The following is a 54,888-nucleotide window of genomic DNA, read 5'->3' as shown; positions in this document are numbered from 1 at the left end:
AGACCGGCGAGCGCCGCGGAATCTTCGAACAGTACCGTGAAAGTCGTTGGATCCTTGCTGACTCCGACGGCCTCGAGATAACCGCGTCCGCCCTTCGTCGCGCGGAACTGGCGGAATGCAATCCACCACGACGCGGACTCGAAGACGAGCGACAGTCCCAGCACCACGTAGTTGACCAGCGGATTGTCGATCGGTTCGGGATGCAGGATATGGTGGATGCCCTCATAGAAGGACACTCCCGCGCCAAGTCCGAACACCATGAGCGCGACGATGAAGCTCCAGAAATACAACTCGCGACCATGGCCGAAGGGATGCCCGGCGTCCGCCGGCTGCCGTGCGCGTCGCATGCCATAGAGAAGCAACAGTTCATTGCTGGTATCGACCAGCGAATGCACCGCCTCGCTCAGCATGGCCGAACTGCCCGTCCAGAACGCCGCGCCGAACTTGGTGGTCGCGATCAGGACATTGCCCAGCAGCGCGGCGTAGACAACCTTGCTGGAGGCCTGGCGAGCCATGAGCGGGCGTCGAGAGCCTGCGACTGGCTCAGGACGCGTTGCGGTTGCTGCGGGCGACCTGCGAAAAACCTTCGACGAATTGTCGCAGTTGCCCGCGCACCTTTTCGTCGACGAGATCGCCCTGGTCGTTGAACGCGCTGCCCGCCCGCGCCACCATCAATCGGCCGCCAAACCACGGTTGCGTGCGCAGTGTGCGCAGAACGGCCAGCCAGGCATTCTGCGAAAGCTGTGTGCCATAGGGACCGGGCGAGGCGCCCATGATGGCGACGGGCTTGTCGCCGAACACCCTCGCAATGTCGTCCGCGGGGCGTGACAGCCAGTCGATAGCGTTCTTCATGACACCGGGAATGGAGTTGTTGTACTCGGGCGTGCACAGCAGCAGACCAGCGGCGCCCGCGATCCTGTCCTTCAACGCTGATACCGCCGCTGGAATGCCCTCTCCCTCGAGGTCGCCGTTGTAGAGAGGGATGTGCTGGATGCTGGCGATCTCGAGTTCGATATCGGCTGGCATCAGTGCAACGGCCGCTCGCAGCAGGGCGGTGTTGAAGGACTCGCGGCGCAGGCTGCCGGAAATGCCGATAATCGTCGTCATGGGGATTCGCTCCGGGTAACGAGTTGCGATTCTGCGCGAATGAGTGGCCGATGTCGCTACGGTGACATGGAGATCGACATGACCGAATCCAATCTTTTCGAGGGCGGATGCCTGTGCGGTGCGCTTCGGTATCGCTCGACACACCCGCCGTTGCGCGGCGTGATCTGCCATTGCTCGATGTGCCGCCATCATTCCGGCGCACCGGCTCTGGCGTTCGTGCACTTTCCTGTCGCGGCATTCGCATGGCAGCGGGGCGAGGTCAGCTGGTTTCGATCATCGCCCTATGCGGAGCGCGGCTTCTGTGCTGTCTGCGGCAGCACTATCGGGATGCGCGAAAGCGTGCTCGCGGATCGAGTGCAGGTCTGCGTCGGAAGTCTCGATGAGCCGGATCGGGTCCGTATCGACGATCACGTCTGGACGCAGGAACGGATCGGCTGGTTCGACGTACGTGATGAGCTGCCGAGATTCGCAGGCAGCAGTTCCGCGGTGCCGTCGAAGGCGTAAGAAACCTGAGGCAATCCGGGCCGTGCGAATGCTTACGATCCCTTCGCCAGCGCCGCCTCGACGGCCTTCGTCAGTTCAGGGCTGTCCGGCGACACCTTGCTGCCGAAGTGGGCGATCACCTTGCCGTCGCGACCGACCAGGTACTTGTTGAAGTTCCAGCCCGGTTCCTGACCCGTCCTCGCAGCCAGTCCTTTGAACAGCGGATTTGCCGCCGCGCCCTTCACGGACGAGCGGCTGAACATCGGGAACGTCACGCCGAAGTTCTGTTTGCAGAATTTTGCGATCTCGCCTTCGTCTTCGAATTCCTGGTTGTTGAAGTCGCCCGACGGGAAGCCAAGTACGACGAGGCCCTTGCCTGCGTAGGTCTTGTACAGCTTCTCGAGTCCTTCGTACTGCGGTGTGAAGCCGCAATGGCTCGCGACGTTCGTCACCAGCAGCACCTTGCCGCCATAGGTCTGGCAGATATTTTCTGCCGGTCCGAGCAGACGGCGCTGGCTGGCGTCGATGTCCGTCTTCGGGCAATCGATGGCGTGGGCGCTCAATGCGAACAGCGAAAGCGCGAACAGGGCGGTAAATCGCATGGCGTGATTTCCTCGTTCAGAAACCGGGTTCAAAGCTGTCGGGCGGATGCTGCCTGCAGCCTGCATCGCCGAGCGTAGCGTATTCCTGTCGATCGAAGCGTGCGTTCCCGCCGAACGCGAGTGCATACGCCTTCGAAATGCAGACGCTCAACGTCGAGCTTGTCCTTCTGTTGTCCGCGCACGCCTGTCGGCGGCGACGGGCGAGGACAGGCGAAGGTCTCGCCAAGCCCCTTCCCTTGTCCTCGCCGATCGCACGGCCGGCAGGCGCACGCGGGCAGGATGTGATGCGGTCTAAAGGTGCGGCTGCCCCCGCTCCTGTCGTTTCTTCAGGTAGCTGGTGGGCTGCGGTACGAGATGGGCACGCGGAAGTGCTGCACGGTGTCCGGGAAGGTCAACAGGTAGCGATCGTCTTCGGGGTAGTACCGGGCCCGGGAGAAATCCTCGCCCGCAAAGGTGCGGATGTCGGCTTCCGATTTCCACCAGCTCAAGGTCATGACGCGCGTCCGTTCGCTGTCGATGTCCTCGAACAGCAGCTGATAGCCGAGATTGCCGGGAGTGGCGCCATAGTCTTTCGCGCCGGTCACTTCGAAGTAACGAATGTAGGCGTCTACTTCGGAGGCACGCATTTCCGCCGACCAGAGTCTGAGAATCATGGCAGGGTCCCCGTCATGGCAGCGCAATCGCCGAAATCGAGCGCCATGTGAATGAGCAGTCCCAGTCCGATGAGTCGCGTGCGGCGGGGAATCGTGAGCAATCCATACACCGCGACGGCCGGCCAGCGATGCAGCGGATGAAACCCGATGCTGCACCGGTCCGGATCGTAAATCGGTTCGGCGAACAGATGATCCAGATCGACCAGCATGGTCGCAAGCATGATCAGCCAGGCACGACGCCACTGTTGACGGAAGAACAGCCACGCGACCAATGCGGGTACGGCGGCATGCAGCAGAAGATGTACGATGGAGCGCAGGGACATGGACGGTGGAGGCTCGATGCAGCGTAATGCGGAGAACGAATCGGTGTCGATCATGACACTGGCGGACATTCCGCGCGCCTATGCGAAGACGCGTCCGCACCAGCCGGCGCTGGCCTTCGAAGGCCGGGTCACGACCTTTGCGCGGCTCGATGCCCGAACCAACCAGGTGGCGCAGGGATTGAAGGCCGCGGGGCTACAGCCTGGCAGTCGCATCGCGCACCTGGGCAAGAACAGCGACCTGTATGTCGAGTTACTGCTCGGTGCGGCCAAGGCCGGTGTCGTGATGACGCCGATCAACTGGCGGCTGTCGCCACGCGAGATTCAGTACATTCTCGACGACAGCAATGCGCAGCTGCTGTTCGTGGGCGCAGAGTTCCACGCGATGGTGCCGTCGTGCGCGCCGAAGATGTCGAACTCGCGCGTCTTCGGTCTGGATCAGCCCTATGAGAGCAATGGCTACCAGGAGTGGCGCGATGCCCAGTCGTCCGTCGACCCCGCGTTCGCCATCACGCCGGAAGCGCCCGTCACGCAGCTGTACACCTCCGGTACGACCGGCAATCCCAAAGGCGTGGTGCTTTCGCATCGCAACTACACCAGCTTGCAGCATGCGACCGATCGATTCGCCTGGAGTCGCTGGGAGCCGGACGACGTGAGTCTTGCCGCCATGCCGTGCTTCCACATCGGCGGTACAGGCTGGAATGTAATGGGTCTCTATCACGGCGCACTCAACGTCATCGTGCGTGAGTTCGATCCCACGCGGATTCTCGACTCGCTGAACCAGTGGCCGATCTCGAAAATGTTCATCGTGCCGGCGGCGTTGCACCTGCTGGTGCGCCAGTCGGGCGTGCGTGAGCTCGATTTCTCGAGACTGCGATTCATGCTCTACGGAGCATCGCCGATGCCGCGCGAGCTGCTGCGTGAGAGCATGGATGTCTTCAAGTGCGGCTTCGTGCAGCTCTACGGCATGACCGAGACGACCGGTGCCGTCACCGCGCTCGAACCCGAGGATCACGCACCGGCCGACAATCCGCGCATCGCGTCTGCCGGCAAGCCCCTGCCCGGTGTGGAACTTGCGATTCTGGATGCGCAGGGACGACGCATGCCGACCGGAACCGTCGGCGAGATCGTGATCCGCTCACCGACCAACATGAAGAGCTACTGGAATCTGCCCAAGGCCACAGCGGCGACGGTCACGTACGAAGGCTGGCTGCGCAGCGGCGATGCCGGCTACCTGGATGCCGATGGCTACCTCTATATCTACGATCGCGTGAAGGACATGATCATTTCCGGCGGCGAGAACATCTACCCCGCCGAAGTCGAGAATGCGATCTTCGGCCATCCACAGGTGGCAGATGTCGGTGTGATCGGCGTGCCGAGCGACAAATGGGGCGAAGAGGTGAAAGCGATCGTGGTGTCGAAACCCGGCGCTCCACAGGATCCCGGGTCGATCGTTGCCTGGGCACGCGAACGCATCGCCACGTACAAACTGCCCAAGAGCATCGACTTCGTCGAAACGCTGCCGCGTAACGCCGCAGGAAAAATTCTCCGCAAGGAACTGCGTGCACCGTACTGGCAGGGCCGGGATCGGCTGGTCAACTGATTCAGGAAGAGGATCTCCACGGGGGACACGGGGGACACGGGGTAAGAACACGAGGTCACACGCCAGATCTCCACGGGACACTCAGTCGTCATTCCCGCGCAGGCGGGAATCCATCTTTACGGTTCGTATAGATTCCCCCCCTGTGCGGGAATGACAGTAAGAGCGTTTACCTATTCCTACCCCGTGTTGCCCCGTGTCCCCCGTGGAGATCTTCTTCCGAATCCTCAGCGTGCCTTGCGGAACGTGACATTGATCCGCTGCGAAGCCGTCAGTGAATGATGTGATTCCTTGAGCGATGCGATGCCGTGATACACGAATCGCGACGGGCCGCCCCAGACGACCACGTCGCCGTGTTCCAGTGGTACGCGGCGCGTCCGATCATTGCGTCGCAAGCCGCCCCATTGGAACGTGGCGGGCACGCCCAGTGACGCGGACACGATCGGTGCAGTGGCGTCGCGTTCGTCGTAGTCCCGGTGCAGTGAGAGCTTCGTTCCGGGGTCGTAGCGATTGATCAGACAGGCATCCGGACGGAAATCCGCAAAGCCCGCCGCGGCGGCCGCATCGCTGGCCAGTTTGCGAAAGACGTCCGGCATAGCGGGCCAGGGCTGGTGCGACAGCGGATCGATCGGGTCGTAGCGATAGCCGGTTCGATCCGAAACCCAGCCTGACTCGCCGCAATTCGTCATCGCGACCGACATGGTGAATCCGCCGGGTGTCACCAGATGCCGGAAGGGCGAATGCGATGTCACGTCTCTGATTGCAGCGAGCAATTGCGGGGCGATGTCGGTGGCGAAGCCACGCAGGATCGCCGCGCCCGGCGCCAATGCTTCGGTGCGTTGCGTTGCAGGCAGCGATTCGAAGAGACTGCCGGTGGGCTGATTGAGTACGCGCTTCATGAGTCGGTCAGGAACCGGAACCCGGGTGCTTCTGTTGTTCCATTCTCACCTGCGAGGGCTCTGCAATGAAATCCGCACGTTTGTATGTGGGTGACCTTCTTCGGCGTGGGATGAGTTCAATCGAAGGTCTCGCCAAGACACTTCCCCCAGCCTCGCCGTCGCCGGCCGATAGGCGCACGCGGTGAGGAAGGGCGGCAGGCCAATTCAAAACGCGATGTATCCAGGACTTACGGGCATCAGAAGAAAATCAGATACACGAGTCCCAGGATCAACGCCCATTTCACGACGTAGTACACGGGCTTGTTCCAGGACTTGAGACGCACGCCGACCAGCCGGACCTTGTAGATGTATTCGAAGAGGTGGTTCAGTACGCCGACGTGTTCGCCGGGGACGTTTTCCGTGGCGGCGGCCTTTGCCATGCGCTGGCCGATGGCCCGATTGATCCAGCGCACCCACGGATTCGACACCGGTCGCTCGATGTCGCAGAAAAGAATGACGCGCGTGACGTCCGTGCGATTCTCGGCCGTGTGGATATACGTTTCATCGAACATCACTGCCTCACCGTCCTTCCAGTAGTACGTCTCGCCATCGACGTTGATGAAGCAGTCCGGTGAGTTGGGAGTGACGAGGCCGAGGTGATAGCGCAGCGAGCCAGCGAATGGATCGCGATGCGCGCCCAGGCGCGAGCCGGGCGGAAGCACCGTGAACATGGCTGCATTGATCGACGGAATTCCCGCGAGCAATGCGGCGGTCTTCGGGCACAGGTTTTCTGCGGATGGCAGGAAGTCGCCATACCATTTCAGATAGAAGCGCTTCCAGCCCGTGCGGAAGAACGAATTGAAGCCGATGTCGTTGTGTTTCGCCGCTGCGCGGATGTAGCCCTCGTCGAACAGCTTCAGCGCCTCGTCACGAATCATCTGCCACTGCGACGTGACGGGGGTGAGTTCGGGGAACTGAGTCACCTCGGCATAGGGCTTCGCCCTCACGGCCGAGAACAGATACATCAGCGTGTTGTACGGCGCCAGCAGGTTGGCGTGGTCGGCGAACAGACGCGAGAACTTGTGATGGACACGGCCGCGTAGCTGTACGTACGCAACGCTCGACAGGAAGAGTGCGATTACGACATTTCGGAAAATCAGGAATCCATTCATGATGCGGCATTCTACCGTCGTGTTTTCGAATTTCATCCGGGAAAACAGGGTCATTCATGCCGCGGTCACCATGGTCTGTCGGGACGCAAGACGAATGAATAGGGTCACCGCAACGAGCGTGATCGCGACGCTATGGCTCGGGTGCGCCGCCTCGGCACCGGCTGGTCCGCTCGATGCTGCCGAATCGGCCTACGCCGATCTGAACGACGCCTACGGAGCGATTTCGCTGATCGATTCGGGTACGCAAGCGACTTACGCCGGACACGATCGCACGCACTGGTTGCGGATCTATACAGAGCAACGCGCCACGGTGGCGACTGAGCTGGCCGAGGTGACGTCGCAGACGCTCAGTGCCGACGATTCCCGTGCACTGCATGTCATGAAAGATGCCCTGGCGTCGCTGAGCGACTCGCCGGATTCGCCCGCGCCGGCAGCGAAGTGTGTCGATGCTCAGAGCAAGGAGGCCACGGCTGCTGCTTTGCGACAGTCCTTGTACGGCTGCTTCGCCGAGCATGCCAACAGTCTGCAGTTCGAAGGTCAGACGGTCACGCGTGTCGGCGCGTTCGATCTGCTCACGCGCATGCAGGACACGCAACGTCGCAAGGCACTGTTCAATGCCTTCACACCGCTATGGCGAACTCTGAACGGCAACAGCGAAGTCGATAGTCCGTATCGGCGCATGATCGCATTGACCGCGGTCGAAGCACGACAAGCCGGCTCTGCCATCGACGCCGCTGCGAAGACCGTCGGTGCGACACCGGGTGAGATCGAGCGGTGGCTCGAACAGATTCTGGAGGCATGGCGGGTGGCGTCCGACAGCACGCCAATCGAACCCTGGGACTATCGCTTCGTTCACGGCGCCGCCGAACGAGCACTCGCTCCATCGATCGCGCGGGAAGCGATGCAGCCGCTCAACGAACGGTTCTACAAGGACCTTGGCGGCGACCTCGCGGCATGGGGCGTTCTGTACGATCTCGATCCGCGCTCCGGGAAGGCACCGCTTGCCTACACCGACTATGTCCGCCGTGGTCGGATGGTCGATGGACAATGGCAGCCGACGATCGCACGCGTTTCCGGCAGCTACGCGCACGGCGGGCTGGGCCTGCTCAACGAACTCGTGCATGAGAATGGCCATGCGGCGCACATGATGGCGTTGCACACGCGCCCCGCCTTCATGGATCTGGGCGATGCAGTGTTCTACGAGGCCTTTGCCGACGTGCCGTCATGGAGCGTGTACGAGCCGGCGTGGCAGCAGAAATACCTCGGCAGGAGCGTCGCCGAGCCGGAATCGTTACGCGGCATGTTCGCGACCGTGATGCTAGATGTGGCCTGGGCCCTGTTCGATCTGCGCATGCTGCGTGATCCGTCGCTCGATCCCAATATCGTCTGGACGCAAATCACCAATCGCTACCTGCACGTGGTGCCGCATCCGGAGCTGTCGTGGTGGGCAGTGCGTGTACAACTCGTCGAGTCGCCGGGCTACATGGTGAACTACGGACTCGGTGCGGTGATCACCGCCGATATCCGGCAACGCACGACAGAGAAGATCGGTGCGTTCGATGCTGGCAATGTGCGGTGGTTTCCCTGGCTCGACGAGAACCTGCTGCGAACCGGGCAGCAGACGCCGACGGTGGAGTTGCTGCAGCAGTTTCTCGGCAGACCGGTGTCGCCGCAGGCGCTGCTCGATCAGTTGGGACGAATCAGGAGTCCCTGATATCGCGAAGGTTACGCAGGCTCGCCCTCGACAATGACAATACGAAGCGGCTGCTCGTCATCTTCCCGATGGTTGCGGCGACGCGCTACAGCATGACGACGGTCGGCTCGTCGCTTACAGGGTGACCGCGCGTGTGACCATCCAGTAAACGGCAAGACAGCCGATGACCGTCGCGCCGCCTGGCAGCAGCAACCGATAGAAGCTCGTGTCGCGAACCATGAAGGCGAATGGCATCAGCGCCAGCACGATCGCGAGCTGTCCGAGTTCCACGCCTGCGTTGAAACCCACCAGGGCCTGGATGAGGTTGCCTGCCGTCAGGCCCAGATCCGCCAGCACCGACGCGAAACCGAGGCCATGAATAAGGCCGAATCCCAGTGCCAGCAGCCAGCGCCGCTCGCGCACGACCGGATAAACAATGTTTGCCGCGCCGAGCAGCACGGTGAAGGCAATCGCGGATTCGACCCAGCGGCTGGGCAGTTGCAGAACGCCCACGGCGGCGAGCGCCAACGTCAGCGAATGCGCCAGCGTGAACGCCGTGACCACTTCGACGATGTCGAGCGCGCTTTCGCGCAACGATGCCCGGGCGTGCCATGCGCCTTGTTTCCGGATCACCACGGCCGGCAACAGGAGCGTGAACAGAAACAGGATGTGGTCGTAGCCCAGCCAGATGTGACGCACGCCTTCGACGACGAAGGTGCGGAACTGCTGCCAGTGCTCGATGCGATCGATCTGCAGCCAGGTTGGCGATGCATCATTGACGAGTACGCGCGATTGACCGGCGCCGTTGCTGCGCAGATCCAGCAGCCCGCGATGATTGGGGTCGACGCCGGCCATCAGGGAGTAGGAGATCCCGATGCGTGCTGCCGATGCAGCGCACTGGCCGGATAACTCGAGGACGGCGTAGTTGCCATCGACGTGCTCGTCGATCAGCAATTCTCCGGCACGCAGTGGGCAGGTCGAATTCACGTCGCTATTCGTGCCGATGCGCAGATGCTCCAACGCATACGCGGCAATGGCGTCGCGGCGCTGCCGCACCTCTCCCCAGGTGATCTGACCATTCTCATCGGCATCCAGGCCGATCGCGAAGTCGAGATCGCGCAGAGCGATGTCCCACTGGCCTGTCAGCGCCTGGCCGTTCACGGACAGGGTGAGATAGCTGTCGCTCTGCTTGTGAGCGAAGCAGGCCGCTGATGCGAACAGCAGCGTGACCAGGGGCCATTGCAGGATCCGGCGGATCATGGGCGTGCCCGCAATGTTGCATCCTGATAGCCGTTCGCGGCGGCCCAGCGCATGATGACATCGAGCGAATCGCTACGAGCGGCTGTCGCTGCCTGCCAGTAGATGCGGATATCGGCGGGTTCACGCTGCACCCGCCAGTTGCGCTCGGCGGCCTGCAGCGCCGCCATCGCGTCGCCGCGCACTTCGAGCAGGTAGCGCGCGTGCTCGCGCAGATGGATCGACTCCCCATCGCGTAACGCCTCCCGATAGCGTGCCTCGTACATGGATGTCCAACGGGTACCGCCAAGGTGCCTCTCTGCAATCGCAAGCCGCAGCAACAGCGCGTCCTGCGCTTCCAGGCCGGCGAGTAACTCGATCACTGCAGCGGGTTGTGACCGCCGCAGATACAGATCCGCCAGTTCGCCCTTGAGGTAGTTGTCGTCGGGATTCGCCAGCAGCGCGGCGGCGAAGTGGCGTTCTGCGGCGTCGCCGTCATCGAGCCTCACGGCCATCTCGCCCAGCTGCCCGAGCAGCCAGCTGCGAACGGATGTGTCCATGCGCGTATCGTCCTGCGCGACACGTTGCAGTGCGCGGTAGCTGCTGTCGAGCTTGCCGTGCATGCTCTGCGCGGACGCGATGCAGGCGAGCGCGATTCTCTGATCCGTGATTCCGATCAGTCGCCGGCAAGCGTTTTCTGCCGCGGTGAAGTCGCCCAGCACCTGCAACAGCGTTGCCTGTGTCAGCCAGGCCTGTGCATTGCGCGGATCGAGCTGCAACGCGCGCTCCAGCAACGACTGCGCTTCGGCGAATCGATGCGTACTCTGCAGTGCCGTGGCCATGAGGATCAGCGCATCGACCGGAGCATCCTGACGTCCGGTCCAGGAGGCGAGCGTTGCCTGCACATAGGAGAAGAAGCGGGGATCGCCGTCACGGCGGCCAGCACTCAGCCACGCGCGCGATAGTTCGAGCGCCGCGTCGAGATTCGCAGGATCGTTCGCCAGCGTGCGTCGCAGTCGCTGCACCTGCGAGGTGACAGGCACCTGTGTGAGCACCGTCGAGTCACTCGCCGGTATGTACGGGGCTGCCAGGGCGGCCCCCGTCATTATGACGAGGACGACGGCGAGCCCCGGAAAGCGGGCTCGCCACCGGACGCACGCAGCGTCGTTACGGACCGGATGCGGCGATGACGTCATCGTAGGTCGTCTCATTGTCATCGTCCGTGAAGGCCCATTCGATCGATTCCAGTTCGACCGGTTCGCTGGTATCGGAAGTGGCCGCCGACACGAGCAGATCGCGCGTGAACACGGTGAAGTGGGTGGTCGTCGGTGGTGGCGGTGTGGGTGACACTGGCGGTGGCGGTACGTTGCCCGACACACCGTCCGCGCCGTCGCCACTTGAACCGCCACCTCCACATCCGGCGACAGCGAGCATTGCCGCTACTGTCGCCATCGTGGCTGCACGTTTGCTGTGATTCATGACTGTCTCCTGCTCAGTTGCCTGGGTTGGGCGAACCCGGTACCGGCGTCGCGAGATATGGGAACACATCGAGATAAGTGTCCGCGGCGAGAACTGCGCCACTCACCATCGAGCTCGCCGCTGTCGGACCAGCCGCGCGCGATCCGTCTGTGTAAGGTGTGCCATTGTTCGGGTCCGCCTTCTGCGTGCCGCACGTCAGCGCCTCGCTGCACAGCACGCCCTGCGCGACCCGCAGCTCGATATCGACGACGTCATCGACGGGGCGGCGACCGTTCGGGAATCCGGCCGTGTCTCCGCTCAGTACGCCAAGATCGTTCTGCATTGCTGCAGGCTTCGGCGCAATCGATGTATTGAGTCGCAGCATCTCTGCGCCACGCACGCCAGCAGGCTGGTTCAACCCCGGCACGCCGGTGAGGAATGCGGCCACCAGATCGTTGCGCGGCGTCTGCGGCGGAATCGCCGCGTTGCCGAACAGGACATTGAGCAGCACCGGTAGTGTCGGGTTCGTGACATACGTCAGGAACTGACCATCGTCGCGAGGTTCGCTGCCGTTGAACTTGTCCTTGTCGGGCAAGCCGATCACGAGCTCGTTCACCAGCGGACTGCCGAGTCGCGAGACCTGCGTCCACGCCCCTGCTTCGATCGTCGTGCGTTTCGGGCTCGACGGTTTCGGATTGATCAGTCGCGCCTGTCGCAGGCTTGCCGTCATCCAGCCGCCGATCACTGGCTCGTTGCCGCGGGTCAGGCAGCTGATCGGCACTTCGAGCGCGAGCGTGGTGATGTTCTTGCGCGAGATGATATTGCGTTCGCCGTCACGCGGCCCCGCCGGGTTCGTGTTCACCAGGTCGAACACCTCGCCCAGGTTCACCACGAATCCCTCTTTGCGCTGACCCGCGAACACACGCGCCGGTGACGAGCAGTCCGGAATGCTGGCGTTGTAGATGAAGTTGCTGGCGTAGCCCGCGTAGTCGGGTATCGACTTGTTGCCGATGTTGTCCGCCGGCTTCTGGAATGTTTCACCACCCGAGCTCGCATTGCCGAGCAATTGCGGAATGCTGCTGCGCCGATTGCCGCGGACGACGGCGACGGTATAGCTCTGTGACATGTTGAGGTTCGCCGCGGCGGGGTCGACCTGGCCGATGTTGATGAGGGGCACCGCGACATTCTTGTCGCCCGCGGGGACCGCCAGGTTTTTGTACGTGTCATCGAAGCGGAACTGGAACGTGATGTCCTCGCGGGCATCGCCGTTGTTGTCGATGTGGATCTCGTACAGGGCCTTCTGGTCCAGCGCGAAGTAATTCGGTCCGCCGTACGAGTCCTGCAGTGGCAAGTAGTTGGCCAGGATCGTGACGTAGCCGTCCCGGCCGGCTTCGTAACTGCGGAACATATAGAAGTCGGTGCCGTCGACTTTCGGCACGCCGGTGATGAAGGGCGCCTCGCGGTGACTGGAACCGGAGGCGAGGATGGGTGTGGCGGCTGCGGCGATCAGCAGCGCAGCACGCAGTGCGGTAGCGTTCATGAGTCTCTCCGTGCGTGGATGAATTCACCGTCCATTGCGACGGCTTCCCTGCTGTACGTGGTAACGCGGGCGTCGGATTCAGAACTTTCGTCGTACACCGGGTCGGTGAATCCGCGGAGCCGCCGCCTGCGTATGAGCATCAACCGCAGCGCGTGGAGAGCGCGATGAGATCTTCCATGGAATGTGCGATGGCAGCGTCGCTGACAGTGGTATCGGCGGCGGCGCTGGCGGGCGGAATTCCGACCGCGGTTCTGGAAGAGGTGACCGTGACGGGCAAGCTCGATCGTCTGACGGGCAGTTCCGTCGCGGCGAATCAGGGGGTCGTGACCCATGAGCAGTTGGACCTGCGCCCGGTGTTGCGCACCGGCGAGCTGATGGAAGCGGTACCCGGTCTCATCGTCACGCAGCACAGTGGCGACGGCAAAGCGAACCAGTACTTTCTGCGCGGCTTCAACCTGGATCACGGCACCGATCTGGCGACGAGCGTCAACGGTGTGCCGGTGAACATGCCGACGCATGGCCATGGTCAGGGCTACACCGATATCAACTTCGTCATCCCCGAACTGGTCGAATCGATTGCGTATCGCAAGGGCACGTACTACGCCGAGACCGGTAACTTCTCGGCGGCCGGCGCGGTTGACATGCGCTATCGCAGCAAACTCGAAGCGCCACTGTTCGTGATGGAGGGCGGCACAGACGATTACTACCGCGGCCTGCTCGCTGCGTCACCGCAAGTCGGGCCCGGCATATTGCTCACGGCGCTCGACTACGCGCACACCGACGGACCGTGGGAGCTGGAGGAAAACTTCCGGAAGCTCAATGGATTCGTTCGATATTCACAGCCGCTTGCGGCCGGCCAGTTCAGCATCAGCGCCCAAGGCTATGACGGTGACTGGCGCTCGACCGACCAGATTCCGCAGCGTGCGGTCGACGCCGGTCAGCTCGGTCGCTTCGGCAACATCGATCCGACCGATGCCGGGTCATCGCATCGCTATGGCATCTCTGTCGATTGGGGGGGCGTTGTTGGTGGCGGACAGATGACCGCGTTGCTGTATGCGGTCGACTACGAACTGAATCTGTTCTCCAATTTCACGTACTGCGTCGATCCGGTGAACGGCGACCAGTTCGAGCAGCTCGACGACCGCCGCGTCCATGGGGGCGAGGTGGCCTGGCGGGATTCGTTCGAAGCGCTGAGCCGACTGCAGACCCTCACCGTCGGTGTGCAGGTTCGCAGTGACGATATCGGTAACGTCGGTTTGTATCGGACGATTCGTGGCGAGCGTTTCGAGACGATCCGTGAAGACTCCGTACGTCAGGTCAGCTATGCAGCCTATGCCAGCGTCGAAACGCGCTGGAGCGACGTCGTACACACGACCGTCGGTCTGCGCGGCGACTATTTCGATTTCGATGTCGATGCCAATCGGCTCGAGAATTCCGGGACTGCGAGCGACTCCATCGTCAGTCCGAAGTTCGCGCTGGTGCTGGGGCCGTGGAGCGAGACGGAGTTCTTCGTCGATGTGGGCAAGGGCTTTCACAGTAATGACGCGCGCGCCACCACGATCCGGGTGGATCCGAACGACGGCGTGACGCCGGTCGCGCGCGCCGATCCGCTCGTCGATGCGCTGGGTGCGGATCTTGGAGTACGCACCGCGATCATCCCGAACCTGCAGCTCAGTGCGTCGCTGTGGTCGCTCGAACTCGATTCCGAACTTCTGTTCGTGGGCGATGCGGGCACGACAGAAGCCAGCCGCGGCAGTGAGCGTTATGGTGTCGAGATCGCAGCGATCTGGAATCCCGTGCACTGGCTGATCATCGATGGCGACCTGGCCTGGTCGCAGGCGCGCTTCACCGACGATGACCCCGCCGGCAATCGCATTCCCGGCGCCATCGAAGATGTCGCTTCGCTGGGCGTGGCAGTCGATCATCCGAGCGGCTGGTTCGGCGGCCTGCGCTTTCGCTATTTCGGTGAAGCCCCTCTCATCGAAGACGACAGCGTGCGCTCGGAACCCACCACCCTGGTGAATCTCGAAGCCGGCTACCGTATCGGCAAGTCCTGGCGCCTGAGCGCGGCGCTCTACAACGTCTTCGACAGCACCGACAACGACATCACCTACTTCTACGAGTCACAGCTCGCGAACGAATCAGCCCCGGTCGAGGACATCCACTTCCATCCGGTCGAACCGCGCACGGTTCGGGTGACGTTGCGGACTTCGTTCTAGGTGAGAGTCGGCGGAGGAGGAGATCTCCCCGTGTTCCCCGTGGAGATCTTCCTGTCTTTTGCTTCTGCTGCATCCAATCCGCCCGCGGTGACGTATGTGCATTCATGAGCAATGCGTTTTCCATGTCGCAGGGCGTCGGCCGCGCCGCATCGGCGTCTGCTGTCGACGATGTGGAAGCGCTGCTGGCTCGTTGTGCCCTGCACGATGAGCGGGCGCTGGCGGAGCTTTATCGACTGGTGTCGGGGCGGCTGCTGGGTCTGTTGCTGCGCATGCTGAGGAGTCGCGCCGTTGCCGAGGACGCGCTGCAGGACGTCATGGTGCGCATCTGGCAACGCTCGGATCAATATGTGGCGTACCGGGGTCGCGCGTTGGCCTGGATGATGTCGATCGCGCGCAATCGTGCCATCGATCTGCTGCGATCCCGGCGTCAGCAGATCACCCTGGACGAAGTTCCTGACGCTGCATTGGTCGATGAGCATGCGACGGACTTCGCCGATCTGACATCGAGCGCCAGCGACCGTCACACCTTGCACGATTGTTTGCGGCGTCTGACGTCCGATCAGCAACGCTGCCTGACGCTTGGCTATGTCGATGGGTACTCCCAGGAACAGATCGCGACTGCCATTGCGAGTCCGCTGGGCACGGTCAAGACCTGGATTCGTCGCGGCCTGTCGAGCCTGAAGCGCTGCATGGAACCATGAACTACAGCCACGCACAGCTGCTCGACGAACTGGCTGCGCAGTACGCTCTCGGTACGCTGCGCGGCTCAGCACGTCGTCGCTTCGAGCGCCTGTGTGAGCAGAACCCCTTGGCCCTGCGGGCATTGCATCGATGGGAGGAGCGCCTCATCGATTTGGCATCCGGCATCGCGCCCGTGCGACCTTCAGATGCCGTGTGGCGCGGCGTGCAACAGAGAATCCGCGCCGCAAGTGCGGCGTCTCGCAGAGGGCAGCGCTGGAGTCTCGCAAACCTTGCGATGGCCGCAACCGTGTTGCTGGCCGTCGCGGTTTCGTTGTGGATATTCCTCGGCTGGCAGCAGCATGATCTGGTGGCAAGGTTCACCGATCAGCAGCAGACAGAACTGTGGCGGATCGAGGCGACCTCGCGCGGGGATGAATTGCAGATTGCGACGACGAGTGCGGTGACGCTCGACCCGGACCATGCATATGAGCTCTGGGCGTTGCCCGAGTCGGGTGCTGCGCCGATTTCGCTGGGCATATTGCCGCAACGCGGAAAGGCCACTCTGTCCTTGAATGCGACACAACGACAAGCGCTGACATCGGCAGCGAAAGTGGCGATCAGTCGCGAGCCGCCCAGCGGTTCGCCGACTGGCGCACCGACCGGTCCGGTGCTTTACGTTGCTGCAGTCGTAATAGAAGCCTGACTTCCCCGGTCTCTCTCCCGTCGGTGATCGGTCGGGTCGGGCTTCGTGCGAGGAAGTTGCGATGATGGAAGTCACAGCGCAGGCGGAGGTGCAGGGCGAGTCGGCACGGACCCAGGATCTGTCCGCATTCATCGATGGCATCCTGCTGGGCAACGAGCATGCTCTCGAAGAACTCTATGAAGCCACGGTCGGCAAGGTGTATGCGCTGGCATTCGCCATCCTCAGAAAAACCGAGGACGCGGAAGACATCGTCTGCATGACCTACGCCTATGTATGGACCGATGCGTCGCGCTACGACGCGGGCCGCGGCTCGGTGCTTGGCTGGTTGCTGATGTTGTGTCGCAGTCGTGCGCTCGATCGGCTGCGGCAGCGGCGCATGAACAGATGGGTGAGCGAGCCGGCTGACCTGGACAACCTGGTGACGGAGGATGATCGTCCGGATGACATCCTCGGACTGATGCAGCGACATAGCGCCGTCCGGGCTGCGCTTGGAAAGCTGGCGCCGACGCGGCGTCATCTGGTGTCATTGGCGTTCCTGCAAGGCATGTCGCATCAGGAGATCGCCGCTGCGACGGGTCTGGCGCTGGGTACCGTGAAGAGTCACCTGCGGCGAGCGCTGACGCAGCTGCGCCGGGAACTGGAGGTCGCGTGAGTTACCAGGACGAAGAATTGCCGGACAGCACGCTCCAGGCGCTCGCGCTCGCACTGAAGCCGGCGGAGCTCAGCGAATCCGTACGGCGCCGCCTGCGCGAACGTGTTTTGCAGCAGGCGCATGAAGTGGCATCAACAGGGACTTTTACCGTGCGTGCGGGCGAAGCGGCATGGATCGAGATCGCGCCATTCATCCAGATGAAACTGCTGCGGCGGGATCAGGCCGCCGGCAATCAGACGGTATTGATGCGCATGCAGCCGGGCGGCATAGTGCCGCCGCATCGCCACGCACACGAAGAGGAATTCCTCGTGCTGGAAGGCGAGTGCTGCATCGGCGATCTGCAGCTGCGAGCCGGCGATGCGCATATCGCGGCGGCCGGCTCATGGCATGAGGCCGTCACGACCCGGACCGGCGTGCTGGTTCTGTTGCGCGGCGAATATCCACTGCCGTGCACGGGGTAGCGCCAGGGCCTGTCACGGTGCAACTCAGACAGTTGGGGCGGCATTCAACGAAAGTCGAACGCACAGAAGCAGGAACGAACTGCATGGCATGCGGTCCGAGATTCGGGCACAGTCGCCCGGGTTTTTGTTCGTCGCACCCACCGCAGGTCTGTCGTGATTGCCATAAAAAAGAACCGGATCCTGTTTGCGTTGCTGGCCCTGGGCGTTCTCGGCACGATCTATTTCGGATATTTCGGTACCGTCGATGCCAGGGACTGGCGGACCGCCAGCCGCGATCCGGCAGGCCTGGCGCCCGATCCCGCGACGACACCGGACGCAGTCGTGCAGGTGTACTCCGCGCGTACCGTGAGCTGGAAGGGCTACTTCGGCGTTCACACATGGATTGCCGCCAAGCGCAGCAATGCCGACAAATTCCTCGTTTACGAAGTGATCGGTTACCGGTTGCGTCGCACGGGAAATGTGGTCGTGGTGCGTGACGATCGGCCGGCAGACGGCTACTGGTACGGCAATCGTCCCGAACTGCTGAGCGATCTGCGCGGCGCGGGAGTCGATGCGATCATCGATCGTGTCGAAGCGGCCGTGCAGCGCTATCCGTATCCGGACGCCTATCGCGTCTGGCCCGGGCCGAACTCGAATACGTTCACCGCGTTCGTCACGCGCGAGGTACCGGAGTTGCGCGTCGATCTGCCGCCAACGGCAATCGGCAAGGACTATCTCGGCCTCAAGTCCGCCGGCATCACGCCCAGCGGTACGGGTGGACAGTTGAATCTCTTCGGACTCGCGGGCGTGCTGGTCGGGGTGGAAGAGGGCGTCGAAGTGAATCTGCTCGGACTCACGTTCGGCGTCGATCCACTCAGTCTGTCACTCAAGTTGCCACTGATTGGCCGCATCGGTCCGGGCGGCAAGGTCGAGCCCGCCACCCTGCCCGCCAGCGTGATCCCGGACGTTCCGGCAACTACTGGGGCGGTTGCTGCCGGCACGACCTGACGCTCATAGTTCGCGGGATGCGAATCCCCTTGCCCACCTTGCTGCGCGTCCCTGTCGCCACCGTGCTCGTGATCGTGAGCACGGTTCTGCACGTGACGCCGCTGCTGCTCATTGCGATCGTCAAAGCCTGCCTGCCGGTAGCCTTCATTCGTCGCGGCTGCAACGTGCTGTTGATGGCCATTGCGGCAAGCTGGATTGCGGTCAATTCGGCATTGATCCATGTGCTCACGCGCGTGCGGTTCGCGGTCGACATCGATGCGTCGTTGCGCCGCGATGGCCATTACCTGGTGCTGGCAAATCACCAGAGCTGGGTCGATATTCCCGTGCTGCAGGCAATCTTCAATCGACGTATCCCGCTGCTGCGCTTCTTTCTCAAGAGCCAGTTGTTCTGGGTGCCCCTGCTGGGCCTCGCCTGGTGGGCGCTCGATTTTCCGTTCATGAAGCGCTACTCAAAGGAAACGCTGGCGAAGCATCCGGAACTGGCTGGCCGCGACATCGAAGCCACGCGACGCGCCTGCGAGAAATTCCGCCACATCCCGGTGTCGGTGATGAATTTCGTCGAAGGCACCCGCCTGACGGCGGAAAAGTACCGCAAGCAGGAGTCGCCGTTTCTGAATCTGCTGCGACCCAAGGCAGGAGGCGTGGCGTTCGTCCTCAACGCACTCGGCGATGCCCTGCATTCGATTCTCGATGTCACGATCGTCTATCCCGAGGGACACTCGACGCTGAAAGATCTGTTCACGGACCGCATCAGCGAAGTGCGTGTGCACGTGCGCGAGCTGCCGATCCCGGTAGAGATCGCGACGGGCAACTACGAGACCGATCCGGCCGCGCGCGAGAAGGCGCAGGCATGGATCAATGAACTGTGGCTGCAGAAGGATGTGCGCATCGCGGCGATGCGGATGGGGGTAGGGGGGTAGCGCGCTGAGAGATGGTTGGGAACGCTTCGCGTACGCGCGCGCCTTCGGCCTGCGAGGGGCGAGGACCGGGGAAGTGTCTCGGCGGTTGCGTCTGTTGGTACGGTGGCAGAGCTCGGCGCAAACCGCCGCAACGTTTGAGCAGTAGTTCCTCATGTCCAGAACACCGCGCAGCGTTGCAGTTCATTGAACCCAGAAGGTGGTTATCGACTGGGCCGGTTGCAGATGACAGCGTGTTCGCCGAGCCCCTTCCCCGATCCTTCCCCTCGCGAGAGCGCGCTGATTTCGACGGAGTCTTCGAGAACCACATCGCAAGAGATGGTTCGACAGGCTCATCACGAGGCGGATAACGGTCGCCAACTCTTCAGCGCACTCTTCGCGGGTGGAAGAATGGGGTGAGGGGCTCGGCGAACACACTTTCACCGACTACGGCACCAGTCGATAACCACCCTCTGCGATCAATGAGCCACTACGCAACGCGGCGCATTGATCACGGGGAGCTGCTACACAAATGTTGCGGCGGTTTGCGGCCGGACTTGAAGGTGATCTTCACAAACGCAACCGCCGAGACACTTACCCCGTTCTCGCCACCCGCTGCCGACAGGCGTGCGCGTCGCGAAAGCGTTCTCGATTCCGATTTGAGCGCCTGCAATGCCTCGCCCCTCGCCGGCCGACAGGCGTGCGCGTTGCGAAGCATCTCTGGAAGTGGCAGCGCCGCTCCGACGATTCATCGCCGGAGCGGCGTGCCGTGACGATCAGGCTCCCTTCGGATTTGGACCGAAGCGGTTCTCGCCGGGTGTGCTGTCGAGACAGAAGAACACCAGCAGGATGATGCCGCCGATGAACGGTATGAGGCTGATGAGCAGCCACCAGCCGCTGCGATCGGTATCGTGCAGACGTCGCACGCCTACGCCGATGCTGGGCAGAAGCACTGCCAGTGAATACACACCGCCGAGCAGGCCGATGCCGTAGAGCGGGTTGAACGTGCCGGTGATGTTGTCGACGATCGCCAGCACGATGAAGACGAGGATGTTGAACAGTACGAACATCCAGTACTCCTTGCGCCGTGCGCGACCGGTGAAAACTGCATATTTCTTGAGAACGTCGAGATACCAGTTCATTCGCGTTTCCCTCGATTATCGTTGCAGGTGTCGCATGACTGGCGGCGCCAGCCCACGACCGCAGGATTTATAGCAGGCCGCACCGGCAAACGCAGTCCGAAAGGGGTTTTGGCAGCCCGCTTTCGCCAATGCCGATGGCTGGCTTCGCGCAGCGAGTCTGCGCTTTCAGTCGTGAGCCTATCGCGCGATCGCACACGGCATGCTGAAATTCACCCATGAGCGCTACCGTCGACACCCACCATGAATCCACTGCGACGGCCGCCGCCGTATTGGGTGCCCTGAGTTTCTGTCACTTCCTCAACGACATGATGCAGTCGCTGTTACCGGCGATGTATCCGATGTTGAAGACGGGCCTGCAGCTCGACTTCGGCCAGATCGGCCTGATCACGCTCGTGTACCAGATCACGGCATCGCTGTTTCAACCGCTGGTCGGTTGGTACACGGACAAGCGGCCGCTGCCGTATGCGCTGTCGTGCGGCATGGGATTCACCCTGGTCGGGTTGCTGCTGTTGTCGAAGTCGCACAGCTTCGGAATGCTGCTGTGGTCCGCGTCCATCGTCGGTATAGGTTCGTCGATCTTCCATCCGGAGTCGTCGCGGCTGGCGCGACTAGCATCCGGCGGCCGGCATGGATTCGCGCAGTCCGTGTTCCAGGTGGGCGGCAATGCCGGATCAGCCGTCGGACCGCTGGCGGCTGCGTTCATCGTGCTGCCGAACGGGCAGGCGAGCGTGGCATGGTTCGCGCTGGCTGCAATGCTCGGCATCATTCTGCTGGCCAAAGTCGGTGGCTGGTACGCGCGCCACAACGTGCGTCAGGCATCGCGCAAGCCGGTGGCTGCACCCGCGGTGCTTCACAACCGCGGGCAAGTCACCGCCGCACTGGCGATCCTCGTAGCGCTGATCTTTTCGAAGTATTTCTATCTCGCCAGTTTCACCAGCTACTTCACGTTCTACCTGATCCACAAGTTCAACGTGTCGGTGTGGACGGCGCAGGTCCATCTGTTCGTGTTCCTTGCAGCCGTGGCCATCGGCACGATTGTCGGCGGTCCGGTGGGCGATCGCATCGGCCGCAAATACGTCATCTGGATTTCCATCCTTGGCGTGCTGCCCTTCACGCTGATCCTGCCGCACGTCAATCTGTTCTGGACCGGCGCGTTGAGCGTGCCGATCGGCCTGATTCTCGCGTCCGCTTTCTCGGCGATCCTGGTTTACGCGCAGGAACTCGTGCCTGGCAAGGTGGGAATGATCTCGGGCCTGTTCTTCGGCATCGCCTTCGGCATGGGCGGCCTCGGCGCCGCAGTGCTCGGACATCTGGCGGATGTCACAAGCATCGAATACGTGTACAGCCTCTGTGCCTACCTGCCTTTGATCGGGGTGCTGGCTGCGTTTCTTCCGTCGATGGGGAAAAGAGCGTGACGACTGGTTACGACCCGTGAAATTTTCAACGGCAAGGCTCGGCAGTGCGGATATTCCAGGGCGTGTTTGCGTCGCGGAGCAGTCAGGCGCATTCGCTTATCGATAGTGATTGGAGAGGATTGTATGAACGAAGAAACGGTCGAGCGCCTGGAGCTCAAGCTCGCCTTCCTGGAAAGCGCGAACCAGGAACTGAGTGATGTCGTCTATCGGCAGCAGCAGGACATCGACACCCTGAAGCAGCAAGTGCGGGAAATGCTGGGGCGGATCGAGTCCGTGCGCGACGAATCGACTCGCTACACGGCGGAGCAGGAGAAGCCGCCGCATTACTGAAGATGGGCATCGACGCGCGCCTTGCGGGTTTGTGGACTGCCTCTCGATGTGCCTGTTGCGTGTTCCTGCTGTTTCCGTCGCGACCTGCAACCATGCGGGACGAGCAACGACTGTCGTGATCGGCCTGTAATAAATCTACCAACGGGACCAGGACACACATCGATCTGCTGAGTCAGCTTCATGCGCGATCGCAATGAAAGGCGCGAGGGTGGAGAGCGGCGGCTCGCGCCACGTCCCGCTCCTCGCGCCGGCGGGTCGGATAAATCCAGGCGGCTTCCAGTTCAGCCCTTGCGGCGCTTCTCGACCTTCTCGACGACCCTGGATCGCAGGGCCAGGTCGGTTGTCAGCAGATCAGCGATGCGATTGAACTCTTCGACCTGCAGTCCTTCGCGTTCGACCGCCGCGATCATCTGCTTCTCGGCAGAGGCTTTCACCTGCGTTGCCTGCTGCTCATCGGTGGTGTTGCTCAATTGCTGCGTTGCCTGGGCCTGGATGTCCTGCACTGCCACGAAGGCCGCGGCGAACTGATCGACTTTCTTCTCGTCGATCTGCACGACCCCGCTGTCCGGAGCGACTGTTTCGGGCATGGGCGCTTGCGGTGCGGCGGTGGATTGTGCGAACGCAGCGCTGGACGCCATCAGAATGCCGGCGGCGAGGAATGCGGCGCGAATGTTCAATGGAGTGTGTCTCATGAGGATCTCCGTTCACGTAAGGCGATGGGTGTGTCGTGGGGACACCATTCGCAATACGTCAGAAGATGCATGGTTCCGCCGCGGGCGTGATGCAGCAGCGTGCGTAGTCGATTGCGCCACGCGTGCGGCGCTTTGCAACATTTTTCCGTCGTCAGATCGCGACGCGCGATGCAGTGCAGTTCGGAAATGAATCGCAGCAGCACGATCACCGCGCGCGTGCGACCGGTGAGAACGGGACAAGAGTCTTGGCGGGACTTTCCGTTAGTTCATCGCGGCCTTGAAGACGAGCGGGTCCGCCAAGCCCCGTGCCCTATTCTCCCAGTCGCAAAGAGCGCGCTGCACAGATGACATCTGCGAAGAGTGTCGACCGAAGTTGCGCAGGACGCAGGACTCAGCGTTCGCCTAGTTCGAGATCGTCGAGGCAGCGAGCGCTGCGTCATCGACCTGCAGCGTGACGGTGGAGGAGAGCGGAATCGCATCGAGGAACGTGGCCGCCTTGATCGTCGCCGGCGCTTTCACCTCGAGCAGATCCATGTAGACGGGGGAGCGTGCAGTGGGCTCGGTGCCGTTGAGTGTGTAACGAATCTCGCCCGATGATGCCTGTCGCGACAGTTCGATGCCGATGCGACTGCTGCTGGCGCCGCCGCGTGGAATGATGGCGACGCGGAACAGCGCATCGCTGTAGCGGATGCCCAGCTTGTCGTAGCGCCGCATCTGCGGAACCAGCCGATTCACGAAGCTGGCCCACCGCTGCTGACTGGCCGGCGACCAGCCGATCTCCGCCAATGCAGCGCCGCGCGGAAATGCGATGACATCCATCTCGACTTCCGAGCGTACGAAGTCCGTCCAGACGTTGGCATGGACGCCGATGAGTCGCTGCAGGTCTTCCGCAGGCAGCGCTGCTGGCGCCGGATCGAACGCATACACGTCTTCGAGTCGCACCACCGCGTCGTTGCCGGGCGGCTCGCCGATGTCCGAGCTCTGCTTGTGATTGAAGTCGAGCAGGTTGAGCGAGGAGACGACGACGTCGTGGCCGGCTGCGACTGCCGCCAGTGCGCCATCGAGTCCGCGAGATGAGAGTACGGGAAGTCCTGCATCTGCGAGCTGGTCCCAGCCGATGATGCGCCGTCCGCGACCGGCGCCGAGCGCGACGATGCGCTTGACGAAGTAATCGTGCAGCTGGCGCTCGCTGGTGTAGCCGAGCTCCCGCATGCGCGCCTGGATCTTCGGTGCCGAACGCCAGCGTTCGAAAGGAAAATCGGCGCTGCCGAGATTGATGCAGGCGCCGGGAAAGAGTTGTGCGGCTTCGTTGATCACATCGCCGATGAACACGAAGGTGCCCTCGTCGGCATTGAGCAGGTCGCGCGTTTCCGCGCCCGCCGCGAGCTGCGGATACGCCGTGATCATGGCGCTGGCGTGCCCGGGCATGCCGAAGCTCGGCACTACCGTGACGTTGCGCTCCGCGGCGTAGGCGACGATGTCGGCCACCTGGAGTTGTGTGTAGAACTTCGTACCGATGCCGTTCACGGCGGTGAGCTGCGGAAATCTGCGTAGTTCCAGTCGCCACGCCTGATCGTCCGCCAGATGCCACTGCAGGACGTTCAGCTTGTGCAGCGCCATCGTATCGATGAAGCGCTTGATGAACTCGATCGACTGGAATTGACGCGCCGAGTCGAGCGTGAGGCCGCGCCAGCGCAGTCGCGGCTGATCGGCGATGCTCACGCCTGCGACGCGAATACTCTGCGTGGGCGCCGCGTCGGCGCTCAGCAGCTGCCACAACGTGATGGCGCCATAGAACAGGCCGGCGCGATCACCTGCGATCAGTACGATTCCCTGTGAAGAGATGTCGAGTCGATAGCTTTCAGCGGTCGCGGCAGTGTTCTGAAGTGTGAACTGGATCGCCTTCTTCGGCGGGGCTGCGCCGTCGGCCTGAACTATGGCAGGGCGGAAACCGCGCGTGCGAAACAGCAAGTCACCAAAGTAGTGCGCTACCTGCCGCACGCTCGCGTCGTCCGCGATCACGAGAGCTGTACCTGCCTCCACGGTGAACGCGCCGGAGCCAGGGGAAATTTGTGCGGGCAGGGGCATCAGGGCCGGAACAGGCGCGCGGTCGGATGCGCCATGGGCCATGCCTGCACTGCAAAGTAGCGCCGCCAGTGTGCCGAGGATCTGGGCTCTCACGACCGACTCCTGAATTGCCCTGCGAAGATTTCGCTGCGAACGCGCGCATGCGGCGCGCAATGCAACGGCAGAGACAACTGCAGAAGTTGTGCCAGTCGCCCGGATGGGAAGGCTGAGGAACAGCTTGAATCCGCGAAGCGGTTCAGTCTTTCGGGAGACGCGGCCGCACCATCGTCGCCAGCAGATTCTCCAGGGCGTGACGCGGATCGGCGCTGCGACCGAGATGGACGGCCGACGTCTGAATGATCGTGCTGCGCGGCGCCACCAGCCAGTGGAATCGTTCGCGCTGCGAGAGCCGGCCGATGGGGCCTGCGTCATTGCCGCCGCGACAGATCAGCGGAATGCTGGCGAGATTGGCGCGCACGGATTCGAGATCGACATCGGACGCCAGCGCCAGCAGCCGCGGCTCGTCGAGCTCGATCCGCGCTTCCAGGAAATCCTGGGTCTGGCAGGACACGATCACGCCCGCGTTGATGAACTCCTGGCGTTCCACGCGCGGCACGACACGCACGATGGCGTAGTCATACGGGCACTGCACGGATCGCCTCCTCGAGAAATGCCTGTGGCGCCTGCAGTCGTCGGTTCAGATATTCGCTGTAGGCGGCGCGGTAGGCGGCCGGGGTTTCGAATTGGTCGTCGCCAGACAGCCACGCATCGGGCACCAGGTCCACGATGCGCTCGATCGTCCGCGGCGTGATCCTCGCACTCATCTCGGGGCCGATGTCGCGCAAGGCGGTGGCGAAGCGCAGCAGCACGTGGTCCTTGATCAGAGCGAAGCGATCCTGGCTGCGGTCGCGCCAGTCGTTCCAGGAGTGATGGAAGTACAGCGCCGCGCCGTGATCGATCAGCCACAGCTGGCGATGCCACATCAGCATGTTGGTATTGCGCGCCGTGCGATCGACGTTGGTGATGAAGGAGTCCAGCCATACGATCTGCGAGGCGAGTCGCGCCTCGGGCTGGCACACGATGGGATCGAACATCACCGATGCGGGCAGGTAGTCCAGCGCGAGATTCAATCCGCGACTGGCGTGAATCAGCGCCTGGATTTCCGGATCGGGTTCGGTGCGCGCCAGGTCACCATCGAGTTCGACGAAGACGAGTTCGGGCACCGGCAGCCCCGCAGCGCGTGCAAGTTCGCCGCCGATCAGTTCCGCGATGAGCGCCTTCGGTCCCTGCCCGGCGCCGCGAAATTTGAGCACATACATGCCTTCATCGTCGGCTTCGACGATCGCAGGCAGCGAACCGCCTTCGCGCAGCGGCGTAACGTAACGGGTGGCGGAGACGGTGCGCATGCAGGGAGTGTAGGTAGTCACGCAGCAATACTGAAGAACGGGAGTCTCCACTGGGGACACGGGGCTTCACGGGGCAAAAGGGTTCACCCCGTCATCCGGTCTCTTCGCTCTGTGATACCCCGTCCCGCGGGATTTCCTCCGGTCATGTCCCCCGTGGAGGTCCTTCTCTTTATCTTCACTCCGCGATCTTCGCCCCATCGACCCGGAAGCGCAGTGCCTGCAGTTGTTCCTGCGACAGATTGGCGAGTCCGGTGGCGGCTGCTGCCTGTTCGCCGGACTTCACGGCTGCATTGATCGTGACGCTGTTGCCCTGCTGCAGGATGCGTCCTGAAGCATCGACCAGCACCGGTGTCACCTGGATCGCACTCAATGCCACGGGCGAGCGGTTCTGCACGACGACGATGACGCGGCCCTGCGCGTCGAGCTGACCGGTCGTGGCCACGTAGTTGCCGGGATTCTGCGGCAGATCCATCTTCATGTATTCGGCCGCTGCCGCCTTGCCGATGCTGCTGTCTGAGGTCGCGGCGGCTTTGTAGTACTGCTGTGCTTTCGCCGTATCGCCACTGTCGCGCGCGATGTTGCCGAGGTAGTACGCGGCCGGTGCGGTCGGCAGCAGTTGCGAGCTTTTCGTCAGCCATTCCTGCGCCTTCGCCTTGTTGCCGAGCTGCAGCTGCGCTACGCCGCCGCCGAGATAGGAACCGAAGTACGACGGATTGAGCTGGATGGCCTTCTGATAATAGGTTGTCGCCTGCTGCGGATTTTTCTCCGCCAGGGCGATTTCGCCGAGGAGTTCCTGGAAGCGGCCTTCCTGCGGTACGGCCTTGGCTGCTTCACCAGCGAGGGACTTGGCCGTCGCGAAATCCTTCTTGCGGGTCGCGGCCACGGCCTGATCGAACTTGTCGTAGGCGGGCTTCATCTGCCGCAGCTGCTGGGTCGCCGCCACGTATCTGTCGGTGCCCAGGTCGCCGCCGCGTCCCAGATTCGTGGCGGTCTGTTCGTTCTTCTGTACGCGTTCTGCCGACGGCGGATGCGAGGCAAACAATCCTTCCATCCAGTTCTGCTGTTTGGCGCCGCCGGATTCGGAGAGGCGCAGAAATGTCTGTTGCAGCGTGACCCCGCCCCAGGGGTCGTAGCCGGCGAGCTTCATGTATTTCATGCCATAGAAATCGCTTTCGAGTTCCTGGTCGCGTCCGTACTTCATCTGGACCATCTGTGCGCCGACACCGGCGCCCTGGATCGCCATGCTGGCAAGACCGGCATCCACGCCGCCGATGGCTGCGCCGATCTGCGCTGCCGCCATACCGGCCTGCAGCAGCGTGCCGCGTTCCTGGGCCTTTGCGCCGTGACGTGCCGCGGCATGCACGATCTCGTGACCGAGCACGGCGGCGAGTTCTGCTTCGTTCTGCAGTTCCGTCAGCAAGCCGCGGTTGACTGCGATCTTGCCGCCGGGCAGCGCCCAGGCATTCGGCACGGAATTGTTGAGCACCACGAATTCGTAAGGCAGTTTACGGTCGGTGAAGGCCGCGAGTTTCTGGCCGACGCCGCTGACGTACGCGGTGAGTTGGGGATCGACGGTGAAGTCGCCGCCTTCGCTCTGTCGGGTGGGCTCATAGTGCTGCGCACCGATCTGCAGTTCCTGGGCTTCGGAAACGAACTGGATCTCCTTCTTGCCCGTTACAGGATTTACGCCGCAGGCGCTGAGCCACGCGGTGGCCGCGAAAATCAGGATGACACGGGCAAATTGCATGATTCTTCCTATTCAATACCACCGAACGGGCGACCAGCACCCTGGATGGACGCGATTATCTTCTCTTCCATAGTTTGTGCCACAGCGCGTCCAGGATAGGTATCGAACGCAAGAAGGCGGTCGCAAGCTTCCGGAGCAGGTAACGAAGGGATACAACACCGAGAAACATCCTTGGAGAGGTGCGGTTTGTCGGGGGCACTGACTGATGAGCTGACCGATGCAGTCCACGGAGGGTGGCGAACAGCCGGATCGCGATTCGGCCCGGCCCTGGTCGTCCTGCTCGCCTGTATCGGCACGACGCTGTTGCTGACGTGGCTGTATTCCGACGCCCAGACGGCACGGGCGCGCGAACAGTTCGCCGCCTGGTGCGAAGAACGGCAGCAGCTGATCAACCGCAACCTCGATTCGCGTATCGAAGGGCTGTATGGCCTGCGAGCCCTGTTCGATAGCAGTGAGTACGTCAGCCCTGACGAATTCGAGCGATACACCTCGGATGCCATCACGCGTCATCGTGACGTGCGCTCCCTTGGCTATCTTCGATACGTCGCCGACGAGCAGCGCGACGCTTTCGAGCAACAGTACTCGCGGTTGTTGGGCAAGGAGTTCAGGATTCTGGACCTGGGTCCGGACGGCAAACCGATACCTGCCGCTCGCCGCCCACACTATGCTCCATTGGTGTACGGGCAGATCCGGGACAGCGTGCCCATCGGTCTCGACTCGCGAACCGTGCCGGCGCTCGTGGATGCGATGGATGCCGCCGCCAGGAACGACCTTGCGAGTGTGGTGATCCTGCGCGCCCCGCACGCGGCGCCCGAGCAGACGCAGCGGTTCGTGCAGGTCTATCTGCCGATCTTCTCGCGCGGCACCCGCAGAGCCCCGGCGGACCAGCGCATCCTCGAAGGCTTCGTCAGGCTGCGTTTCGTGCTGGAGGAGCTCACGGAGGGAATCACTGACCAGGCGCGAACCGCCGGGATCGAGATGCGGGTCGTCGAAGTCGGACGGGAAGACCTGGCGGCCGACATCGGCGAGGGCGCGGTCGTCTCGGAGTCATCCTGGTTCGGACCCATGCGGCTGGAGTGGCGTGGCGGCATCGCCATTGCCGATCGCATGCTGTCGCTGCAGCTACTCGCGATCGATGGCCGGACAGAACCGGAGCTGCTGCCGGCGTGGGCATTGTTGCTGGCGGGATTGGCGCTCAGCCTGGCGGGCTCGCTCGCGGCGTACTCGCTGTCGCGGAGTCGCCTGCGCACCGAAGCCATGTCGCGCAATCTGCAAGCGGAGATGCGCGAGCGTCAGCGGAGCGAGCAACGCACGGCACAGAGCGAAGAGCGTTATCGCTCGCTGGTGGAGAACAGCCCGGACGCCATCCTGATGGTCCGCGAGAACGTGGTCACGTTCGTGAATCGGCCGGCCATCGAGTTGTTTGGCGCCGCCAGCGCAGAGGAACTGGTCGGTCGTGATGTCCTGGATCGCGTCCATCCGCAGGACCGGGCGATCTTCCAGAAGCGCTTCGAGCGGATGCAGCAGGAAGGAGTCGTCCTGCCGCCGCTGGAGGAACGTCTGCTGCGCCTCGACGGCACCACGGTCCATGTCGAAGTACGCAGCGTGCCTTTCATTATCGACGGCGTCATGGTGCTGCACGTGACGATCCGCGACATCACGGCGCGACAGCAGGCCGAACGCGAACGCATCGGACTCGAGGCGGCCCTGCGGCAGGCGCAGCGGCTCGAGGCCATCGGCACATTGACGGGCGGTATCGCGCATGATTTCAACAACATTCTCAGCTCCATCGTCGGCAACATTCGCCTGGTGATGGAGGACCTGCCGGTGGGGCATCCCGCGCGACAGAGCGCGCACGAGATCCGCAATGCGACGAGTCGCGCCCGCGACCTGGTGAAACGACTGATGACGTTCAGTCGACAGCAGGAAGCGCCGCAGTCGCCGCTCGATCTGGCGCCGCTGATCGACGAGGTCCAGCAACTGCTGCGGCCGGCACTGCCCGCCGGTGTGGTATTGCGCCCGGTCGTCCCGCCCGATACACCGCCCGTGATTGGTGACGCCACGCAACTGCACCAGGTCCTGGTCAATCTGTGTACCAATGCATGGCAGGCGATGCCCTTGGGGCGCGGTGAGATCCAGATTCTGGTGAGGACGATGACGGCGGCGAAGGCGCGGCGCGAATCCCGTGCAACGCTGCAAGGCGCGGCACGCTATGTCTGCATCGAAGTGCGTGACAACGGCAGCGGTATTCCACGCGAAGTCATCGACCGGATCTTCGATCCCTTCTTCACGACCAAGGGGCCGAGCGAGGGCAGCGGACTGGGACTTGCCGTGGTTCATGGCATCGTGCAAAGCCACCAGGGGGCCATCGTAGCGAAGAGCGAGCCGGGCTCCGGCAGCAGCTTCTTCGTCTACCTGCGCGTCAGTGAGCGGGCGGCACGTCCCAAAGGCGTCCCGGTTGGTGATGGGCCGCGCGGCGCGAATCAGCATGTGCTGTACATCGACGACGAAGAATCACTCGTCCTGCTGGTGACACGCATCCTGGAACGCAACGGCTACCGTTGCTCGGCGACGACCGATCCGCGTCAGGCGCTCGCCTGGATCGACCAGAACCCGCAGGCGTACGACCTGGTGCTGACCGACCTGAACATGCCGGGCATGAGCGGCATCGACGTGGCGCGCGCGATCCTGGCGCGCTGCCCGACGTTGCCGGTCGTGATAACCACCGGTTACGTGCGCGCAGCCGACGTGGCGGCCACGCGCGACCTCGGAATTCGCGACCTGATACTGAAGCCGGATACCATCGACGAACTCGCCAACCTGGTTGCGCGCTTTCTGCAGGAGTCCGCCGGGCCGGGCTCATGAGGGACGATGGAAATTTCGATCGATATTGCGGCGGTGCGCCGCCTCATCCGCACAGAACATTCACAGGCATGCGTCGAAATCGAGGCTCGCGGACCGGTTGCGGCGCTGGCCGCATCGCAGCTGCGGCATGACGAGCGGCTGGCCGGGGCAGCCGATGCCGATACGCTGGCGTGCAAGGACGGCTGTTCCTGGTGCTGCCACTTCACCGTCGATGTGCGGGCGGCGGAAGCGTTCCGGATCGTCGACTTCGTGACCGGGCATTTTTCGCCGCAGCAACGTGCGGCCCTGCAGCAGGAAGTCTTCGCCAACAGCGCCGAGGTGGCGAAGTTGTCGGAGATCGAGCGCATGCAGCGCACCGTCAAATGTCCGTTTCTGGACGGGGGCCGCTGCACGATCTATGCGGTGCGCCCCCAGACGTGCCGCAACTATCACGCGACGGATTCGGCGGGCTGTCGTCAGTCGTTCGAGCAGCCACAGAACATGGATATCGACCCGGAGTTCGCGCCGCTGGTGTATCAAGCCGGCGGCGCACACATCGAAGCGTTCTCCAAGGCGATGGCAGAGGCGGGCTATGACGTCGCGGCCTACGAACTGAACATGGCGCTGGGCGCTGTCTGGCGGCAGCCGGAAGCCCGTCTGCGGTTCGAGGCTAAACAGAAGCCGTTCACCTCTGTTGCAGGTGAGGATGTGCCGTCGGAGTTCATGGATGACGACGAGGACGAAGAAGACCGATGATCGATCGTCGATCCAGCAGATAAGGGTTCAGCGACGGCGGGTTCGGTCTGTTCCGCTCGGCTCCGTCTGATCGAAGGGCTCCCTGCACGGAGATAGGCTTCTTGACGGTGCGCGAGCGAAACAGACTCCTGCAACTGTCTTCAATCGCGGGCGTAGCGGTTGCCTCGATCGATCTCTCGCTCGATGTCGAGATAGGCGTCCGTCACCGGGGCGAAATATTTTTCGGTGTCGCTATCGCGTGAACGAGCCACTTCATCGCGCAGTTCGTTATAGGTGCGGGACAGATCACTGAACGCTGCATGCACATCGAGTCGATCGGCGCGGTAGTGAATGAGCGTTCGACGGAAACCGCGGGCTTCTTCCGTCAGGTCACGCGCATCCTGCCGCACGCCATGCTGTCCGGCCTGTCTTTCCAGGGCGAAGCTGCTGTTTTCCAGTCGTTCGACCGAACTGGACATGGTCGGACCGCTCGTCGCGCATCCTGCCAGGGCAATGACAACAGGGCCGATCAAGACACCCAATCCGGGCCAACTTGCTCCAGATCGCATCATGGTCTGATCCTCGTGCCTGCGGCAGCTTCGGTTAGTCGAAGAATGAGCGGCGGGGCAGAGCGGTTCCTTGGCGTTCAAACGAACCGTGCGAACAGCCTCCGTCCCAACGGTTGCCTGACCGGAGGTGATGTCTCGGGCAGCGGGATCGTTGCCGACATAACGTCTCTGTTGCAGGGGGCGGTTGGCGCGGCTCAGGGAAATCCTGACCCGAGTGCGGTGCGACTGGCCGCTTTTTGACAGTCGTGAGGGGACGCGAAGGGCCAGCAGGGGCTTCGCCCTAATGCGCCGGAATCATGGCTATATGCCAAACCGGATTTGGCAGTAAGCCTCGCGATTGATGAGAATTCATCGTATCCGGATCGTTGCGCCTTCGTTTCGTCCGTCCCGGGCTCCCTGTGGGTTCGGGCCCAGGATCCGCTACGCAGCAAATACACCGCCGGATTTCGCCCGTTTGGAGATGACATGGCTGCCTTGAATACGGAAAAGGTGAAGAGCGTCCACCACTGGACGGACTCACTTTTCAGCTTTACGACCACCCGCGATCCGGGACTGCGTTTCGAGAATGGCCAGTTCGTCATGATCGGCCTGCCGGTTGAAGGCCGCCCGTTGCTGCGTGCGTACAGCATCGCCAGCGCCAATCACGAAGAGCACCTGGAATTCTTCAGCATCAAGGTCCCCGATGGTCCGCTGACCTCGCGCTTGCAGGCCATTGAACCCGGTCAGGAAATCCTGGTCAGCCGCAAGCCGACGGGTACCCTGTTGCTGCACGACCTCAAGCCCGGCCGCCGCTGCTTCTTTTTCAGCACCGGTACGGGGCTGGCACCCTTTCTGAGCCTGGTCCGCGATCCGGAGCTGTACGAGCGCTTCGATCGCATCATCCTCGTGCACGGTGTGCGCCAGCGCAGCGATCTGGCCTATGAGCAGTTCCTGTCCGAGGTATTGCCTCAGGACGAGCACCTCGGCGACCTGGTGCGCGCGCAGCTGACCTACTACCCGACCGTCACGCGTGAGCCCTATCGCAATCGCGGGCGACTGACCGATCTGCTGAACAGCGGCCGCATGCTGCAGGACCTGGGCGAGCCTCCGCTCGACCCCGAGCAGGATCGGGCCATGATCTGCGGCAGTCCGCAGATGCTGAAGGATCTGTCGTCGATCCTCGATAGCCGCGGCTTCAGGATTTCACCGCATATCGGCGAGCCGGGCGACTACGTGATCGAACGCGCCTTCGTGGAGAAATAAGCCGCGAAATTGCGTCAGCTCGCGACTTCGTGCTATCAAGTTGCCCATGACCCCGATGTCTCGCAGCTATTGGTTCTTGACCTACTTCTATTTTCCGAAGCCATTGGCGGAAGGATCGGGTTCGACCTGAATTAACGAGTCAGAGACAACACCCGAGAAACCGCCAGCAACACTGGCGGTTTTTTTTTGCCCGGCGCATTCCGAGCCGGTCGACAGGAGCATTGACGTGAACGTTCGTACCGATGATCTGCGCATCCGCGATATCCGGGAGCTGGCCACCCCTGAAGAGCTGATGCGCGAGTTTGCGATGACGGAGCCTGCCTCCGCGGCGGTCGCGTTGGGTCGGACAGGCATGCAGAACATCCTGCACGGCAAGGATGACCGGCTGGCCGTCGTCATCGGACCGTGCTCGATTCACGACACCCGGGCCGCCATGGAGTACGCGGCGAAGGTGCGCGAACAGCGCGACCGTTTCGGTGACACGCTCGAGATCATCATGCGTGTCTATTTCGAGAAGCCGCGCACGACCGTCGGCTGGAAGGGGCTCATCAACGATCCGGATCTCGATGGCAGCTTCAACATCAACAAGGGTCTGCGGCTCGCGCGCGGCCTGCTGCTCGACATCAATCAACTCGGCGTACCGGCGGGTTGCGAATTCCTCGACATGATCACGCCGCAGTACATCGGCGATCTGGTGGCCTGGGGCGCCATCGGCGCACGGACGACGGAGAGCCAGGTGCATCGCGAGCTCGCGTCGGGCGTGTCCTGTCCGGTCGGCTTCAAGAACGGCACCGACGGCAACGTGAAGATTGCGATCGACGCCGTGCAGGCGGCGTCGCATCCACATCATTTTCTGGCCGTCACCAAGGCGGGCCGCAGCGCCATCGCGACCACCGCCGGCAATGCGGACTGTCATGTGATCCTGCGCGGCGGCAAGGCGCCGAATTTCGACGCAGCCAGTGTCGCAGCGGTGAGTGCGCAGCTCAAGGCCGCGGGGCTCGATCAGAAGATCATGATCGACGTCAGCCACGGCAACAGCAGCAAGCGTCCGGAGAATCAGCCACTCGTCGCACGCGATATCGCCACACAGATCGAGAGCGGCGAGCAGCGCATCGCCGGCGTAATGGTGGAAAGTCACCTGGTGGCAGGACGTCAGGACCTGAAGCCCGGTACGCCGCTGGTCTATGGACAAAGCGTCACGGACGGTTGCATCGACTGGCAGTCATCGGTCGGTGTGCTGGAAACGCTGGCAAAAGCGGTCGAACGTCGTCGCCGCCTGTCGGTACCGAAGGCGCTCGCGAGCTGATACGTCGAGTCCGAGCCGGAAGCTCACACGGAGTTCACGGAGTACACGGAGATAAGAAGGCAGGAGACTTTCTTCTCCAGCTCAGAGCCCTTGCTCTCCGTGCCCTTCGTGCGAAATCTGTCAGGCTCTGACGATTTCCCGGCAGCGCTGCGCGGTTGCTTCGTCGACTGGGAACATGCACTCGATGCGCAGTTCGTCGATCGTCACATCGCGTGACGTGCCGAACACCGTCAGCGTCGAGAAGAATCGCAGTTCCAGATCGCCGCTGCGAAATATCGTGCTGAGCATCGGCAGCGGCGCGGCGTTGAACTCCCGATTGCGCCAGTGCGGCGGGACCTCGGGATAGGCCAGCACTTCATCCATCAGCGCACGCGCGGCCGTATCCGCGGGCGAGGCCATGATGTCGCCATGAATGTGCCGGATCAGATCGCCGGCCACTTCCTCCCAGTTGGCGATCAACGGCCGCATGTCTTCCGGATCGAATACCTGCCGCAGGATGTTGCCGTGTTTCGGTCCAGCCGGCTTCAGCCGGTCGAAGATGGCGGGCAGCGCGCGATTGGTCATCAACACGTCCCAATGGCGGGTCATGACGAACGCGGGATAGGGGTTCTGGTGCTCGAGAATGAAATCGAGTGCGCGGCGTACTGGCGCCATCTCGGCTGCGGTCAATGCACTTTCACGAAAGGTCGGCGCAAAGCCCGCGGCGAGCAGCAGCGCATTGCGTTCCCGCAGCGGCAGATCGAGCACGTTCGCGAGTCGTCCGATCATGTCGCGGCTGGGTTGTGCCTTGCCTGTTTCGACATAGCTCAGATGACGCGCCGACACGTCGGCACTGAGCGCGAGATCAAGCTGGCTCAGCCGTCGCACGGTGCGCCACTCCCGCAGCAGAGGACCGATCCGATTCGCGGAGGACCCGAGGGACGCGGCATAGGTGTTCATGAGCCGATCATAAGGGACGCCGCCGCGCACTCCATAACCTGCGAAGTCATTGAACTGCCGCTCATCGTCGCGCTCTCATGGCGCCACGAATCCCGCGGAGATCACAGGTGCGCGCAGGCAATTCATCGGCAGCACGTTCGGCTGGACGGTTGCTGCGGCAATGACGGGATGCGTGCCGCGGCGGCGGGGTGAAAGGACGAGCGCCATGAAGCGCGTGCAGCCGACCGACGCAAAGGCATTCGGCGCGTCGAGGGGGCGAAGCTGTTCTTTCCCGAGGAATATCCCGATCTGATTGCGGAGGAAGCACGCCGGCTCTGGGCATCGCCTGACGATTTCGTAATGCGCGGGAAGAGGCGAACCGCGCGGCTTGCGGAACCGGTGAGCCGTGGGTGCGTTCCCTTGTCTGTCGTATGGATAAGGGTGCACGGCAATGAAATTTCTCGTCTGGATCGGCGTCGCCATGGTCATCGCCTGGGCGATCCTCTGGCTTGGCATCAAGATGGCAATCGGCGCGGTGCACCTGCTGCTGATCCTCGGCGTGGTCGCGATCGCCTGGGGATTTTTCAGGGGCGCGCGTTCCAAACCGTAGGCGTTGACGATGGAGGCGCAGCCTGCTGCTGGCATGCCGCAGGTCGTGGCGCAGGCCCGCAGGCATGCGCGCGCCAGCGGGTTGTTATACGTAAGCGATGCGGCGCCCGGCATTTCGCGTGAGCGTCGCGGCAAGGGCTTTCGTTATCTCGCACCCAATCATCGGCCCATCGTGGCAACGCGTACGCTGGAGCGCATTCGAAAACTGGCGATTCCGCCGGCGTACACCGACGTCTGGATCTGCAGCGTCGAGCACGGACATCTGCAGGCGACCGGACGCGATGCGCGACGACGCAAGCAGTATCGGTATCACGCGCGCTGGCGCGAGATCCGCGATCGCGACAAATTCTCGAAGATGATCGAGTTCGGCGAACGCCTGCCGCGGCTGCGTCGCCGGCTGAAGCAGGATCTCGCCGCGCAGGGTCTGCCCAGGGACAAAGTGCTGGCGGTGGTCGTGACGCTGCTCGACGAAACGCTGGTGCGAGTGGGCAACGAGGAATATGCGCGCAGCAATGGTTCGTTCGGGCTCACCACGCTGCGCGCTCGCCATGTCACGTTTCTGCGCGACGGGCGTGCGTCGCTGAGCTTTCGCGGCAAGAGCGGCCGGCCTCACGACATCATTCTCGACAATCGACGGCTGACGCGGGTCATTCGCCATATACAGCAGCTGCCGGGTCAGCTGCTGTTTCAATACCTGGACGATGATGGCCGGCGCCAACCGATCGACTCCGGCATGGTCAATGACTATCTGCGCACGGCCATGGCCGACAACGGTGAAGGCTTCACGGCGAAGGATTTCCGCACCTGGGGTGCCACCGTCCGTGCCATCGCCTTCCTGTCGGGCCAGGCGTGCGACCCTGGAATCAGCGACACTGTGTTCAATCGCTGCGTCGCCGCAACGGCCCGGAACGTGGCCGATGCGCTCGGCAACACGCCGGCTGTCTGTCGCAAGTCCTACATCAACCCCGCCGTGTTCAGCGCCTGGCGCTCCGGCATGATCGGGTCGCTGGTGCCGCGCACGTCACTCGATCCGAAGCGCATGGAGAACACCGCCCTGCGAGTGCTGAAGAAGGCGTCGCGATCGAAGCTCTGAACTTCAGCTCATCGCGAACACCTGCGCGTCAGTTTGTTGCGTAGAAGAACTGTTCGCGAACGATCTTGCCGTCGGCGACCTCGTAGACGCACAGTTCGCTCATCGCGCGTCGACCACCCTGCTTGTAGGTGGCGTCCAGATCCATCCTCACCGTGAAGAATGAGTCTGCGATCAACGGATCGCTGCATTTGATGAAGTGAACTTCGCTGATGGTCGCGTCGAATCGGCGGCCTTTCTCATGAATCGCATCGAGACCCTGGACTGTGCCGAGATCGCCGGTCATGCCTTCCATTTCGATACTGCGGGCATTCGCAGCAAACAGTTCGTCCTGAGCCTCGTTGAACTTGCCAGCGCGGCACAACGACACGAGACGATTGGCTATGGATTCGGTGTTCATGGCGACTCCTTCGACGGGCTGACCGTGTCTGGACATCCTGAAACGAATCGATGACAGTTGGCGTCTTGTTTGCAGGCGATTTTTTTCTCGTACTTGTCGGATCGATGGCCGCCGCGAAGTCCTTGAGCTACGCAAGGCCAGACAATGCGGAGGTATCAACATGAGTGCGGTTGCCAATGAAACCCAGCCCGGACAGGTGGAAGTGCTGGGCGGGGTGGTTCCCTACCTGACGGTCGACGGCGCGAGCGCAGCCGCCGATTTCTATACGAAGGCATTCGACGCGACGGAGGCAGGGCGGTATCCGGTGGACGAGAAAGGCCGGACCATGCACATCCATCTGTACATCAACGGCTCGTCCGTGATGCTGAGCGACGCCTATCCAGAGTACGGACATCCGCTGCAGACGCCGCAGAGTTTCAACCTGACGCTGCAGGTCAGCGACATCGATGCGTGGTGGAATCGCGCGGTCGCGGCCGGCGCGCAGATCGTGTCGCCACTGCAGGAAATGTTCTGGGGCAGTCGCTACGGTCAGCTGCTCGATCCGTACGGTGTGATGTGGTCGATGAACGAGAAGCCGAAGAAGGCATGACGCCTTTCGGCCCGCGCGGGATTCCCGTTGGTCTCAGGGAAGAGTGAGATCGGCCGTCATTTCTTCTGAAACGAAAGGCCTCCTTGGTGACCGACAGGGAATTCCGGGGGCCGACGACAGTCGGCCTTCATTTACAGAAACATCCCGCCCGACGCCTCGATGCGCTGCGCGTTGATCCAGCCATTTTCGGGCGATAGCAATGACGCTACGACGCCACCGATGTCGTCGGGCCGACCCACGCGACCGAGTGCGGTCTGCGATGCGATGAAGTCGTTCACCTGGGCGTTGTCGCGCACCAGGCCGCCCCCGAAGTCCGTTTCGATCGCGCCTGGCGCGATGACATTCACGGCAATGCCGCGCGGACCGAGTTCCTTCGCCAGGTAGCGGGTCAGCACTTCGATCGCGCCTTTCATCGATGCATAGGCGGCGTAGCCCGGCAGCGCAAAACGCGCAAGTCCCGTCGATACATTGAGTATTCGTCCGCCATCGGCCAGGACCGGCAGCAGCTTCTGGGTGAGAAAGAACGGTCCCTTGAACTGGATGTTCACCAGTTCGTCGAACTGCGCGGGCGTGGTTTCCGCAAAGCTGGCGTGAATGCCGATGCCGGCGTTATTGACCAGGTAGTCGATGCGATCGCGCTGCCAGCTCGTTTGCAGCGCCTGGCGCAGGCGCGCCACGAAGCCATCGAAGCTGGCGATGTCACCGACATCGAGCTGCAACGCCACTGCCTTGCGACCCTGCTTGCCGATCTGGTCCACGACCGCGTTGGCCTCGGCCACATTGCTGCGATAGGTGATCACGACGTCGTTGCCGCGCTCGGCCACTTTCAGTGCTGCGCTTCGGCCCAGGCCGCGGCTGCCGCCAGTGATCAGTGCGATGGGAGTCATGCGGGTCTCCTGATGAGTGGGTCAGTGCATGCAGCTTATTGGGCTGTGTCTGGCAGATAAATGGTTAGAATCCGGCAGTGGTGTTCGGATTCAGGTCATGGCCTGGATCGCAGACCACGGCACCTCACGCCGAGGCGGCGCCCAACCAATCCCGTTCATCGCGACCGGCTGCGGAAGGAATTTAATGCAAACTTTCGGCCCGTCCCGCACGGCGCTTGCCCGCGCTGCATGGCTGCACTACAACGACCGCATCGTGCCGTAAAGCACAAGAACATGGCGCCGACCGTGAACAAACCATTGATGCTGTTTTTCGTATTCGTTATCGGCGCGTGGCTCAGTGCCGGTGCGAACGCAGCAGAGGTATCGAACAAGTCAATCGATGAGCTGCAGGCCGAGCTGACGAGCGGACGCACCACGTCCGTGGCACTCGTGCGTGCGTATCTGCAGCGTATCGAATCGGTCGATCGGAAGGGGCCGACCTTGCAATCCGTGCTCTCGCTCAACCCCGACGCCTTGCGCGAGGCGCGGGCACTGGATGCGGAGCGCAAGCAGAAAGGCGCGCGCGGACCGCTGCACGGCATCCCGCTGCTCATCAAGGACAACATCGAAACGGCGGATGCACTGCCGACCACCGCGGGCTCCCTTGCGTTGATCGACAACGTCACCGGCCGCGATGCGCCGATCATTGCGAACCTGCGTGCCGCCGGCGCCATCGTTCTGGGCAAGACGAATCTGAGCGAATGGGCGAACTACCGCTCCGATCGCTCCATCAGCGGCTGGAGCGGTGTCGGTGGCCTGGTGAAAAATCCGCACGTTCTCGACCGGACCGCCTGCGGCTCAAGTTCGGGCAGCGGTTCGGCCGCGGCCGCAGAACTGGCCGCTGCGACGGTCGGTACCGAGACGGATGGCTCGATCGTCTGCCCGGCGTCCATGAATGGCGTCGTGGGTCTCAAACCGACGCATGGATTGTTATCGGGCGAGCGCATCGTTCCGATCGCACACAGCCAGGACACGGCTGGTCCGATGACGCGCTCGGTTCCCGACGCAGCAGCCCTGCTGACTGCAATGGTCGGCAACCAGCCCGCCTGTATCGCCGATGGCTGCCGGGTCACCGACTACGTCGCCGCGCTGAAGCAGGCGACACTCACCGGCAAGCGCATCGGCGTCTGGCGGTCCGCGCCGGGGCGCTGGTCGCAGATCGATCCCCTCTACGAGGCTGCGCTGGACCACCTGCGGGCGGCCGGTGCAACACTCGTGGAAGTTCCCGTGCCCGAGCTAGAGCAGATAGGTCTGGCGGAACGCATCGTGCTGCGCATGGAATTCAAGGCCGATCTCAATGCCTGGCTGGCCACCACGCCGCCGACCGTGAAAACGCGCACGCTGGAGCAGCTCATCGAATTCAATCGCAGTCAGCCGCGCGAGACGGTGATCTTCGGACAGGAGATTTTCGAACGCTCCAATGCATCGGCCGGACTCGACGATCCCGCGTATATCGCCGCGTTGACGGATTCGCGTCGACTGGCCCGGGACGCGATCTCGCGCACGCTGCAGGAAAACAAGCTCGATCTGCTCGTCGCGCCCACGACGGGACCGGCGTGGCGCATCGATCTGGTCAATGGCGACAAGTCCTCAGGCTCCTTCAGCACGCTGCCGGCGGTGTCGGGATACCCGCATCTCACCGTGCCGATGGGAACGCTGCAGCAGTTGCCGCTGGGCCTGTCATTCATCGGCCTGCCGTGGAGCGAGGCACAGCTGCTCGCGGCTGCGCACGTGTTCGAGCAACGCCGCGGCCCGCGTCCCGCCCCGAAATTCCTGACGTCAGTCGATGTAGAGGATTCGCGTAGATTGCCGGCGCCGCGCTGACGTCGGTCACTGCTGGGTGCGGCCGAAGATTCGCACGGCTATCAGCACGGCAGCAGTGTCTTCCGCGGGCGATGCCGTCCATTGCAGCGGTTCGCCGGCCCAGCAGATTCCGGTTTCCGGCTGCAGCCGGATGTCGCTGTGAGTGCGCAGGATCCATGTGCCGCTTGCGGCAAACACGAGGCCGCTGTCGCTGGCGGGAGCCGTAGTGCGCTCGCGGAGGATCTGTACGTCGGCGGCAACGGAGTCACGTCGGGTCATGACATTGAAGTCGCGCGAGGCTGATCCCAGCAGTTCGCACTCGGTGCGCCAGTCGCCGGCAAAGTGCAGCGGTCGATACAGCTGATCGAGCGATTGATCCAGGGCCTGCTCCGGCGCACGCAGACGTATGCCATCACCACCCAGCAACAGGATGATCCGGTCGACATCGGGGAATGTCGAGAATGGCCCGCTCGCGGTGATGCTCGCGACGCTGACGCGCCACTGGAAGTCGTGCACGCCTGAATGCAGTGGCCAGCTGACGATCTCCTGGGTCAGGCCGCCACCGTTCTTCCAGCGAGTCTGTCCGATTTCGCGCAGGTCGAACTGTCGGTACATCGGCCTATCATGCCTGAAAGTGTGGGGCGGGCTTTAGCCGAGGAAGAGGCAGAAGATCTCCACGGGGTACACGGGGAAACACGGGGTGGAGGAATTCCCTTCTTGTGGAATTTGCTTGCCCCGGGTCACCCCGTGGAGATTCTTTGTCTCTGGATACGGAGTGGTGGAATGAAAAAAAGGCGATCGCATCGATGACGCGATCGCCTCTGTCGGCCGGCATGTCCGACCCGGCATGCCGTCTTCGACAGCCGGTTATTGCCAGTACGGCTTGGCCTTGTAGTACGCGTAGGTCTGATCCCGGTACGCAAGGCCATCATTCCTGGTCAGCTCCTCGATGGAATCCGCCGGTGCAGCCTTGAGCTGATCCTTGGTCAGATCCACGACATAGCTGTTCTCGTCCTTGTCGTAGTCGAGGGTGCTCCACGGCACCGGGTGGAATTTTTCCCCCATGCCGAGCACGCCACCGAAGCCGATGATGGCGAACATGATCTGGTTCGATTGCTTGTCCAGGACAATGTCCTCGACCTGGCCGAGCTTCTCACCCTTGACGTCCTTCACATTGGTGCCGATGACTTTCTTCGCGCGAATGGCCGACGTATGGCCTGCTTGAGTAGGCATGTCTCTCTCCTCCGGATGAGCGTGAACGCGGAAAGCGCGTTCAGTAGAGACTCAATGCAGCGGGGCCGATGAGGTTCCGTGCCCGCACCGCCGAAGCGTGTGAGCTTTCTCTGATAGCGCGGCGGTTGGATGAAACCTCACCAATTCGCAGAGCGGCAGCGCAGAAGCCGCGATGGACCGCAGCGCATGCGGGGTACATGATCGCTGCTCCTCTGGTCCGGAGATTTCTGATGACGTCCTCAGGCGCACGAGCTGTTATGCAGGAAGCTCCCGATTTCAATGTCAGCCTGCGCATTCGCCATCCCGAGATCGATCCGGCGCAGATCACCCGCAAACTGGGCCTGCAACCGCAACACGTGTGGGCGCGGGGCGATGCCAAAGTACCAGGAGACAGTACGGCGGGCCGGCGCCGCGACACCTACTGGTCAGCGCGCCTGCCGCAGCTGCTGGAGCGTGCAGCGCAAACATTCCCGCTGGACGATGCAGTCACCACCCGGTTCGATCCAGTCATCTACGCGCAGTTCGCCTCCCGGGCGATCGACCTGCCGGCCTTCCTCGCACTGCACTTGTTGCAGATGAAGAGCGCGAAAGAATTCCTGCAGGCTCTCGCCAGGGAAGGTGATGTCGCTCTGGTGGTAGCGATGGAGGCGCAATCCGGGGCGGGAATCCGTCTGGAGCAGGCGTTGCTGCGCCAGATCGTGGAGCTCGGATTACGGCTGGAATTCGAGTTCGACTGAGCACCTGATCAAGAGCCTCTGATTGACGATCGGGCAATAAATCTGACTCCATCAGTTCTGATGCGCGAGCATCGTCCCGCTCTGATCCACGTGGACCGTACGGCCGTTTTTCGTCATGTTTCGTCAATGTCCTCCTCTTGCAGGGCACAATGACGCCCATGAAAGTTCGCGGTTTCGTTCTACAGGCCAGTTATCGGGTGATCTCGCGTCCGGGGGGTGCGCGCATTCCCGTCGTCTACATCTATGGTCGACTCGAGGACGGCGGTTCCTTCCTGGTTCGCGACGATCGTCCGCGGCCGCACTTCTTCATCCGCACTGCGGATGTCGCGCGGACGCAAGCCTTGCGCATTCCGCAACCGCAACCGGCGGGGCGGCATGCTTTCGATCATGCCGAGGTCAGCCGCATCGAGGCCGAGGTTCCCGGCGATATTCCAGCAATGCGCGATCGTCTGCATGCCGCCGGTATCGATACGTTCGAAGCCGATGTGCGCTTCGCGATGCGCTACCTGATCGAGCGCGGCATCAAGGGCGGCTGCGAGATCGAAGGCGAGGCCGTAGCCGGCAGTGGCATCACCCTTGTATTCGACAATCCCGTCATGACGGCGGCCGACGTTACGATCGAGCCTCGCGTGTTCTCGTTCGATATCGAGACGGACGCCAAGGCCGAGCGATTACTGGCGATCTCGATGTATGCGCCCGGCATCGACGAAGTGCTGATCGTCGACGCCGACGATCGCGACATGCCCGAGCGGGCGATCCGCTGCGCCAACGAGTTCGAAGCGATCGACCGCTTCTGCGAGCGCGTGCGCAGCTTCGATGCCGACGTGCTGACGGGCTGGAACATCATCGACTTCGATCTGAGCGTCCTGCAGCGGATCGCGGCGCGCGTCCGGCATCCGTTCGAACTCGGGCGCGAGTCGGGCGCGATCCGCATCCGCAAGCCTGAAGGCTATTTCGGCAGCGGCCAGGCCAGCGTGCCGGGACGACTCGTGCTCGACGGCATCGACCTGCTGCGTGGCGCCTTCATCCGCATGGACGACTATTCACTGGATGCGGTGGCGCGCGAGGTGCTGGGTGAGGGCAAGGCCGTCAAGGGCGATTCGCGCGACCGCCTGGCTGAAATCATCCACAACTACCAGCACGATCTGCCGGCGTTCGCGCTCTACGCACGCACCGATGCGCGTCTGGCTTTCGACATCGTGCACAAACGGGATGTGGTGCGGCTGGCGCTGGCACGCAGTCAGCTCAGCGGCATGACACCCGATCGGGTCGCGGCCAGCATTGCCTCGTTCGATTTCCTGTACCTGTCCGAACTCGAGCGACGATGCATCGTCGCCCCGACAGTTCGCTCCGATGACTCGCGAGTGCATGTCGCCCAGCAGGGCGGCCACGTGCTCGAACCCATCGCTGGCGTGCACCGCAACGTCTGGGTATTCGATTTCAAGAGTCTGTACCCGAGCCTGATCCGCACCTTCAATATCGATCCGCTCTCGTACGTTGCGAACCCGTCGCCACAGGAAAACCTGATCCGGATTCCCGGCGGCGCGTTCCGGCGCGAACACGGCATCCTGCCGCGCATGCTGGACGATCTGTTCCCGCGTCGCGAGGCCGCAAAAAAGGCCGGCGACGAGGTAGCGTCGAACGCCATCAAGATTCTGATGAACTCCTTTTACGGCGTGCTCGGCACGCCCGCCTGCCGCTTCTACAACCCGGCGCTCGCCAACTCGATCACGGGCACCGGCCGCGAAATGCTGCTGTGGTCGAAGCGCTGGTTCGAAACCGCCGGCTACGTGGTGCTCTACGGCGACACCGACAGCCTGTTCGTCCATTCAGGCATGGATGATCCTGCGGCAGCGCAGCAGCATGGCCGGGACCTGGCGGCTCAACTGAGCGCGGAAGTCGCGCGCTACATCGAGGAGCGCTGGCAGGTGACGAGCCGGCTCGAACTCAAATTCGAGAAACTCTATTCGCGCCTGTTCCTCGCGCAGGCCCGCAACAGCACGCGGGGCGCCAGTAAGCGCTACGCCGGATTGCGCTATGGCCAGGACACGCCGGAGTTCGTCGGGATGGAAGTGGTGCGCAGCGACTGGACGCCACTCGCCAAGCAGGTGCAGCGCGAACTGTATCAAAGGCTGTTCACCGATCAGGCCGTCGATCGATATCTGGAAGACACGGTGAAACGACTGCGCCGCGGCGAGTTCGACGACGCGCTCGTCTATCGCAAAGGTCTGCGCAAGGACGCCGAGGAATACACGGCAACAACCCCGCCGCACGTGGCCGCCGCTCGTAAATCGACCCAACCGCTCGGCCGCACCATCAGCTACGTGATGACGACCGCCGGCGCCGAACCGATCGACAACATCCGGCATCCGATCGATCGCGAACACTACGTAGTCAAGCAGGTGAAGCCCGTGGCCGAACCGGTGCTGGCGACCCTGCGGCTGAACTTCGACAAGGTGATCGGCGATACGCGGCAGCTCGATCTGCTGGGAATATGAGAGAAGGAAGAGCGAAGATCTCCACGGGGGGACACGGGGTGTCACGGGGTCAAGAGGCCAGGACTCCTCAGTTCAGAGAATTTGAGATAGGTGCCAGAAGGCATTCGTGATCTCAGGTCGGTGCAGAATTTCTGCTCTGCCTTGCCCCGTGATCCCCGTGCCCCCCGTGGAGACCTCCTTCCGTCCTCTGTGTTCTTTCCGTCCCATTCGGACATCCCATGGGATTCCCGTTCGGTCATCCCATGGGATTCCCGTTCGGTCATACTCTGTGTAAATCTTCTCTGGAATCCCGCCGATGACGCGACTCAGTCCCCTGGCCGGCCAGCTCCTGCCGCAAAACCTGCTCGTCGATATCCCGAAGCTCATCACGGCCTACTACGAGGTGAAACCCGACGCGGGCATCGCAGCGCAACGCGTCGCGTTCGGCACCTCGGGGCATCGCGGCGTGTCGTTCGATGGCAACTTCAACGAAGTGCATGTGCTCGCGATCAGTCAGGCCATCTGCGAGTACCGCAAGTTGCAGGGCATCAATGGTCCGCTGTTCATGGGTTTCGATTCGCATGCCCTCTCTGCACCGGCATTCGCCAGTGCGTTGGAGGTGCTTGCAGCGAATGGCGTGGAAGTGCGTATCGCGGTCGGCGACGAGTTCACGCCGACGCCGGCGATCTCGCACGCCATCCTCGTCCATAACCGCGGTCGGGAGCACGGTCTCGCCGACGGCATCGTGATCACGCCGTCGCACAATCCGCCGGACGGCGGCGGCTTCAAGTACAACCCGCCCAACGGCGGACCGGCGGATACGGATGTCACCAAGTGGATCGAACAGCGTGCGAACGCGCTGATCGAGAGTGGCTTGAAAGATGTGCGCCGCGTGACGGTCGCACAGGCTCGTGCGGCAGCGACGACGCGTGAACACGATTTCGTCAGCGCGTATATCGAGGATCTCGACAACGTCATCGACTTTGAAGTGATTCGCGGCGCGGAGTTGCGCATGGGTGTCGATCCTCTCGGCGGCGCCGGCGTGAACTACTGGGGCCGCATTGCAGAGCGTTACCAGCTGCCGCTCGACATCGTCAGTACCGAAGTTGATCCGACGTTCCGGTTCATGACGGCCGACTGGGACGGCAAGATTCGCATGGACCCCTCGTCGTCCCACGCGATGCAACGACTCATCGGGCTGAAGGATCGCTACGACATCGCCTTTGCCTGCGATACCGACCACGACCGCCACGGCATCGTTGCGGCGAGCAGCGGCCTGATGCTGCCGAATCACTACCTCGCCGTGATGATCGACTACCTGTTCCAGAACCGGCCGCAGTGGCGCAGCGACAGTGCCGTCGGCAAAACGCTGGTCAGCAGCGGCATGATCGACCGGGTCGCGGCCAATCGCGGCCGCAAGGTGTATGAGGTGCCGGTAGGCTTCAAATGGTTCGTCGATGGCCTGGTGAGCGGCGACCTGGGTTTCGGTGGAGAGGAAAGTGCCGGTGCATCCTTCCTGCGCCGTAACGGCAAAGTCTGGACGACGGACAAGGACGGCCTGATTCCGGGTCTGTTGTCGGCAGAAATCACCGCGCGCACCGGACGCGATCCGGGCGAGTCCTACCGGACGCTGACGGAGCAGTTCGGGGAACCCGCATCCGATCGTGTCGATGCGGCGGCGACACCCGAGCAGAAGCAGAAACTCTCGAAGCTCTCGCCCGCGCAGATCACGGCCAGCGAGATGGCAGGCGAGAAGATCGAGGCGGTCCTGGATCGCGCCCCCGGCAACAACGCAGCGCTGGGCGGCATCAAGGTCGTGACCAGGAACGCCTGGTTCGCGGCGCGTCCGTCGGGGACCGAGAACATCTACAAGATCTACGGCGAGAGCTTCCGCGGCGAAGACCATCTGCGGCGAGTGCTCGAAGAAGCGCAGCGCGTCGTCAACGCAGCACTCGGCTGAGGGATCCGGATCGCCGCTGGCGCGTTAGGCTCAGTCACCAGAAGGAGCAGAGCGATATGCGTGGGATCGTCGTTGCATTCGTCACAGCACTGCTCGGCGCATGTGCGACCAGCCAGGACGTGAGTCCACGTGAATTTCTCGATGAGCAGACGGCCGCCACCATCACCATCGTGGCGAACCCGGTCATATTCGTGGGCGAGACCCAGGGTCCGCGTGGCCTGGATCTGGAGCGCAGCTTGGGCCAGAGCTCTTTCGGCCAGGGTGCCAATCGCGATTACCTGGAGCTGTACGGCATCGACGTGAATCGCATGGGCAGCCATCGCCAGTACTTCGTGATCCAGAAATGGCTGACGCCAAAGGATTCGGATCCCCGCGCCATCCTCGAGTTGATGGTGGATGGCAGCATGATCGAGTTACGCGCGACGCCTGAGGATCCGCGCAAGCTCGGCATCTCGGCGCCACCCGCGCCAGTATTTTCCAGGTCCTCGCAGTGGTGGTACTTCCCCACCGATACCGCGACGCTGCGCCGGATTGCCGGCGCGTCCAGTCTCGACGCCAGCCTTGTCATCGGCGAACACCGAACTGCCTACGAGATATTCACCGATGGTCGGGCGCAGCTTGGCGGACTGGCGGCTGCGCTGCCTTAGGCAGAAGTGCGGACCGCAGGAGAATGAAGAGGCCGCAGAAGAGCGCATAAAAATACCAAACGGAGACAAGCCATGATCAAAGTAAGTGTCATGTACCCGAACAAGGACGGCGCGAGGTTCGATCATGCGTACTACCGGGACACGCATATGCCGCTCGTAAAAGCGCGCATGGGTGACGCATGCCTGTACTACACGGTGGACCGGGGTCTTGCCGGAGGAGCGCCCGGCACGCCGCCGACTTACGTAGGCATGTGCCACATTTTCAGCGACTCGGTCGAGAGCTTTCAGGCTGGGTTCGGACCTCATGCGAAAGAGATCCTGGCAGACATCGCGAACTATACGGACCTCACGCCGGTGATGCAGATCAGCGAAATCGTGGTTGGGCATTGACGAGGCGTTCATTGCCTTCGCCTCTGAAGGGCGCCTGATGTTCGAGCGGAGCGCCGTGTGCGCTCCTGCGATTTGTCAGGCCACGATGAGAGACAACAGGTAGATCGAGACAGCGACAAGACTCAGTACGGTTCTCACGGCGTGTAGCCGGCCCCAGAAAACCAGAAGGTCACGGGTCTCTGATGAGTTGAGATCTCGACCTGGCGCCAGGAGCTTGTCGTTGGTGGGCATGATCACTGCGAAAGTGAACGGCACAACAGCTCCAACGAGTAGCGCAGCGATGAGCCAGGCGATCCCGGCGCCGAAGACCCAGGCAGCGATCCCGCAAGTCAGGCTCAGCAACGCGAGTGGAGCCTGAAGCCACGTGGCCCGCTTGTAACTCGGAGCCCATTGGAGCGCCGCCATCCTTGTTTCGAGACCCATGCGGGCGGGATGCTCTGCGACATTGATATAGAGAGCGGCGCCGGCAAAGAGGGCGCCGGCAAACGTTGCTACGAACTCGAGAGCTGGGACAAGCGTTGACATTTGTATTGGCCTGCCACGCCGTTAAACACCGACTATGCGGCGGTGAGTTCACTCCGCGAGCAGACACTGTTTCGCGAGTCCTGCTGTATGAGGGGAACCTCATCGTGCTTCAGGAGCGCTGGCTCCGGAATTGCCTTGATCGGCTGGCAGTTGCGCTTCTTCTCGAGCCAATACACGACATTGCCGGCAACCACGATGCTTCCAGAGACAACCGCGGTGGTCGCCAGAATCACGCTCGTCCCAATAGCCTGACCGATACAGTCCTTGCTGGAACAGCTGGCTTCTGCGTTTGCCGATTGGACATCGAGAACCATTTGCTTTGCCACGACCTGGTACTCCTCATCGTAGACCGAGACGGTCTCGGGACGGCGCAAGCCTGGATGAGCGGGATGGCGGCCAGCAGGTGGATGTAGTTGTTTCGCATGAGCTGCATGTTAATTCGAGACCCAGCGAATAGCTTGAGCCGTAGCGAAAGAGCCTTGTTTTTCTAAGTGGGCGCCAGCGGCGTGTTATGCCTGGCCGCGGTACTCACCGATGACCTCGATAAGCCCGACAATGTTGTCATTCAGTTCTTCCAACTCTTCAGCAGGAACCCACCATTCTGTGTGGTGATCGCCACCGACCCTCTGGGTCTCATAGCGACGCATGAACGAACTACGAACTGCAAAGCGAGTGACGTACCCAACGCCATCATCTTTGACATTCCATCGGCTCGCAATCTCGATTGCGTACTGTTCATTCGTGACGGGGTAGAAGGTGGGCTATTCAGGCAATCTCGGTGGCCCCGACCCATGCTTCGCCTGGGCCTCCTGCAGTGCCTCGACACAGTTCGATAACCGCCAGGACAGCACTTTGCGCGTGTACCACCGCCTTATCCTCCTGCCCCCAGCGGAGCGCATTTCATGTCCTGGCCTACAACGACGAACGTTTGCGACGAGCAATCTACCTGCCTCATAGGGAACGTGGGCGCCCATTAGACAATGTGTTGCTGTGGCCACCTCCGGAGTGCCGTAACTTTATTGCACGCACTGTGTTCTTGAACTCAGCGTCGCGTTTAACTGAAGCGGAGGCTCCATGCGTCAATACTCGATAATGCCCAGCGTTATCGGCTTGCTGGCAGTTCTCGATTTGTCGTCCGCCGCGCAACCTGAAGGCGGGGCGAGTGTTGAGTCGGCACCCTACGGCAATTATCGAATATCCGACCAGCACCAGCTCGGTATCGACCGGTTCGTCACGGATGATGGCAAGGACGCGGTGTTGATCTCCGACTACTCAACCGGCGTCGTTCGACGCTTGTTTCCGGTCACGCAAGAACGCTTCGTCATGGGAGTCGGCTTCAACACCGCCTCGCCTGCAGAACTCACGTTGACCTTCGTCAAGGATGATCGAGGTACCGTAAGAGGCGTTTCATTGCGCGATGCACGAGGCGTCGAGCAGTTTGCGCAGCGAGTCTCCCTGCGAACCGAGGCGGTGTCGTTTCAGAATACCGATGCGAAGCTGGAGGGCACACTGCTCATACCGTCGACGCATGGCCCGCATCCGGCCATCGTGTTGTTGCATGGCTCGGGGCCACTCACTCGCTACTCATTTGGCCCTTATCCCCATTTCTTCACCTCGCTGGGATTCGCAGTGCTCATCTACGACAAGCGCGGCAGCGGCAGATCCAGCGGCACTCGTGTAGATGCATCCACCGGCGTTGCGATGAAAAACTCGCTCTATCCGGATGAACTCGTCGGCGACGCACTTGCTGCTATGCACCTGCTTCAGCAACGGAAGGATATCGATCCACAAAAAATTGGTTTCTGGGGATCGAGCGAAGGCGGGATGCTGACCACGCAGGTGGCGGCGCGTGCCGAAGAGGTCGCGTTTGCGATCAACTCGTCGGGATTCATGGAGCCGCTGTGGCAGACCTTACGCTACCAGGCAACAGCGATCCCACGCTCGCAAGGCGCTGCGGTCACGAAGATCGAGCAGGAGGCCGCCTTCGTCGATTGGTGGCTGGGCGTCGCGCGTACCGGCAAGGGCTGGGACGATTTTCAGCAGGCTCAACAGCAGCTCAGCGCCGCCGGCCGTGGGTGGCTGTTCCAATCTCGAGGTCCGTTCACATCACTGGAACAATTGCGTTGGGATTGGAATCACGTCTTGACGTTCGATCCGCTCGTCGAGCTCACGAAAGTACGTTGCCCCGTGCTCGGTGTCTTCGGCGAGCTGGACCCACTCACGCCTGCACATCGAACCGTTGAGAACATGAGCCGCACGCTCACAGCCACCGGCAACAAGGATTTCACGTTCAAAATTTTCCCACATGCAGGTCATTCGCTGTCGGAACTGCCGGAGAAGAATCGGATGGCGCCTGGAGTGTTCGACACCCTGCGCACCTGGTTGCTCGCGCGCGTTCAGGTGACGGATTGACGCGCGCACTGGGTCTCGGTACCGGGATTAGGATATCCGGTGTATTCCAGTGAGGCCGGATGACGCCCCCATGCTTCGTGATACCGAAGTACTCCGTCGACTCTCTTGTATAGCTTGATCATGCTTCTTCCTTGGCCCAACGTCAGCGTTGACGCGCCTGCGTCTTCGCTTCGGCTTGAATGAATTGTTAGGCATCTTTGGTAGCAGCTGTAAAAGTACGGGTCACCTCATACATTCCAGGCTCAAACTTGGCGATTGCTAGAGCACGCTGCAAGAATGGCAGGGGGGCCGGATCTTTCCGCATAGCTTCATAGTCATCTTCGCTTCGCCACTTGGCATACATTGTAACTTTGGTTCCGTCTAGGCTTCGATGGAGGCTTGCTGAGATGAAACCAGGGGCGTACCGAACTGAAGTGTCAGTGGCTTGTGTGAGTAGATCGATCAACTCCTGTTGCCTGTCTGGGTCAACGGAGAAAACGTTAATTAGGATGATCGGTTCGTCGTTCATTCGATCTACCTTACTGAATTTGAGATGCCTAACGGTTGAGCTGAGCCGCGCGCACGCCGGCGTCTGAGCTTGGCACTTTATCTATCACGCGTCCGCTCCAGCGATTTGTTAGGGCTCTCTACGATGAGGCTGACCGTCTGGCCCAACCGCGTCCGAGAAGTCTGGCTTCGTGGACATACTGATGGGTAGACGGTGCTTAATAACAAGCTCAATCACTTGCATCGAAACCGCAGGTGGCTCGGCCGCCTCTGCGGCCTCGCGGTAGTACCAGACCACGCCCTTCGAAGCGGCGAGCGAGCCTAAGGCTGTGTTCAGGGCCGCCAAGGTTGTCGGCTTGCCATTGAGCAGCACCTTACCGGTTGAGAGCACACTTACCTTCGCTACTATTTCAGCTGCCAAGACGGCACCTCCGAGGCCAAGAAGAATCAGGAGGGCCACAAGCAAGTTCAGGTGACGCACAGAGAGCCCTAACGTCTGCGCTCAGGCGCGAGCGTCTGCGCGAGTCGCCTGCAGCGCGTTGTTGGGCCATACCTGTCACGTGAACTCATACAAGTCTTCGTCCTGAAGCTCGACACGAGTGTCATCCATCGCCACCACAAAGCCATCTGCACTGACCTGGGCGGAACCAAGGCGACCGGACACATAGATCTGAACGACCACCCTTACTCGCTCTTGCGGCAGCAAATCTCTATATATGGAGATGGTGCCGCGTTTGCCGCCATCGTCCAGATCCAATTGCGAATGCGCAGGCAGTTCGAGCAACTCTCGCCAGGTACTCTGCCAAAGCCGTTGCAGCTCGCGCTCGGCCTCCGCCGTGAGCGGACCGTCGACTGGAAATCTCGTCATTGACACATCAGGCCCAACAGTTAATTAGACGGAATCCGGAATATTGGTTTAGGCGGAATCTGCCTAATCATTCGCGACATCATTGCTGATCTTCCCTGTAACTTGCCGTCGCAGCAACATAAACCGGCCACAAGGAAGTGGCAACGGCGAAGGACAAACCGCGCCAAGGGCTGGCGGGCGGTGAGCTGGGGGCGTTCATGGCCTGCTGTCAGTACTCAACGCCGTCTGGGCAGACGGCATCTGGCGAGAGAAACGCGGTCGCACCTAAACCGGTCGCAGCTGCTCCGCAATGCTGCGCGTCTGCGGGGTAACTTCCTTTCCGGTGTGTGCCGTCGTCTTGCGCTCGATCAGCATGACGTGGCATTCCTCGTCGGCGATCGGGTTGTGGCGTACGCCCTTGGGCACGACGAACGTATCGCCTTCGTTCAGTACGACCGTTCGATCTTGCATCTCGATACGCAGTGAGCCTTTGAGGACGTAGAACAATTCGTCCTCATCGTCATGGCTGTGCCACGTGAAGGTGCCGCGTACCTTCGCCACCTTGATGAAGGAATCATCCAGTTCCGCGACGACGCGCGGCGACCATAACTCGGTGAGAGTGGCTGCGATATCGCGGGGAGATACGACGCTGGACATGCGAGTCTCCGTCACTGCGCGCACTCGCGCGCGATCAGTTTGCCGAGTCGCGCGATACCGTCCTCGATCTTCTCCTTCGGGACTGTGACGAACGACAGTCGCATGGTGTTGTGCTGCGGATCGTTGGCAAAGAAGGGCGCGCCGGGGACGAAGGCGATTTTTTCCTCGGCGATGGCCTTGTCCAGCAACTGCATGGTGTCGATGTGCTGCGGCAGTCGTACCCAGATGAACATGCCGCCTTCGGGTTCATTCCAGGAGCAGCCTTTGGGGAAGTGCTGTTGAAGCGCATCCAGCATCGCCCGGCACTGACTGGCGTACAGCTGGCGGATCTGCGGAATGTGGTCGTCGAGAAAACCGTCCTTGATGACTTCGTGCACGATGCGTTGAGTGAAGCTCGGCGTGTGCAGGTCCGCAGCCTGCTTGGCCTGCACCAGTTTCAGCGCCAGTTTCTCCGGCGCAATGACGTACCCCACCCGCAGGCCCGGTGCGAACACCTTGGAGAACGATCCCATGTGCACCACGCCGCCTGGATTCATCGACCAGAGGCTCGGCAACTGTTCACCGCGGTATGACAGCGAGCCGTAGGGATCGTCCTCGACCAGCGGCAGTCCGGCCTTCGCTGCGACGTCGATCAATTCCTTGCGCCGCTGGACAGGCATACGACGACCGGTCGGGTTCTGGAAGTTGGGCAGGCAGTACATGAAACGTCCGCCGTCGGTGAGATCGCGAGTCATTGCGGCGATGATCGGCCCCTGATCGTCCGAAGGCACGGACACGAATTCCGGCTCCGACAGTGAGAAGGACTGCAATGCACCGAGGTAGGTGGGCGTCTCGACCAGCACACGGCTGTCGACATCGATGAGTACCTTGCCAAGCAGATCGAGCGCCTGCTGTGAGCCTGTCGTGATGAGCACCTGATCGATGTCGATGGGCGCGCCTTCGCGGCTGTGACGTTGCACGACCCATTCACGCAGCGGCTTGTAGCCTTCCGTGGGTCCGTACTGCAGCGCTGGAGAAGGTGCGGTGGTCAGGATCGAGTCGCAGGCCTTGCGAATGTGTTCGACCGGAAACGTGGCGGCAGACGGCAGGCCACCTGCAAAGGAGATCACCTCCGGCCGCTCGGTTACCTTCAGAATTTCACGGATGGCCGAACTGGTGAGTTTCTGTGCGCGCTGCGAAAGGGTCCAGGTCATGGAGATGCTCACTCGTCGTGACGTCTCGAACCGAAACGCCATCAGGGGTGCGCAGCTTACGGGAAGCGCGGGTGCAAGACGTAGCCGCAGAATCGCGTCGACGCTCCCAGTACAGTGCCGCTTGGCCGACTGTGTACAACGCGGCGGTGGGGG

56 protein-coding genes and 1 pseudogene (1 of these 57 only partly in view) are annotated in these 54,888 nt (G+C 62.2%); 26 read left to right on the top strand and 31 right to left on the bottom strand.

Annotated elements, in window-relative coordinates; all coding sequences use genetic code 11:
* Both VIZ63_RS07580 and VIZ63_RS07575 read right to left on the bottom strand, forming a co-directional pair.
* Positions 1–515, bottom strand: partial view of a cation diffusion facilitator family transporter gene (locus VIZ63_RS07580; protein ID WP_331608941.1) — the 5' portion only. Its footprint begins 433 nt before the window's first position; the window shows 515 of its 948 coding nt (coding positions 1–515); its start codon is at positions 513–515; its stop codon lies off the left edge, out of view.
* 28 nt (positions 516–543) lie between these two features.
* Positions 544–1,107, bottom strand: a complete 564-nt coding sequence (locus VIZ63_RS07575) for an NADPH-dependent FMN reductase (protein ID WP_331608940.1) — start codon at positions 1,105–1,107, stop codon at positions 544–546.
* Between the two features lie 78 nt (positions 1,108–1,185).
* On the opposite strand from VIZ63_RS07575, the gene VIZ63_RS07570 reads away from it, so the two are divergent.
* On the top strand, positions 1,186–1,611 hold the full coding sequence (locus VIZ63_RS07570) for a GFA family protein (RefSeq protein ID WP_331608939.1): 426 nt from the start codon (positions 1,186–1,188) through the stop codon (positions 1,609–1,611).
* Between the two features lie 32 nt (positions 1,612–1,643).
* On the opposite strand, the gene VIZ63_RS07565 is transcribed toward VIZ63_RS07570, so the two are convergent.
* The 3 genes from VIZ63_RS07565 to VIZ63_RS07555 all read right to left on the bottom strand — a co-directional run bounded on the left by VIZ63_RS07565 (position 1,644) and on the right by VIZ63_RS07555 (position 3,168).
* Positions 1,644–2,192 (bottom strand): glutathione peroxidase, encoded by a 549-nt coding sequence (locus VIZ63_RS07565; RefSeq protein WP_331608938.1) that lies wholly within the window; start codon positions 2,190–2,192, stop codon positions 1,644–1,646.
* Positions 2,193–2,518: 326 nt separating this feature from the next.
* Complete coding sequence (locus VIZ63_RS07560; RefSeq protein ID WP_331608937.1) at positions 2,519–2,845, bottom strand: hypothetical protein; 327 nt, start codon at positions 2,843–2,845, stop codon at positions 2,519–2,521.
* Entirely contained in the window at positions 2,842–3,168 is a 327-nt protein-coding gene (locus VIZ63_RS07555; RefSeq protein WP_331608936.1) for a DUF6122 family protein, read from the bottom strand. Before VIZ63_RS07555 ends, VIZ63_RS07560 begins: the two co-directional genes overlap by 4 nt.
* A gap of 16 nt (positions 3,169–3,184) precedes the next feature.
* On the opposite strand from VIZ63_RS07555, the gene VIZ63_RS07550 reads away from it, so the two are divergent.
* Positions 3,185–4,768 carry a fatty acid--CoA ligase gene (locus tag VIZ63_RS07550; protein ID WP_331608935.1) on the top strand — a complete coding sequence of 528 codons (1,584 nt, stop codon included), beginning with the start codon at positions 3,185–3,187 and terminating at the stop codon, positions 4,766–4,768.
* Positions 4,769–4,992: 224 nt separating this feature from the next.
* On the opposite strand, the gene alkB is transcribed toward VIZ63_RS07550, so the two are convergent.
* Entirely contained in the window at positions 4,993–5,664 is a 672-nt protein-coding gene (alkB, locus tag VIZ63_RS07545; RefSeq protein ID WP_331608934.1) for a DNA oxidative demethylase AlkB, read from the bottom strand.
* Positions 5,665–5,900: 236 nt separating this feature from the next.
* The gene (locus VIZ63_RS07540; RefSeq protein ID WP_331608933.1) at positions 5,901–6,815 is read right to left on the bottom strand and encodes an aspartyl/asparaginyl beta-hydroxylase domain-containing protein; all 915 of its coding nucleotides are present in this window, start codon (positions 6,813–6,815) and stop codon (positions 5,901–5,903) included.
* A 94-nt stretch (positions 6,816–6,909) separates the two neighbouring features.
* Between VIZ63_RS07540 and VIZ63_RS07535 the strand changes: the two genes are divergently transcribed.
* The gene (locus VIZ63_RS07535; protein ID WP_331608932.1) at positions 6,910–8,529 is read left to right on the top strand and encodes a hypothetical protein; all 1,620 of its coding nucleotides are present in this window, start codon (positions 6,910–6,912) and stop codon (positions 8,527–8,529) included.
* A gap of 114 nt (positions 8,530–8,643) precedes the next feature.
* On the opposite strand, the gene VIZ63_RS07530 is transcribed toward VIZ63_RS07535, so the two are convergent.
* From VIZ63_RS07530 to VIZ63_RS07515, 4 genes are all read right to left on the bottom strand, one after another.
* Positions 8,644–9,768, bottom strand: a complete 1,125-nt coding sequence (locus VIZ63_RS07530) for a HupE/UreJ family protein (protein WP_331608931.1) — start codon at positions 9,766–9,768, stop codon at positions 8,644–8,646.
* Positions 9,765–10,850, bottom strand: a complete 1,086-nt coding sequence (locus VIZ63_RS07525) for a tetratricopeptide repeat protein (protein ID WP_331608930.1) — start codon at positions 10,848–10,850, stop codon at positions 9,765–9,767. Before VIZ63_RS07525 ends, VIZ63_RS07530 begins: the two co-directional genes overlap by 4 nt.
* A gap of 61 nt (positions 10,851–10,911) precedes the next feature.
* Entirely contained in the window at positions 10,912–11,223 is a 312-nt protein-coding gene (locus tag VIZ63_RS07520; protein WP_331608929.1) for a hypothetical protein, read from the bottom strand.
* Between the two features lie 13 nt (positions 11,224–11,236).
* A complete protein-coding gene (locus tag VIZ63_RS07515) occupies positions 11,237–12,742 on the bottom strand; it encodes a DUF4331 domain-containing protein (protein WP_331608928.1) in 1,506 nt (501 codons plus the stop codon).
* Positions 12,743–12,906: 164 nt separating this feature from the next.
* Between VIZ63_RS07515 and VIZ63_RS07510 the strand changes: the two genes are divergently transcribed.
* The 7 genes from VIZ63_RS07510 to VIZ63_RS07480 all read left to right on the top strand — a co-directional run bounded on the left by VIZ63_RS07510 (position 12,907) and on the right by VIZ63_RS07480 (position 19,365).
* The gene (locus VIZ63_RS07510) at positions 12,907–14,961 is read left to right on the top strand and encodes a TonB-dependent receptor (protein ID WP_331608927.1); all 2,055 of its coding nucleotides are present in this window, start codon (positions 12,907–12,909) and stop codon (positions 14,959–14,961) included.
* Between the two features lie 104 nt (positions 14,962–15,065).
* Positions 15,066–15,662: a sigma-70 family RNA polymerase sigma factor gene (locus VIZ63_RS07505; protein ID WP_331608926.1), complete on the top strand. Its 597-nt coding sequence runs from the start codon at positions 15,066–15,068 to the stop codon at positions 15,660–15,662.
* Positions 15,659–16,345 (top strand): anti-sigma factor, encoded by a 687-nt coding sequence (locus VIZ63_RS07500; protein WP_331608925.1) that lies wholly within the window; start codon positions 15,659–15,661, stop codon positions 16,343–16,345. The genes VIZ63_RS07505 and VIZ63_RS07500 overlap by 4 nt, the downstream gene beginning before the upstream one ends.
* Before the next feature lie 61 nt (positions 16,346–16,406).
* Positions 16,407–16,997 (top strand): RNA polymerase sigma factor, encoded by a 591-nt coding sequence (locus VIZ63_RS07495; RefSeq protein ID WP_331608924.1) that lies wholly within the window; start codon positions 16,407–16,409, stop codon positions 16,995–16,997.
* Positions 16,994–17,458 (top strand): cupin domain-containing protein, encoded by a 465-nt coding sequence (locus VIZ63_RS07490; protein WP_331608923.1) that lies wholly within the window; start codon positions 16,994–16,996, stop codon positions 17,456–17,458. The genes VIZ63_RS07495 and VIZ63_RS07490 overlap by 4 nt, the downstream gene beginning before the upstream one ends.
* Before the next feature lie 153 nt (positions 17,459–17,611).
* Complete coding sequence (locus tag VIZ63_RS07485) at positions 17,612–18,445, top strand: DUF3750 domain-containing protein (protein ID WP_331608922.1); 834 nt, start codon at positions 17,612–17,614, stop codon at positions 18,443–18,445.
* A gap of 29 nt (positions 18,446–18,474) precedes the next feature.
* Positions 18,475–19,365, top strand: coding sequence for an acyltransferase (locus VIZ63_RS07480; protein ID WP_331608921.1), 891 nt, complete (start codon positions 18,475–18,477; stop codon positions 19,363–19,365).
* Between the two features lie 752 nt (positions 19,366–20,117).
* Here the strand turns inward: VIZ63_RS07480 and VIZ63_RS07475 are convergent.
* Entirely contained in the window at positions 20,118–20,483 is a 366-nt protein-coding gene (locus VIZ63_RS07475; RefSeq protein WP_331608920.1) for a DUF805 domain-containing protein, read from the bottom strand.
* Between the two features lie 215 nt (positions 20,484–20,698).
* Between VIZ63_RS07475 and VIZ63_RS07470 the strand changes: the two genes are divergently transcribed.
* On the top strand, positions 20,699–21,898 hold the full coding sequence (locus VIZ63_RS07470; RefSeq protein ID WP_331608918.1) for an MFS transporter: 1,200 nt from the start codon (positions 20,699–20,701) through the stop codon (positions 21,896–21,898).
* Between the two features lie 123 nt (positions 21,899–22,021).
* Positions 22,022–22,228 (top strand): SlyX family protein, encoded by a 207-nt coding sequence (locus VIZ63_RS07465; protein WP_331608917.1) that lies wholly within the window; start codon positions 22,022–22,024, stop codon positions 22,226–22,228.
* Between the two features lie 281 nt (positions 22,229–22,509).
* Here VIZ63_RS07465 and VIZ63_RS07460 read toward each other — a convergent pair whose 3' ends face one another.
* From VIZ63_RS07460 to VIZ63_RS07440, 5 genes are all read right to left on the bottom strand, one after another.
* Positions 22,510–22,920, bottom strand: a complete 411-nt coding sequence (locus VIZ63_RS07460; protein ID WP_331608916.1) for a DUF4168 domain-containing protein — start codon at positions 22,918–22,920, stop codon at positions 22,510–22,512.
* A 402-nt stretch (positions 22,921–23,322) separates the two neighbouring features.
* Positions 23,323–25,101 (bottom strand): beta-N-acetylhexosaminidase, encoded by a 1,779-nt coding sequence (locus VIZ63_RS07455; protein ID WP_331608915.1) that lies wholly within the window; start codon positions 25,099–25,101, stop codon positions 23,323–23,325.
* A 142-nt stretch (positions 25,102–25,243) separates the two neighbouring features.
* Positions 25,244–25,639: a DUF3037 domain-containing protein gene (locus tag VIZ63_RS07450; protein WP_331608914.1), complete on the bottom strand. Its 396-nt coding sequence runs from the start codon at positions 25,637–25,639 to the stop codon at positions 25,244–25,246.
* Positions 25,623–26,393 (bottom strand): HipA family kinase, encoded by a 771-nt coding sequence (locus VIZ63_RS07445; protein ID WP_331608913.1) that lies wholly within the window; start codon positions 26,391–26,393, stop codon positions 25,623–25,625. The genes VIZ63_RS07450 and VIZ63_RS07445 overlap by 17 nt, the downstream gene beginning before the upstream one ends.
* Positions 26,394–26,568: 175 nt before the next feature.
* Positions 26,569–28,140, bottom strand: coding sequence for a M48 family metalloprotease (locus VIZ63_RS07440; RefSeq protein WP_331608912.1), 1,572 nt, complete (start codon positions 28,138–28,140; stop codon positions 26,569–26,571).
* 186 nt (positions 28,141–28,326) lie between these two features.
* Between VIZ63_RS07440 and VIZ63_RS07435 the strand changes: the two genes are divergently transcribed.
* Entirely contained in the window at positions 28,327–31,005 is a 2,679-nt protein-coding gene (locus tag VIZ63_RS07435; protein WP_331608911.1) for an ATP-binding protein, read from the top strand.
* Between the two features lie 6 nt (positions 31,006–31,011).
* Positions 31,012–31,740, top strand: coding sequence for a YkgJ family cysteine cluster protein (locus VIZ63_RS07430; RefSeq protein ID WP_331608910.1), 729 nt, complete (start codon positions 31,012–31,014; stop codon positions 31,738–31,740).
* Positions 31,741–31,880: 140 nt separating this feature from the next.
* Here VIZ63_RS07430 and VIZ63_RS07425 read toward each other — a convergent pair whose 3' ends face one another.
* A complete protein-coding gene (locus VIZ63_RS07425; RefSeq protein ID WP_331608909.1) occupies positions 31,881–32,198 on the bottom strand; it encodes a hypothetical protein in 318 nt (105 codons plus the stop codon).
* A 555-nt stretch (positions 32,199–32,753) separates the two neighbouring features.
* Here VIZ63_RS07425 and VIZ63_RS07420 point away from each other — a divergent pair.
* Complete coding sequence (locus VIZ63_RS07420; protein WP_331608908.1) at positions 32,754–33,530, top strand: ferredoxin--NADP reductase; 777 nt, start codon at positions 32,754–32,756, stop codon at positions 33,528–33,530.
* 226 nt (positions 33,531–33,756) lie between these two features.
* On the top strand, positions 33,757–34,836 hold the full coding sequence (locus VIZ63_RS07415; RefSeq protein WP_331608907.1) for a 3-deoxy-7-phosphoheptulonate synthase: 1,080 nt from the start codon (positions 33,757–33,759) through the stop codon (positions 34,834–34,836).
* A 120-nt stretch (positions 34,837–34,956) separates the two neighbouring features.
* Here VIZ63_RS07415 and VIZ63_RS07410 read toward each other — a convergent pair whose 3' ends face one another.
* Positions 34,957–35,775 (bottom strand): helix-turn-helix transcriptional regulator, encoded by an 819-nt coding sequence (locus tag VIZ63_RS07410; RefSeq protein WP_331608906.1) that lies wholly within the window; start codon positions 35,773–35,775, stop codon positions 34,957–34,959.
* 75 nt (positions 35,776–35,850) lie between these two features.
* Complete coding sequence (locus tag VIZ63_RS07405; protein ID WP_331608905.1) at positions 35,851–36,237, bottom strand: hypothetical protein; 387 nt, start codon at positions 36,235–36,237, stop codon at positions 35,851–35,853.
* On the opposite strand from VIZ63_RS07405, the gene VIZ63_RS07400 reads away from it, so the two are divergent.
* Both VIZ63_RS07400 and VIZ63_RS07395 read left to right on the top strand, forming a co-directional pair.
* The gene (locus VIZ63_RS07400; protein ID WP_331608904.1) at positions 36,236–36,364 is read left to right on the top strand and encodes a hypothetical protein; all 129 of its coding nucleotides are present in this window, start codon (positions 36,236–36,238) and stop codon (positions 36,362–36,364) included. The genes VIZ63_RS07405 and VIZ63_RS07400 overlap by 2 nt on opposite strands.
* Positions 36,365–36,373: 9 nt before the next feature.
* Positions 36,374–37,456: a hypothetical protein gene (locus VIZ63_RS07395; protein WP_331608903.1), complete on the top strand. Its 1,083-nt coding sequence runs from the start codon at positions 36,374–36,376 to the stop codon at positions 37,454–37,456.
* Positions 37,457–37,484: 28 nt separating this feature from the next.
* On the opposite strand, the gene VIZ63_RS07390 is transcribed toward VIZ63_RS07395, so the two are convergent.
* Positions 37,485–37,853 carry a nuclear transport factor 2 family protein gene (locus VIZ63_RS07390; protein WP_331608902.1) on the bottom strand — a complete coding sequence of 123 codons (369 nt, stop codon included), beginning with the start codon at positions 37,851–37,853 and terminating at the stop codon, positions 37,485–37,487.
* A gap of 160 nt (positions 37,854–38,013) precedes the next feature.
* On the opposite strand from VIZ63_RS07390, the gene VIZ63_RS07385 reads away from it, so the two are divergent.
* Positions 38,014–38,442: a glyoxalase/bleomycin resistance/extradiol dioxygenase family protein gene (locus tag VIZ63_RS07385; protein WP_331608901.1), complete on the top strand. Its 429-nt coding sequence runs from the start codon at positions 38,014–38,016 to the stop codon at positions 38,440–38,442.
* Positions 38,443–38,573: 131 nt separating this feature from the next.
* On the opposite strand, the gene VIZ63_RS07380 is transcribed toward VIZ63_RS07385, so the two are convergent.
* Positions 38,574–39,329, bottom strand: coding sequence for an SDR family NAD(P)-dependent oxidoreductase (locus VIZ63_RS07380; RefSeq protein WP_331608900.1), 756 nt, complete (start codon positions 39,327–39,329; stop codon positions 38,574–38,576).
* Positions 39,330–39,614: 285 nt separating this feature from the next.
* Here VIZ63_RS07380 and VIZ63_RS07375 point away from each other — a divergent pair, with 285 nt between their 5' ends.
* Positions 39,615–41,192, top strand: coding sequence for an amidase (locus VIZ63_RS07375; protein ID WP_331608899.1), 1,578 nt, complete (start codon positions 39,615–39,617; stop codon positions 41,190–41,192).
* 6 nt (positions 41,193–41,198) lie between these two features.
* Here the strand turns inward: VIZ63_RS07375 and VIZ63_RS07370 are convergent, their stop codons facing one another.
* Together VIZ63_RS07370 and VIZ63_RS07365 are read right to left on the bottom strand one after the other, a co-directional pair.
* Positions 41,199–41,786: a HutD family protein gene (locus tag VIZ63_RS07370; RefSeq protein ID WP_331608898.1), complete on the bottom strand. Its 588-nt coding sequence runs from the start codon at positions 41,784–41,786 to the stop codon at positions 41,199–41,201.
* Between the two features lie 252 nt (positions 41,787–42,038).
* Positions 42,039–42,404 carry a PRC-barrel domain-containing protein gene (locus VIZ63_RS07365; RefSeq protein WP_331608896.1) on the bottom strand — a complete coding sequence of 122 codons (366 nt, stop codon included), beginning with the start codon at positions 42,402–42,404 and terminating at the stop codon, positions 42,039–42,041.
* Positions 42,405–42,661: 257 nt separating this feature from the next.
* Between VIZ63_RS07365 and VIZ63_RS07360 the strand changes: the two genes are divergently transcribed.
* The 5 genes from VIZ63_RS07360 to VIZ63_RS07340 all read left to right on the top strand — a co-directional run bounded on the left by VIZ63_RS07360 (position 42,662) and on the right by VIZ63_RS07340 (position 48,615).
* Positions 42,662–43,141, top strand: coding sequence for a DUF4279 domain-containing protein (locus VIZ63_RS07360; protein ID WP_331608895.1), 480 nt, complete (start codon positions 42,662–42,664; stop codon positions 43,139–43,141).
* Between the two features lie 158 nt (positions 43,142–43,299).
* Positions 43,300–45,639 carry a DNA polymerase II gene (locus tag VIZ63_RS07355; RefSeq protein ID WP_331608894.1) on the top strand — a complete coding sequence of 780 codons (2,340 nt, stop codon included), beginning with the start codon at positions 43,300–43,302 and terminating at the stop codon, positions 45,637–45,639.
* A 295-nt stretch (positions 45,640–45,934) separates the two neighbouring features.
* On the top strand, positions 45,935–47,578 hold the full coding sequence (gene pgm, locus VIZ63_RS07350; RefSeq protein WP_331608893.1) for a phosphoglucomutase (alpha-D-glucose-1,6-bisphosphate-dependent): 1,644 nt from the start codon (positions 45,935–45,937) through the stop codon (positions 47,576–47,578).
* 56 nt (positions 47,579–47,634) lie between these two features.
* Entirely contained in the window at positions 47,635–48,225 is a 591-nt protein-coding gene (locus VIZ63_RS07345) for a hypothetical protein (RefSeq protein ID WP_331608891.1), read from the top strand.
* 72 nt (positions 48,226–48,297) lie between these two features.
* Positions 48,298–48,615, top strand: a complete 318-nt coding sequence (locus VIZ63_RS07340) for an EthD family reductase (RefSeq protein WP_331608890.1) — start codon at positions 48,298–48,300, stop codon at positions 48,613–48,615.
* 75 nt (positions 48,616–48,690) lie between these two features.
* Here the strand turns inward: VIZ63_RS07340 and VIZ63_RS07335 are convergent, their stop codons facing one another.
* The 3 genes and pseudogenes from VIZ63_RS07335 to VIZ63_RS25375 all read right to left on the bottom strand — a co-directional run.
* Positions 48,691–49,140 (bottom strand): DUF1772 domain-containing protein, encoded by a 450-nt coding sequence (locus tag VIZ63_RS07335; protein WP_331608889.1) that lies wholly within the window; start codon positions 49,138–49,140, stop codon positions 48,691–48,693.
* A gap of 32 nt (positions 49,141–49,172) precedes the next feature.
* A complete protein-coding gene (locus tag VIZ63_RS07330; protein WP_331608888.1) occupies positions 49,173–49,514 on the bottom strand; it encodes a hypothetical protein in 342 nt (113 codons plus the stop codon).
* Positions 49,515–49,649: 135 nt separating this feature from the next.
* Positions 49,650–49,922, bottom strand: a pseudogene (locus VIZ63_RS25375) (hypothetical protein); the annotation flags it as partial.
* Between the two features lie 292 nt (positions 49,923–50,214).
* On the opposite strand from VIZ63_RS25375, the gene VIZ63_RS07325 reads away from it, so the two are divergent.
* Positions 50,215–51,552 (top strand): alpha/beta hydrolase family protein, encoded by a 1,338-nt coding sequence (locus tag VIZ63_RS07325; protein ID WP_331608887.1) that lies wholly within the window; start codon positions 50,215–50,217, stop codon positions 51,550–51,552.
* A gap of 187 nt (positions 51,553–51,739) precedes the next feature.
* On the opposite strand, the gene VIZ63_RS07320 is transcribed toward VIZ63_RS07325, so the two are convergent.
* The 4 genes from VIZ63_RS07320 to VIZ63_RS07305 all read right to left on the bottom strand — a co-directional run bounded on the left by VIZ63_RS07320 (position 51,740) and on the right by VIZ63_RS07305 (position 54,735).
* A complete protein-coding gene (locus tag VIZ63_RS07320; RefSeq protein ID WP_331608886.1) occupies positions 51,740–52,060 on the bottom strand; it encodes an antibiotic biosynthesis monooxygenase family protein in 321 nt (106 codons plus the stop codon).
* Positions 52,061–52,594: 534 nt separating this feature from the next.
* Entirely contained in the window at positions 52,595–52,906 is a 312-nt protein-coding gene (locus VIZ63_RS07315; protein ID WP_331608885.1) for a hypothetical protein, read from the bottom strand.
* 264 nt (positions 52,907–53,170) lie between these two features.
* The gene (locus VIZ63_RS07310) at positions 53,171–53,542 is read right to left on the bottom strand and encodes a cupin domain-containing protein (RefSeq protein WP_331608884.1); all 372 of its coding nucleotides are present in this window, start codon (positions 53,540–53,542) and stop codon (positions 53,171–53,173) included.
* Between the two features lie 11 nt (positions 53,543–53,553).
* A complete protein-coding gene (locus VIZ63_RS07305) occupies positions 53,554–54,735 on the bottom strand; it encodes a PLP-dependent aminotransferase family protein (protein ID WP_331608883.1) in 1,182 nt (393 codons plus the stop codon).
* Positions 54,736–54,888: the final 153 nt, after the last annotated feature.

Origin of the sequence: Povalibacter sp. (assembly GCF_036520495.1) — a bacterium.
Classification (GTDB): Bacteria; Pseudomonadota; Gammaproteobacteria; order Steroidobacterales; family Steroidobacteraceae; genus Steroidobacter.
Note: the sequence above shows the minus strand (reverse complement) of the source record. Positions and strands in the feature narration are given on the sequence as shown.

What these genes read in the sequence shown, in the direction of transcription:
- VIZ63_RS07575 (WP_331608940.1), bottom strand. Translation starts at nt 1,107, where the DNA reads ATGACGACGATTATCGGCATTTCCGGCAGCCTGCGCCGCGAGTCCTTC.
- VIZ63_RS07570 (WP_331608939.1), top strand. Translation starts at nt 1,186, where the DNA reads ATGACCGAATCCAATCTTTTCGAGGGCGGATGCCTGTGCGGTGCGCTT.
- VIZ63_RS07565 (WP_331608938.1), bottom strand. Translation starts at nt 2,192, where the DNA reads ATGCGATTTACCGCCCTGTTCGCGCTTTCGCTGTTCGCATTGAGCGCC.
- VIZ63_RS07560 (WP_331608937.1), bottom strand. Translation starts at nt 2,845, where the DNA reads ATGATTCTCAGACTCTGGTCGGCGGAAATGCGTGCCTCCGAAGTAGAC.
- VIZ63_RS07555 (WP_331608936.1), bottom strand. Translation starts at nt 3,168, where the DNA reads ATGTCCCTGCGCTCCATCGTACATCTTCTGCTGCATGCCGCCGTACCC.
- VIZ63_RS07550 (WP_331608935.1), top strand. Translation starts at nt 3,185, where the DNA reads ATGCAGCGTAATGCGGAGAACGAATCGGTGTCGATCATGACACTGGCG.
- alkB (WP_331608934.1), bottom strand. Translation starts at nt 5,664, where the DNA reads ATGAAGCGCGTACTCAATCAGCCCACCGGCAGTCTCTTCGAATCGCTG.
- VIZ63_RS07540 (WP_331608933.1), bottom strand. Translation starts at nt 6,815, where the DNA reads ATGAATGGATTCCTGATTTTCCGAAATGTCGTAATCGCACTCTTCCTG.
- VIZ63_RS07535 (WP_331608932.1), top strand. Translation starts at nt 6,910, where the DNA reads ATGAATAGGGTCACCGCAACGAGCGTGATCGCGACGCTATGGCTCGGG.
- VIZ63_RS07530 (WP_331608931.1), bottom strand. Translation starts at nt 9,768, where the DNA reads ATGATCCGCCGGATCCTGCAATGGCCCCTGGTCACGCTGCTGTTCGCA.
- VIZ63_RS07525 (WP_331608930.1), bottom strand. Translation starts at nt 10,850, where the DNA reads ATGACGGGGGCCGCCCTGGCAGCCCCGTACATACCGGCGAGTGACTCG.
- VIZ63_RS07520 (WP_331608929.1), bottom strand. Translation starts at nt 11,223, where the DNA reads ATGAATCACAGCAAACGTGCAGCCACGATGGCGACAGTAGCGGCAATG.
- VIZ63_RS07515 (WP_331608928.1), bottom strand. Translation starts at nt 12,742, where the DNA reads ATGAACGCTACCGCACTGCGTGCTGCGCTGCTGATCGCCGCAGCCGCC.
- VIZ63_RS07510 (WP_331608927.1), top strand. Translation starts at nt 12,907, where the DNA reads ATGAGATCTTCCATGGAATGTGCGATGGCAGCGTCGCTGACAGTGGTA.
- VIZ63_RS07505 (WP_331608926.1), top strand. Translation starts at nt 15,066, where the DNA reads ATGAGCAATGCGTTTTCCATGTCGCAGGGCGTCGGCCGCGCCGCATCG.
- VIZ63_RS07500 (WP_331608925.1), top strand. Translation starts at nt 15,659, where the DNA reads ATGAACTACAGCCACGCACAGCTGCTCGACGAACTGGCTGCGCAGTAC.
- VIZ63_RS07495 (WP_331608924.1), top strand. Translation starts at nt 16,407, where the DNA reads ATGATGGAAGTCACAGCGCAGGCGGAGGTGCAGGGCGAGTCGGCACGG.
- VIZ63_RS07475 (WP_331608920.1), bottom strand. Translation starts at nt 20,483, where the DNA reads ATGAACTGGTATCTCGACGTTCTCAAGAAATATGCAGTTTTCACCGGT.
- VIZ63_RS07470 (WP_331608918.1), top strand. Translation starts at nt 20,699, where the DNA reads ATGAGCGCTACCGTCGACACCCACCATGAATCCACTGCGACGGCCGCC.
- VIZ63_RS07465 (WP_331608917.1), top strand. Translation starts at nt 22,022, where the DNA reads ATGAACGAAGAAACGGTCGAGCGCCTGGAGCTCAAGCTCGCCTTCCTG.
- VIZ63_RS07460 (WP_331608916.1), bottom strand. Translation starts at nt 22,920, where the DNA reads ATGAGACACACTCCATTGAACATTCGCGCCGCATTCCTCGCCGCCGGC.
- VIZ63_RS07445 (WP_331608913.1), bottom strand. Translation starts at nt 26,393, where the DNA reads ATGCGCACCGTCTCCGCCACCCGTTACGTTACGCCGCTGCGCGAAGGC.
- VIZ63_RS07440 (WP_331608912.1), bottom strand. Translation starts at nt 28,140, where the DNA reads ATGCAATTTGCCCGTGTCATCCTGATTTTCGCGGCCACCGCGTGGCTC.
- VIZ63_RS07430 (WP_331608910.1), top strand. Translation starts at nt 31,012, where the DNA reads ATGGAAATTTCGATCGATATTGCGGCGGTGCGCCGCCTCATCCGCACA.
- VIZ63_RS07425 (WP_331608909.1), bottom strand. Translation starts at nt 32,198, where the DNA reads ATGTCCAGTTCGGTCGAACGACTGGAAAACAGCAGCTTCGCCCTGGAA.
- VIZ63_RS07420 (WP_331608908.1), top strand. Translation starts at nt 32,754, where the DNA reads ATGGCTGCCTTGAATACGGAAAAGGTGAAGAGCGTCCACCACTGGACG.
- VIZ63_RS07410 (WP_331608906.1), bottom strand. Translation starts at nt 35,775, where the DNA reads ATGAACACCTATGCCGCGTCCCTCGGGTCCTCCGCGAATCGGATCGGT.
- VIZ63_RS07400 (WP_331608904.1), top strand. Translation starts at nt 36,236, where the DNA reads ATGGTCATCGCCTGGGCGATCCTCTGGCTTGGCATCAAGATGGCAATC.
- VIZ63_RS07405 (WP_331608905.1), bottom strand. Translation starts at nt 36,237, where the DNA reads ATGGCGACGCCGATCCAGACGAGAAATTTCATTGCCGTGCACCCTTAT.
- VIZ63_RS07395 (WP_331608903.1), top strand. Translation starts at nt 36,374, where the DNA reads ATGGAGGCGCAGCCTGCTGCTGGCATGCCGCAGGTCGTGGCGCAGGCC.
- VIZ63_RS07390 (WP_331608902.1), bottom strand. Translation starts at nt 37,853, where the DNA reads ATGAACACCGAATCCATAGCCAATCGTCTCGTGTCGTTGTGCCGCGCT.
- VIZ63_RS07385 (WP_331608901.1), top strand. Translation starts at nt 38,014, where the DNA reads ATGAGTGCGGTTGCCAATGAAACCCAGCCCGGACAGGTGGAAGTGCTG.
- VIZ63_RS07380 (WP_331608900.1), bottom strand. Translation starts at nt 39,329, where the DNA reads ATGACTCCCATCGCACTGATCACTGGCGGCAGCCGCGGCCTGGGCCGA.
- VIZ63_RS07370 (WP_331608898.1), bottom strand. Translation starts at nt 41,786, where the DNA reads ATGTACCGACAGTTCGACCTGCGCGAAATCGGACAGACTCGCTGGAAG.
- VIZ63_RS07365 (WP_331608896.1), bottom strand. Translation starts at nt 42,404, where the DNA reads ATGCCTACTCAAGCAGGCCATACGTCGGCCATTCGCGCGAAGAAAGTC.
- VIZ63_RS07360 (WP_331608895.1), top strand. Translation starts at nt 42,662, where the DNA reads ATGCAGGAAGCTCCCGATTTCAATGTCAGCCTGCGCATTCGCCATCCC.
- VIZ63_RS07355 (WP_331608894.1), top strand. Translation starts at nt 43,300, where the DNA reads ATGAAAGTTCGCGGTTTCGTTCTACAGGCCAGTTATCGGGTGATCTCG.
- pgm (WP_331608893.1), top strand. Translation starts at nt 45,935, where the DNA reads ATGACGCGACTCAGTCCCCTGGCCGGCCAGCTCCTGCCGCAAAACCTG.
- VIZ63_RS07345 (WP_331608891.1), top strand. Translation starts at nt 47,635, where the DNA reads ATGCGTGGGATCGTCGTTGCATTCGTCACAGCACTGCTCGGCGCATGT.
- VIZ63_RS07340 (WP_331608890.1), top strand. Translation starts at nt 48,298, where the DNA reads ATGATCAAAGTAAGTGTCATGTACCCGAACAAGGACGGCGCGAGGTTC.
- VIZ63_RS07335 (WP_331608889.1), bottom strand. Translation starts at nt 49,140, where the DNA reads ATGTCAACGCTTGTCCCAGCTCTCGAGTTCGTAGCAACGTTTGCCGGC.
- VIZ63_RS07325 (WP_331608887.1), top strand. Translation starts at nt 50,215, where the DNA reads ATGCGTCAATACTCGATAATGCCCAGCGTTATCGGCTTGCTGGCAGTT.
- VIZ63_RS07320 (WP_331608886.1), bottom strand. Translation starts at nt 52,060, where the DNA reads ATGAACGACGAACCGATCATCCTAATTAACGTTTTCTCCGTTGACCCA.
- VIZ63_RS07315 (WP_331608885.1), bottom strand. Translation starts at nt 52,906, where the DNA reads ATGACGAGATTTCCAGTCGACGGTCCGCTCACGGCGGAGGCCGAGCGC.
- VIZ63_RS07310 (WP_331608884.1), bottom strand. Translation starts at nt 53,542, where the DNA reads ATGTCCAGCGTCGTATCTCCCCGCGATATCGCAGCCACTCTCACCGAG.
- VIZ63_RS07305 (WP_331608883.1), bottom strand. Translation starts at nt 54,735, where the DNA reads ATGACCTGGACCCTTTCGCAGCGCGCACAGAAACTCACCAGTTCGGCC.